This window comes from Methylobacterium sp. AC315, from assembly GCF_979253755.1.
Map to the genome: position 1 here is coordinate 1 of NZ_CEEDEA010000016.1, position 54,955 is coordinate 54,955.

General features: G+C 69.9%; 56 protein-coding genes and 1 pseudogene (1 of these 57 cut by a window edge). 42 read left to right on the top strand and 15 right to left on the bottom strand.

Going from position 1 to position 54,955, the window contains the following annotated elements; translation table 11 throughout:
- Nucleotides 1-567 precede the first annotated feature (567 nt).
- Both AC0IY0_RS21660 and AC0IY0_RS21665 read left to right on the top strand, forming a co-directional pair.
- Nucleotides 568-1,116: a GAF domain-containing protein gene (locus AC0IY0_RS21660; RefSeq protein ID WP_147910868.1), complete on the top strand. Its 549-nt coding sequence runs from the start codon at nt 568-570 to the stop codon at nt 1,114-1,116.
- 108 nt (nt 1,117-1,224) lie between these two features.
- Nucleotides 1,225-1,374 (top strand): hypothetical protein, encoded by a 150-nt coding sequence (locus tag AC0IY0_RS21665; RefSeq protein ID WP_187193506.1) that lies wholly within the window; start codon nt 1,225-1,227, stop codon nt 1,372-1,374.
- A 27-nt stretch (nt 1,375-1,401) separates the two neighbouring features.
- Here AC0IY0_RS21665 and AC0IY0_RS21670 read toward each other — a convergent pair whose 3' ends face one another.
- Nucleotides 1,402-2,310, bottom strand: a complete 909-nt coding sequence (locus AC0IY0_RS21670; RefSeq protein ID WP_419828809.1) for a trypsin-like peptidase domain-containing protein — start codon at nt 2,308-2,310, stop codon at nt 1,402-1,404.
- A 344-nt stretch (nt 2,311-2,654) separates the two neighbouring features.
- Between AC0IY0_RS21670 and AC0IY0_RS21675 the strand changes: the two genes are divergently transcribed.
- The 15 genes from AC0IY0_RS21675 (at nt 2,655) to AC0IY0_RS21745 (ending at nt 16,137) form a co-directional block, all read left to right on the top strand.
- Entirely contained in the window at nt 2,655-4,538 is a 1,884-nt protein-coding gene (locus tag AC0IY0_RS21675) for a methanol/ethanol family PQQ-dependent dehydrogenase (protein ID WP_147910869.1), read from the top strand.
- A gap of 115 nt (nt 4,539-4,653) precedes the next feature.
- Complete coding sequence (moxJ, locus tag AC0IY0_RS21680) at nt 4,654-5,559, top strand: methanol oxidation system protein MoxJ (protein ID WP_471765473.1); 906 nt, start codon at nt 4,654-4,656, stop codon at nt 5,557-5,559.
- A 62-nt stretch (nt 5,560-5,621) separates the two neighbouring features.
- Nucleotides 5,622-6,215, top strand: a complete 594-nt coding sequence (gene moxG / locus AC0IY0_RS21685) for a cytochrome c(L), periplasmic (RefSeq protein ID WP_419828810.1) — start codon at nt 5,622-5,624, stop codon at nt 6,213-6,215.
- Between the two features lie 86 nt (nt 6,216-6,301).
- Nucleotides 6,302-6,598, top strand: coding sequence for a methanol dehydrogenase [cytochrome c] subunit (locus AC0IY0_RS21690; protein WP_187193507.1), 297 nt, complete (start codon nt 6,302-6,304; stop codon nt 6,596-6,598).
- 271 nt (nt 6,599-6,869) lie between these two features.
- Nucleotides 6,870-7,901, top strand: coding sequence for an AAA family ATPase (locus tag AC0IY0_RS21695; RefSeq protein WP_471765476.1), 1,032 nt, complete (start codon nt 6,870-6,872; stop codon nt 7,899-7,901).
- Nucleotides 7,898-8,755 carry a DUF58 domain-containing protein gene (locus tag AC0IY0_RS21700; RefSeq protein WP_147939956.1) on the top strand — a complete coding sequence of 286 codons (858 nt, stop codon included), beginning with the start codon at nt 7,898-7,900 and terminating at the stop codon, nt 8,753-8,755. Before AC0IY0_RS21695 ends, AC0IY0_RS21700 begins: the two co-directional genes overlap by 4 nt.
- Nucleotides 8,756-8,903: 148 nt before the next feature.
- The gene (locus tag AC0IY0_RS21705; RefSeq protein WP_147908591.1) at nt 8,904-9,797 is read left to right on the top strand and encodes a nonribosomal peptide synthetase MxaA; all 894 of its coding nucleotides are present in this window, start codon (nt 8,904-8,906) and stop codon (nt 9,795-9,797) included.
- A 4-nt stretch (nt 9,798-9,801) separates the two neighbouring features.
- The gene (locus tag AC0IY0_RS21710; RefSeq protein WP_471765479.1) at nt 9,802-10,863 is read left to right on the top strand and encodes a vWA domain-containing protein; all 1,062 of its coding nucleotides are present in this window, start codon (nt 9,802-9,804) and stop codon (nt 10,861-10,863) included.
- The gene (locus tag AC0IY0_RS21715; RefSeq protein WP_147939979.1) at nt 10,863-11,447 is read left to right on the top strand and encodes a tetratricopeptide repeat protein; all 585 of its coding nucleotides are present in this window, start codon (nt 10,863-10,865) and stop codon (nt 11,445-11,447) included. Before AC0IY0_RS21710 ends, AC0IY0_RS21715 begins: the two co-directional genes overlap by 1 nt.
- Nucleotides 11,444-12,493: a vWA domain-containing protein gene (locus AC0IY0_RS21720; protein WP_471765480.1), complete on the top strand. Its 1,050-nt coding sequence runs from the start codon at nt 11,444-11,446 to the stop codon at nt 12,491-12,493. Before AC0IY0_RS21715 ends, AC0IY0_RS21720 begins: the two co-directional genes overlap by 4 nt.
- 2 nt (nt 12,494-12,495) lie before the next feature.
- Complete coding sequence (locus tag AC0IY0_RS21725) at nt 12,496-13,029, top strand: SRPBCC family protein (protein ID WP_147939960.1); 534 nt, start codon at nt 12,496-12,498, stop codon at nt 13,027-13,029.
- Nucleotides 13,026-13,991 (top strand): YVTN family beta-propeller repeat protein, encoded by a 966-nt coding sequence (locus tag AC0IY0_RS21730; RefSeq protein WP_471765482.1) that lies wholly within the window; start codon nt 13,026-13,028, stop codon nt 13,989-13,991. The genes AC0IY0_RS21725 and AC0IY0_RS21730 overlap by 4 nt, the downstream gene beginning before the upstream one ends.
- Nucleotides 13,988-14,524 (top strand): MxaH protein, encoded by a 537-nt coding sequence (locus AC0IY0_RS21735; RefSeq protein ID WP_471765484.1) that lies wholly within the window; start codon nt 13,988-13,990, stop codon nt 14,522-14,524. The genes AC0IY0_RS21730 and AC0IY0_RS21735 overlap by 4 nt, the downstream gene beginning before the upstream one ends.
- A complete protein-coding gene (locus AC0IY0_RS21740; RefSeq protein WP_147908585.1) occupies nt 14,521-15,207 on the top strand; it encodes a response regulator transcription factor in 687 nt (228 codons plus the stop codon). The genes AC0IY0_RS21735 and AC0IY0_RS21740 overlap by 4 nt, the downstream gene beginning before the upstream one ends.
- A gap of 417 nt (nt 15,208-15,624) precedes the next feature.
- Nucleotides 15,625-16,137: a DUF1440 domain-containing protein gene (locus AC0IY0_RS21745; protein WP_419828816.1), complete on the top strand. Its 513-nt coding sequence runs from the start codon at nt 15,625-15,627 to the stop codon at nt 16,135-16,137.
- Between the two features lie 60 nt (nt 16,138-16,197).
- On the opposite strand, the gene AC0IY0_RS21750 is transcribed toward AC0IY0_RS21745, so the two are convergent.
- On the bottom strand, nt 16,198-16,464 hold the full coding sequence (locus AC0IY0_RS21750; protein ID WP_147939964.1) for a hypothetical protein: 267 nt from the start codon (nt 16,462-16,464) through the stop codon (nt 16,198-16,200).
- Between the two features lie 177 nt (nt 16,465-16,641).
- Between AC0IY0_RS21750 and AC0IY0_RS21755 the strand changes: the two genes are divergently transcribed.
- The 5 genes from AC0IY0_RS21755 to AC0IY0_RS21775 all read left to right on the top strand — a co-directional run bounded on the left by AC0IY0_RS21755 (nt 16,642) and on the right by AC0IY0_RS21775 (nt 19,871).
- Complete coding sequence (locus AC0IY0_RS21755) at nt 16,642-17,250, top strand: PAS domain-containing protein (RefSeq protein WP_147908583.1); 609 nt, start codon at nt 16,642-16,644, stop codon at nt 17,248-17,250.
- 93 nt (nt 17,251-17,343) lie between these two features.
- Nucleotides 17,344-17,568 carry a hypothetical protein gene (locus AC0IY0_RS21760; RefSeq protein ID WP_147908582.1) on the top strand — a complete coding sequence of 75 codons (225 nt, stop codon included), beginning with the start codon at nt 17,344-17,346 and terminating at the stop codon, nt 17,566-17,568.
- Between the two features lie 213 nt (nt 17,569-17,781).
- A complete protein-coding gene (locus AC0IY0_RS21765) occupies nt 17,782-18,165 on the top strand; it encodes a hypothetical protein (protein ID WP_147908581.1) in 384 nt (127 codons plus the stop codon).
- Between the two features lie 38 nt (nt 18,166-18,203).
- Nucleotides 18,204-18,851, top strand: coding sequence for a hypothetical protein (locus tag AC0IY0_RS21770; RefSeq protein ID WP_147939968.1), 648 nt, complete (start codon nt 18,204-18,206; stop codon nt 18,849-18,851).
- Between the two features lie 561 nt (nt 18,852-19,412).
- The gene (locus AC0IY0_RS21775) at nt 19,413-19,871 is read left to right on the top strand and encodes a Ros/MucR family transcriptional regulator (RefSeq protein WP_147908579.1); all 459 of its coding nucleotides are present in this window, start codon (nt 19,413-19,415) and stop codon (nt 19,869-19,871) included.
- A gap of 38 nt (nt 19,872-19,909) precedes the next feature.
- Here the strand turns inward: AC0IY0_RS21775 and AC0IY0_RS21780 are convergent, their stop codons facing one another.
- A complete protein-coding gene (locus AC0IY0_RS21780; RefSeq protein ID WP_471765485.1) occupies nt 19,910-20,440 on the bottom strand; it encodes a hypothetical protein in 531 nt (176 codons plus the stop codon).
- 197 nt (nt 20,441-20,637) lie between these two features.
- Here AC0IY0_RS21780 and AC0IY0_RS21785 point away from each other — a divergent pair, with 197 nt between their 5' ends.
- Both AC0IY0_RS21785 and AC0IY0_RS21790 read left to right on the top strand, forming a co-directional pair.
- Nucleotides 20,638-20,883, top strand: coding sequence for a DUF6894 family protein (locus tag AC0IY0_RS21785; protein ID WP_147854111.1), 246 nt, complete (start codon nt 20,638-20,640; stop codon nt 20,881-20,883).
- Nucleotides 20,884-21,019: 136 nt separating this feature from the next.
- Nucleotides 21,020-21,298, top strand: coding sequence for an adenylosuccinate synthase (locus AC0IY0_RS21790; RefSeq protein ID WP_147908577.1), 279 nt, complete (start codon nt 21,020-21,022; stop codon nt 21,296-21,298).
- Between the two features lie 17 nt (nt 21,299-21,315).
- Here AC0IY0_RS21790 and AC0IY0_RS21795 read toward each other — a convergent pair whose 3' ends face one another.
- A complete protein-coding gene (locus AC0IY0_RS21795; protein ID WP_281407077.1) occupies nt 21,316-21,444 on the bottom strand; it encodes a hypothetical protein in 129 nt (42 codons plus the stop codon).
- Nucleotides 21,445-21,689: 245 nt separating this feature from the next.
- Between AC0IY0_RS21795 and AC0IY0_RS21800 the strand changes: the two genes are divergently transcribed.
- A complete protein-coding gene (locus AC0IY0_RS21800; protein WP_147939969.1) occupies nt 21,690-22,220 on the top strand; it encodes a DUF3016 domain-containing protein in 531 nt (176 codons plus the stop codon).
- A gap of 43 nt (nt 22,221-22,263) precedes the next feature.
- Here AC0IY0_RS21800 and AC0IY0_RS21805 read toward each other — a convergent pair whose 3' ends face one another.
- Entirely contained in the window at nt 22,264-23,838 is a 1,575-nt protein-coding gene (locus tag AC0IY0_RS21805; RefSeq protein WP_471765487.1) for a PepSY-associated TM helix domain-containing protein, read from the bottom strand.
- A gap of 10 nt (nt 23,839-23,848) precedes the next feature.
- Nucleotides 23,849-26,197, bottom strand: a complete 2,349-nt coding sequence (locus AC0IY0_RS21810) for a TonB-dependent siderophore receptor (protein ID WP_147908574.1) — start codon at nt 26,195-26,197, stop codon at nt 23,849-23,851.
- Between the two features lie 744 nt (nt 26,198-26,941).
- On the opposite strand from AC0IY0_RS21810, the gene AC0IY0_RS21815 reads away from it, so the two are divergent.
- Nucleotides 26,942-27,352: a helix-turn-helix domain-containing protein gene (locus AC0IY0_RS21815; protein WP_471765489.1), complete on the top strand. Its 411-nt coding sequence runs from the start codon at nt 26,942-26,944 to the stop codon at nt 27,350-27,352.
- 43 nt (nt 27,353-27,395) lie between these two features.
- Here AC0IY0_RS21815 and AC0IY0_RS21820 read toward each other — a convergent pair whose 3' ends face one another.
- The 3 genes from AC0IY0_RS21820 to AC0IY0_RS21830 all read right to left on the bottom strand — a co-directional run bounded on the left by AC0IY0_RS21820 (nt 27,396) and on the right by AC0IY0_RS21830 (nt 34,357).
- The gene (locus AC0IY0_RS21820; protein WP_471765492.1) at nt 27,396-28,781 is read right to left on the bottom strand and encodes an FAD/NAD(P)-binding protein; all 1,386 of its coding nucleotides are present in this window, start codon (nt 28,779-28,781) and stop codon (nt 27,396-27,398) included.
- A 287-nt stretch (nt 28,782-29,068) separates the two neighbouring features.
- Nucleotides 29,069-29,419, bottom strand: coding sequence for a hypothetical protein (locus tag AC0IY0_RS21825; RefSeq protein ID WP_419828822.1), 351 nt, complete (start codon nt 29,417-29,419; stop codon nt 29,069-29,071).
- A 390-nt stretch (nt 29,420-29,809) separates the two neighbouring features.
- Nucleotides 29,810-34,357, bottom strand: coding sequence for a S8 family serine peptidase (locus AC0IY0_RS21830; RefSeq protein ID WP_471765494.1), 4,548 nt, complete (start codon nt 34,355-34,357; stop codon nt 29,810-29,812).
- A 468-nt stretch (nt 34,358-34,825) separates the two neighbouring features.
- Here AC0IY0_RS21830 and AC0IY0_RS21835 point away from each other — a divergent pair, with 468 nt between their 5' ends.
- Nucleotides 34,826-35,893: a helix-turn-helix domain-containing protein gene (locus tag AC0IY0_RS21835; protein ID WP_471765496.1), complete on the top strand. Its 1,068-nt coding sequence runs from the start codon at nt 34,826-34,828 to the stop codon at nt 35,891-35,893.
- Nucleotides 35,894-35,938: 45 nt separating this feature from the next.
- Here AC0IY0_RS21835 and AC0IY0_RS21840 read toward each other — a convergent pair whose 3' ends face one another.
- Complete coding sequence (locus tag AC0IY0_RS21840) at nt 35,939-36,397, bottom strand: DUF6691 family protein (RefSeq protein WP_471765498.1); 459 nt, start codon at nt 36,395-36,397, stop codon at nt 35,939-35,941.
- Complete coding sequence (locus AC0IY0_RS21845; RefSeq protein ID WP_147908567.1) at nt 36,394-36,807, bottom strand: YeeE/YedE family protein; 414 nt, start codon at nt 36,805-36,807, stop codon at nt 36,394-36,396. The genes AC0IY0_RS21840 and AC0IY0_RS21845 overlap by 4 nt, the downstream gene beginning before the upstream one ends.
- Nucleotides 36,808-37,127: 320 nt before the next feature.
- Between AC0IY0_RS21845 and AC0IY0_RS21850 the strand changes: the two genes are divergently transcribed.
- The 9 genes from AC0IY0_RS21850 to AC0IY0_RS21890 all read left to right on the top strand — a co-directional run bounded on the left by AC0IY0_RS21850 (nt 37,128) and on the right by AC0IY0_RS21890 (nt 47,584).
- Complete coding sequence (locus AC0IY0_RS21850; RefSeq protein ID WP_147857105.1) at nt 37,128-37,319, top strand: hypothetical protein; 192 nt, start codon at nt 37,128-37,130, stop codon at nt 37,317-37,319.
- A gap of 40 nt (nt 37,320-37,359) precedes the next feature.
- Nucleotides 37,360-38,205, top strand: a complete 846-nt coding sequence (cysE, locus tag AC0IY0_RS21855) for a serine O-acetyltransferase (protein WP_471765499.1) — start codon at nt 37,360-37,362, stop codon at nt 38,203-38,205.
- Between the two features lie 417 nt (nt 38,206-38,622).
- Nucleotides 38,623-40,014: a family 2B encapsulin nanocompartment shell protein gene (locus AC0IY0_RS21860; protein ID WP_147908565.1), complete on the top strand. Its 1,392-nt coding sequence runs from the start codon at nt 38,623-38,625 to the stop codon at nt 40,012-40,014.
- Complete coding sequence (locus AC0IY0_RS21865; protein ID WP_471765501.1) at nt 40,001-42,028, top strand: family 2A encapsulin nanocompartment cargo protein cysteine desulfurase; 2,028 nt, start codon at nt 40,001-40,003, stop codon at nt 42,026-42,028. The genes AC0IY0_RS21860 and AC0IY0_RS21865 overlap by 14 nt, the downstream gene beginning before the upstream one ends.
- Nucleotides 42,029-42,333: 305 nt before the next feature.
- Nucleotides 42,334-43,482, top strand: coding sequence for an acyl-CoA dehydrogenase family protein (locus tag AC0IY0_RS21870; RefSeq protein ID WP_461232420.1), 1,149 nt, complete (start codon nt 42,334-42,336; stop codon nt 43,480-43,482).
- A 19-nt stretch (nt 43,483-43,501) separates the two neighbouring features.
- Nucleotides 43,502-44,599, top strand: a complete 1,098-nt coding sequence (locus AC0IY0_RS21875; protein WP_471765503.1) for an LLM class flavin-dependent oxidoreductase — start codon at nt 43,502-43,504, stop codon at nt 44,597-44,599.
- A complete protein-coding gene (locus AC0IY0_RS21880; protein WP_419828828.1) occupies nt 44,599-45,603 on the top strand; it encodes an ABC transporter substrate-binding protein in 1,005 nt (334 codons plus the stop codon). Before AC0IY0_RS21875 ends, AC0IY0_RS21880 begins: the two co-directional genes overlap by 1 nt.
- Before the next feature lie 34 nt (nt 45,604-45,637).
- Nucleotides 45,638-46,201 carry a cupin domain-containing protein gene (locus tag AC0IY0_RS21885; protein ID WP_419828829.1) on the top strand — a complete coding sequence of 188 codons (564 nt, stop codon included), beginning with the start codon at nt 45,638-45,640 and terminating at the stop codon, nt 46,199-46,201.
- A 36-nt stretch (nt 46,202-46,237) separates the two neighbouring features.
- Entirely contained in the window at nt 46,238-47,584 is a 1,347-nt protein-coding gene (locus tag AC0IY0_RS21890; RefSeq protein WP_471765506.1) for an LLM class flavin-dependent oxidoreductase, read from the top strand.
- Between the two features lie 153 nt (nt 47,585-47,737).
- Here the strand turns inward: AC0IY0_RS21890 and AC0IY0_RS21895 are convergent, their stop codons facing one another.
- Complete coding sequence (locus AC0IY0_RS21895) at nt 47,738-48,100, bottom strand: DUF6481 family protein (RefSeq protein ID WP_187193508.1); 363 nt, start codon at nt 48,098-48,100, stop codon at nt 47,738-47,740.
- A 180-nt stretch (nt 48,101-48,280) separates the two neighbouring features.
- Nucleotides 48,281-48,490, bottom strand: a complete 210-nt coding sequence (locus AC0IY0_RS21900; RefSeq protein WP_147856337.1) for a cold-shock protein — start codon at nt 48,488-48,490, stop codon at nt 48,281-48,283.
- 569 nt (nt 48,491-49,059) lie between these two features.
- On the opposite strand from AC0IY0_RS21900, the gene AC0IY0_RS21905 reads away from it, so the two are divergent.
- The 6 genes and pseudogenes from AC0IY0_RS21905 (at nt 49,060) to AC0IY0_RS21930 (ending at nt 53,451) form a co-directional block, all read left to right on the top strand.
- Entirely contained in the window at nt 49,060-49,347 is a 288-nt protein-coding gene (locus AC0IY0_RS21905; protein WP_471765509.1) for a co-chaperone GroES, read from the top strand.
- Nucleotides 49,348-49,554: 207 nt separating this feature from the next.
- A complete protein-coding gene (gene groL / locus AC0IY0_RS21910) occupies nt 49,555-51,198 on the top strand; it encodes a chaperonin GroEL (protein ID WP_419828831.1) in 1,644 nt (547 codons plus the stop codon).
- Between the two features lie 182 nt (nt 51,199-51,380).
- Entirely contained in the window at nt 51,381-51,746 is a 366-nt protein-coding gene (locus AC0IY0_RS21915; RefSeq protein WP_246692134.1) for a hypothetical protein, read from the top strand.
- 132 nt (nt 51,747-51,878) lie between these two features.
- A pseudogene (locus AC0IY0_RS21920) lies at nt 51,879-52,636 on the top strand (IS5 family transposase).
- An 80-nt stretch (nt 52,637-52,716) separates the two neighbouring features.
- Nucleotides 52,717-52,959: a DUF6522 family protein gene (locus AC0IY0_RS21925; protein WP_147908677.1), complete on the top strand. Its 243-nt coding sequence runs from the start codon at nt 52,717-52,719 to the stop codon at nt 52,957-52,959.
- A 123-nt stretch (nt 52,960-53,082) separates the two neighbouring features.
- Entirely contained in the window at nt 53,083-53,451 is a 369-nt protein-coding gene (locus AC0IY0_RS21930) for a hypothetical protein (RefSeq protein WP_147856340.1), read from the top strand.
- Between the two features lie 119 nt (nt 53,452-53,570).
- On the opposite strand, the gene AC0IY0_RS21935 is transcribed toward AC0IY0_RS21930, so the two are convergent.
- Together AC0IY0_RS21935 and AC0IY0_RS21940 are read right to left on the bottom strand one after the other, a co-directional pair.
- Nucleotides 53,571-54,098, bottom strand: coding sequence for a hypothetical protein (locus AC0IY0_RS21935; protein ID WP_147908676.1), 528 nt, complete (start codon nt 54,096-54,098; stop codon nt 53,571-53,573).
- A gap of 284 nt (nt 54,099-54,382) precedes the next feature.
- A protein-coding gene (locus tag AC0IY0_RS21940) for a TAXI family TRAP transporter solute-binding subunit (protein ID WP_419828832.1) crosses the window boundary here: on the bottom strand, nt 54,383-54,955 show its final stretch. It continues 723 nt past the right edge of the window; 573 of the gene's 1,296 nt are visible here — the last part of the coding sequence; its start codon lies beyond the right edge, outside the window — the gene reads right to left on this strand; its stop codon occupies nt 54,383-54,385.

Genomic DNA, 54,955 nt, shown 5'->3' on the forward strand with positions numbered 1-54,955 from the left:
CCGGCGTTGAAACCCGCGTAGAAGCCGGTCCAGGTGAACACCGGCACCGGGGTGAACACGGGCGGCGGGGCGGCGCGGCGCGGCAGGTCGGCGGCCGAGGCGGCGCCGGTCAGGAGGGCCGTGGCGGCGCTCGCGAGAAGAAGCTTCTTGATCATCTGGTCCTCAATCTCCCGTTGATCGGGATGTGCCGGACGACAGGACGTGAGGACGGCCCGACGCGATAGTGCAGCTTTGCAACAGCGCCCGCCAAGGCTCCGAACCGGCGGTAGAAAACGTGCGCTGGCACACATCAAGGGCAGTCGAAGCCCCAGCATCTCGCATTATTGGGCCAGAGCTGCCGGCCGATAGAACTATTCCTCCACACTACGGAGGGCGGACGGTTGTTAACCTGCGGCAACATTCGCAGGTCGGCGCCCGGGGCCACGTCCGCGGTCGCGTCGCCTGCAGATTGCACCGTGAAGCGGGCGGCGAGCACCCGGCCCCACGGATGGCACCGCGCGGGGCCGGCCGGCGGTGCCCGTCACGCGCGGCGTGGACGATCCGGGTCGCGTCCCGTAGTTTCGAGGCATGTCAGAAGCCCATTTCCCGCCCGATCATGGGCTGGCGCGGGCAACCGACCGCCTGGCGGTTGCCCGTTCCATCGCGGACGTCGTGTCCATCCTGCGCGAGACGGCGCGGGACATCGTCGGCTCCGACGGGATCGCCGTTGTCCTGCGCGAGGGCGAGTTCTGCTTCTACGCCGCAGAGGACGCGATCGAGCCGCTCTGGTGTGGCCGCCGGTTCCCGCTCACCGCCTGCATCTCCGGCTGGGCGATGCTCAACGACCAGACCGCCGTGGTTCCGGATATCGAGGTCGATGCACGATTGCCGGCCGAGGCCTACCGCACCACGTCGATGCGCAGCCTCGTGATGGTGCCGATCGGGTCACCCGAACCGAGCGCCGCGCTGGGTGCCTATTGGTGCGCCTCGGTGATCCCGGACGACGCGACGGTCTGTCGGATCGAGACGCTGGCTCAGCAGGCCGGGGCCGCGCTGGTCCGTCTGCGCGCGCCCTCGAATGCCGGGAGCCCGGTTTCCGCGCCGCCGCTCGCCCGCGAGGCGCGGCAGCCGCAGTGAGCCTCGGCCCGGGACGGGCCGCGCGGCGGCGTCGCAGCGCGGATCGATCGCCGGCCCCGCGCCGTTTTCCGCTGGTCTCAACTCGCCCGGACGTCGCAAGCCAGCCTCATGAAGCGCCTCATTCTCATCGGCATCTTCGTCGCCCTGTTCGCCGGGATCATCGCGATCGCCGGACGCTGGTCGATGGTCACGCCCATCAATCCTGCGGTGGCGCCCGACACCTCCGCGACCCCGAACCCCACCGGGCAGCGCAAATGATGCGGCGCTGACGCCCCGGCGGCGCCCTTACCGGCGCCCGCCCGCCTCCGCGCGGCCGCGGAGGGCGGCCAAAAGGCCGCCTTCGAAGAGCAGGGCGGAGCCGTAGTGGAACTCGATGTCGAACCGGCTGCGGGAATTCATCGCCAGGGATGCGCTTTGAAGCGCGATGAGGCGGCCAGCCTCGTCGAACAGGCCTGAGCCCGATCCGCCGTAGCCGTCGTTGCAATCATGGCGCGCGCGCCGGATCGCATCTTCGCTCGGCTGGTCGATCCGGCGGATCGCGCAGCGCTCCAGGCTGTTCGGGCCCCGATAATTGCCGTGGCCGGCCGGGGACACCATGGTCACCGGCAGGGCGATGTCCCCGATCGGCAGATCCGGCGGATCGGGCAGCGGCTGCGGGACGGCCTCGGCCGGCCGGGTCAGGCGCAGGATCGCCCAATCGTCGGTGATGTGCAGGCCGTCCGCCCCGGGGGCGGTTCCCAGCACCAGGCTGTCGGGCTCGAAATCGTAATTGCGGCCGCCGATCTGGAAGTAGCAATCCGCCACCGAGCGCGTGACCGCCAGGCGGCGGTCGCGGAAATTGTGGGCGTTCAGCACCACGGTCGACGGATCTCCAATCAGCCAGGCCGCCGCGGCCTTTTGCGGCACCCCGTCGCGGCTGCGGCACCACAGGATGCCGGCCCCCCTGAAGCGGTCGAAGTCGCCCCCGGTGAGGTCGCGGCGTCCGTCCTGCGGGTAGAGGGCGGCCAGCCGCCGAGACGGACCTGCCCGGTCCTGCGACCGGGTCGCCTGCGGCTGTTCGGCCCGGGCCACACCGGCAAGCGCCAGTCCTGCCACGAGCAGCCCGATTCCGCACCGGCCCGGAGCCCGGCGGGCGGCCTTTCGGGCGACCGGCCTTTTGGCGGCAGACAGCGCTCTGGACCGTATCGAGCCCATCCGTCGGCCCCGAAAACTGGAGGCCGAGGGCAGGCCCGGCCGGGAACACTGTTGTGGGCAGGCACCGGGGCGCGGTCAAGCGGGCCGAACGTATTACGACCCTGCCCGACGGCATTGCCAAATTATCCCGACAACAAATGTCAGCTTGCCTGAAGACATCATCGGGCATTGGCGCATAAAACTGAAAGGTGACAAGATCTTAATAAGCAGATCATAAAGGTCGAATGTCTCTAAGTCGCAAATAAAGCTGACTATCGATGCGACCGACCGCGATCGATCTTGCACTGCAACAATCAATAGCCGCGCAGCCCAACGGCGAGGCGGCCTGGCGAGGAGATGCATCCATGAGAAGGCTAGCGAGTTCCGTCTCGGCCCTGGCGATCCTGGCACTGGCGCCGGTCGGCCTTACGAGCGCGGCTTTCGCCAACGACAAGCTCATCGAGCAGTCGAAAAGCGGCGACAACTGGGTGATGCCCGGTAAGAACTACGACTCCGACAATTACAGCGACCTGACGCAGATCAACAAGACGAACGTCAAGCAGCTGAAGCCGGCCTGGACCTTCTCGACCGGCCTGCTCAACGGCCACGAGGGCGCGCCCCTGGTCGTCGACGGGAAGATGTACGTCCACACCTCGTTCCCCAACAACACCTTCGCGCTCGATCTCGACGATCCGGGCAAGATCCTGTGGCAGGACAAGCCGAAGCAGAACCCGGCCGCCCGGTCGGTCGCCTGCTGCGACCTCGTCAACCGCGGGCTGGCCTACTGGCCGGGCGACGGCAAGACGCCGGCGCTGATCCTGAAGACCCTGCTCGACGGCAACGTCATGGCGCTGAACGCGCAGACCGGCGAGACCGTCTGGAAGGTCGAGAACTCCGACATCAAGGTCGGCTCGACGCTGACGATCGCCCCCTACGTGGTGAAGGACAAGGTGATCATCGGCTCCTCGGGCGCCGAGCTCGGCGTGCGCGGCTACCTCACGGCCTACGACGTGAAGACAGGCGCCCAGGTCTGGCGGGCCTACGCGACCGGCCCGGACGAGGACCTGCTGCTCGCCAAGGACTTCAACATCAAGAACGCCCATTACGGCCAGAAGGGCCTGGGCACCTCCACCTGGGAGGGCGACGCCTGGAAGATCGGCGGCGGCACCAACTGGGGCTGGTACGCCTACGATCCGGGCACCAACATGATCTACTTCGGCACCGGCAACCCGGCGCCCTGGAACGAGACCATGCGTCCGGGCGACAACAAGTGGACGATGACGATCTTCGGCCGGGACGTGGACACCGGCGAGGCACATTTCGGCTACCAGAAGACGCCCCACGACGAGTGGGACTATGCCGGCGTCAACGTGATGATGCTGTCCGAGCAGAAGGACAAGGACGGGAAGATGAGGAAGCTCCTCACCCACCCGGACCGCAACGGCATCGTCTACACCCTCGACCGCACGGACGGCTCGCTGGTCACGGCCAACAAGATCGACGACACCGTCAACGTGTTCAAGTCGGTGGACCTGAAGTCCGGCACGCCGGTGCGCGACCCGGAATACGGCACCCGGATGGATCACCTCGCCAAGGACATCTGTCCTTCGGCGATGGGCTACCACAACCAGGGGCACGATTCCTACGACCCGAAGCGCCAAGCCTTCTACATGGGCATCAATCACATCTGCATGGATTGGGAGCCCTTCATGCTGCCCTACCGGGCCGGCCAGTTCTTCGTCGGCGCGACGCTGAACATGTATCCGGGTCCGAAGGGTGACCGGCAGAACTACGAAGGTCTTGGCCAGATCAAGAGCTACAACGCGATCACGGGCAAGTTCAACTGGGAGAAGATGGAGCGCTTCGCGGTCTGGGGCGGCACCACCGCCACCGCCGGGAGCCTCGTCCTGTACGGGACGCTCGATGGCTTCATCAAGGCCCGCGACTCCGACAACGGCGACCTGCTCTGGAAGTTCAAGCTGCCGTCCGGGGCGATCGGCTACCCGATCACCTACACCCACAAGGGCACCCAGTACGTCGCCATCTACTACGGCGTCGGCGGCTGGCCGGGCGTGGGCCTGGTGTTCGACCTGCAGGATCCGACCGCCGGCCTCGGCGCGGTCGGCGCCTTCAAGAAACTCGCCAACTACACCCAGATGGGCGGCGGCGTGGTGGTGTTCTCGCTGGACGGCAAGGGCCCCTACGACGACCCGAACGTCGGCGAGTACGCGCAGCACGCCGCAAAGTGAGCAGCGCCCCGTAGCGCGACCGCTCCGCCGCCCGCTCGGGGCGGCGGAGCCCCCCGCCCGCCCAAGAGCGGCGGAGCCCCCGGCCCGCCCAAGACATGCATTGAGGGATCGAAACATGCCGCTCCTCGGCGGACTCCTTCGCGCGGCGACCTGCGCCGCGGCTCTGCTCGCCCTGGCGATCCCGGCCCAGAACGCCCGGGCTCAGGAATCCGAGGCCCAGGCCATCCAGTCCGCGCCCGGCAAGGCTCCGGTCGCGCCCAAGGCCGACCCGTCCATCCTGCGGATCTGCGCCTCCGAGAAGCAGCCGCCGCTGTCCCTGCGGGACGGCTCCGGGCTCGAGAACCGCGTCGCGGCCGCGGTGGCGGGGGCGATGGGGCGCAAGCCGGTGTTCGTCTGGCTCGACAAGCCGGCGATCTACCTGGTGCGCGACGGGCTGGAGAAGCGGACCTGCGACGTGGTGGTCGGGCTCGACAGCGACGACCCGCGGGTGCTGACCACCAAGCCCTATTACCGCAGCGGCTACGTCTTCATCACCCGCGCCGACAAGGACCTCGACGTGAAGTCATGGTCGGACCCGCGCCTCAAGACGGTCGACCACATGGTCGTCCCGCTGGGCTCGCCGGGCGAGGCGATGCTGAAGGATATCGGCCGCTACGAGGAGGACATGGCCTACCTCTACTCGCTGGTCGGCTTCCGGGCGCCGCGCAACCAGTACACGCAGATCGATCCGGCCCGCATCGTCAGCGAGGTCGCCAACGACAAGGCGGATGTGGGCGTCGCCTTCGCCCCCGACGTGGCCCGCTACGTCAAGGACTCGACCGTGCCCCTGCGCATGACGCTCGTGCCCAACGACACGGTGAGCAGCGACGGCCGCAAGATGCCGCAGAGCTTCGACCAGTCCATGGGCGTGCGCCGGGACGACACGGCCCTGCGCGACGCCCTCGACGCCGCCATCGTCAACGCCAAGCCCCGGATCGACGCGATCCTGAAGCAGGACGGCGTGCCGGTGGCCACCAACTGACCCTCGCCGCGCGGCCGGCGAGCGAGCGCCGCGCGACCCAGTCCCCGTGAAGCGAATGTGAGATGACGAAGACTCCACGTATCCGGTTGATGATCCTGGCCGGCGCCGCCTCGGCGCTCTGCGCGGCCGCCGTGATGGCCCAGCCGCAATCGGGGCCGCAATCCGGCCTGATCTTCCGCAATACCATCACCGGGGAGCCGCTCGACCTCGCCGAGGGCAAGCCGGGCGGGCGCGATACCAAGGCGGTCCAGACCTTCTTCCAGAATGGGAAGAACCTGTACATCGACGACAAGGCGTGCCTGCGCAACGGCGAGAGCCTGTACCTGACCTCCTGCTCCGGCTGCCATGGCCATCTCGCCGAGGGCAAGGTCGGGCCCGGCCTCAACGACAATTACTGGACCTATCCCGCCAACACCGAAGATACCGGTCTGTTCGCGACGATCTGGGGCGGCGCCAACGGCATGATGGGCCCGCACAACGAGGACCTGAACCCCGACGAGGCGCTGCAGGTCATCGCGTGGATCCGGCATCTCTATACCGGCCCGGTCCAGGATGCCGCCTGGCTGACCGACGAGCAGAAGAAACACTACACGCCTTTCAAGGAAGGCGAGACTTTCGCCAAGGACGCCCCCGGCCAGTGCAAGCCGCTGGAGTGAGCGTCCGCGCGGAGCAGCGCCCGGCCGAGCCGGCGCCAAAGAACGGCCCATCGGGCCGCCCTGGGAGCGAACGCAAGGAGTCGACGATGCGCAACAGAATCATGATCACCGCCGCGATGGTGGCCGCGGGGGCGTTCAGTGCCCTGCCGGCGCTGGCCTATGACGGGCAGACCTGCAAGGCGCCGGGCAATTGCTGGGAGCCGAAGCCCGGCTTCCCCGAGAAAGTCGCGGGATCGAAGTACGACCCGAAGCACGACCCCAAGGAAATCGGCAAGCAGGCGGAATCCATCAAGCAGATGGATGAGCGCAACCGCAAGCGCATCGAGAACGCCAAGAAGACCGGCAAGTTCGAGTACGACGTCAGCAAGATCTCTGCGAACTGAGCCGCGACGATCCAAATCTATCCCTCATCCTGAGATGCCCGGCGATCGAAGATCGCCGGGTCACGAAGGAGGGCTCCGGAGATCGCAGCGGTTTCCGGAGGGCTCCCTCGTGGCCTTCGCTTCGGGAACGCATCCCAGGATGAGGTCGAGGGTGAAAAGCCGGAGGCCGACAGGCGTCCGGTCCTCGATCTCGCCGCGCGTGGCCGAGCCGGTTGCGCGCCTCACGCCGGTCTCTCCCTGAGGCCCACCACCCTGTCCCGGAACCAGCGCGATGAACACGCTCCATCCCGGCGACGCGACGCTGACCGACTGGCGGGCTTCGGCCGCCCGCTTCGAGGCGGAGGTCGCCAAGGCGGTGGTCGGCCAGGCGCGGGTCATCCGCCTCGTCACCACGGCGATCTTCGCCCGCGGCCACGTCATGCTGGAGGGCGATGTCGGCGTCGGCAAGACCACCCTGCTGCGGGCGGTGGCCCGGGCCCTCGGCGGCGCCTACGAGCGCGTCGAGGGCACGGTCGACATGATGCCGACCGACCTGATCTACCACACCTACCTTGCCGAAGACGGCCGTCCGCGGGTCGAGCCGGGGCCGGTCCTGCGGCAGGCCGAAGACCTGGCGGTGTTCTTCTTCAACGAGATCAACCGGGCGCGCCCGCAGGTCCATGCGCTGCTCCTGCGCATCATGGCGGAGCGCAGCGTCTCGGCCTTCGCCCGGGAGTACCGGTTCCCCAATCTCCAGGTCTTCGCCGACCGCAACCGGGTCGAGCGCGAGGAGACCTTCGAGCTGCCCGCCGCCGCCCGCGACCGCTTCCTGATGGAGATCGGGATGGACGCGCCCCGTGGCGCTGAGGCAAGGCGCGCGCTGGTGTTCGATCCGCGCTTCCACGACACCGACCGGCTGATCGGCACGGTGGCCGAGGGCGTGCTCGACCAGGCCCGCCTCGGCGCCATCGCCAGCGCGATCCAGGTGGCGATCCAGGCATCCCCGGAGATCGAGACCTACGTGGTCGGGCTCTGGGACGCGCTCGTGCGCCCGGCAGAGGCCGGGATCCGGCTGTCCGGGATCGACATGACGCGCCTGGTCCAGGGTGGCGCCTCGCCGCGCGGCCTCGCCTTCCTGGTCCGGGCGGCCCGGGTGCGCGCTTGGCTGGAAGGGCGGGACTGGCTGGTGCCGGAGGATGTCCGGGCGGTCTTCCCCGAGGTGATGGCGCACCGCATCTTCCTGGAGCCGGTCCACGAGATGCGCCGTGCCGAGATCGTCCCGGAGCTGTGCCGGGCGGTGTTCGAGACGGTGCCGGCACCATGACCGGGGCGCCCTCGGCCGACATCGTCTACCTGCCGCGCTGGCGCCCGAGGGGGCGTCGCTTCGGGGCGCATCGCGGCCAGGAGGCCGGCGGGCTGGGCACCTTCCGGGACCAGGTTCCGTTCCTCACCCTGCCGGATGCCCGCCGGATCGACCTGCGGGCGAGCCTGCGCGACCCGTTCGAGGGCGTGCATGTCCGGCGCTTCGAGATGCGCAACGCCGTCGAGGTCTGGGCACTGGTGGACCTTTCGGCCTCGATGCGCTTCTGCGGCGCCGGCGACCGCCTCCGTCTCGCGGGGGACCTCTGCGCCGGGCTCGCCGCCTCGACAACCCGGATCGGCGACGGGTTCGGGGTGATCGGGTGCGACCGCGCAATCCGGGCGGACCTCTACCTGCCGGCGACCCGTCGGCGCGGACCGGCCCTCGACATGGCCGGCCGGATCGCCGCGGCACGCTGCGACGCGGCCGGCGCGGAGGGCCTGCTGGAGGCCGCCCGCCTTCTGTTCGGCCGGCCGCGGCTGGTCTTCCTCGTCTCCGATTTCCGCTGGCCGCAGGCCCTGATCGAGCGGGTCTTCGCGTCGCTCGCCCTCCACGACACGGTCCCGGTCCTGCTCGCCGACAGCGCCGAGGATGCGGGCCTGCCGGATTGGGGGCTCGCCGAACTCGACGACCTCGAAGGCGCCGGCCGCCGCCTCGTGTTCCTGCGCCCGGCCCTGAAGCGACGCTGGATCGCCCGTGAGCAGGCCCGGCGCGAGGCGCTGCGCAGAACCGCCGCGGCGTCCTCGGCGCGGGTGCCGTTCCACCTGGTCGACCGCTTCGACGCCCAAGCGCTGACCCGCCACCTGCTGGCGACCTGAGATGGCTGGCTTTCACGTCGGACGTCCCGGTTTCAAAAGGTCCGAGACCGTTTGCGGGTGCGGGGCAGAGCCCTGCGATCGGGCGAGACCCAAGGCATCAGGGCTCCGCCCCGATACCCCGCCGAAGGGCTTCTCCCTTCGGAAACCCGTGATCTTGGCCTGCTGCGCACTGCTCCTCCTGCTTCGGGCCGGCGCCGCTGGGGCGCAGGTGCGCTCCGTCGAGGTGCGGGTGCCCCGCGCCTTCGGGTATTTCCTGGGCGACCTCGTCCGGGCTCAGGCCGACATCGCGGTCGATCCCGGCTTCACGCTGCAGCGCGCCTCCCTGCCGGCGCCGGGAGCCCTGACCTATTGGCTGGACCTGCGCGACATCACTGTCGAGGAGAGCCCCGGCCGGGTCCGGCTGCATCTCACCTACCAGAATTTCTATGCGGCGCTGGATGCCCGCCAGATCGCGATCCCGGGTTTTTCCGTCTCCCTGGAGAGCGCGGCCGCGGGCGGTACGACCTCCGCCAAGGCCGAGATCCCCGCCTGGTCGCTCGGGGTCTCGCCCCTGCGGGAGGTCCAGCCGGAGAAGCACGACGACCCGGCCGAGTATCTGCGGCCGGACGGGCGCGTCCCCCGGCTGGATCCGCTTCCGGACCTGTGGGCCGCCCTCGCGGCCCTCGGGGCAGCCGTGCTGGCGCTCGCCGCGCTCGGGTACGATCGGGGCTGGTTCGCCCGGCCCGGACGTCCCTTCGCAAAGGCCGCCCGCGGGTTGCGCCGGTTGGGCCGCGAGGGCGCGGACGGTTATCGCGAGGCCCTGCGCCTGGTCCATCGCGGCCTCGACGAGACCGACGGACGCCGGGTCCTGGCCGACGATCTCCCGGCCTTCCTCGACCGGCATCCGGCCTTCCGCCGGGAGGAGCCCGCGCTGGCCCGGTTCTTCGACGCCTCCCGCCGGGCCTTCTTCGGCCGCGAACTCGAGGCGGCCCGGGCGCGCCTGCCCTGGGCCGAGGTCGAGGCCGGCTTGCGCCGGCTGGCCGCCGCCGAGCGGGAGGCCTGACGCGATGCCGTTCGGATCGCTTCCGCTCGGGGCCGTGTCGCCCGCCTGGCTGTGGCTGCTGCCGCTCGCGCTCGTGCCGCTCCTCGCCTCGGGGCGGCGGCGGGTTCCGGTTCCCGCGCTCGCGGCGGCGCCCGCCGATGCGCCGTCCCGCTGGATCGCCCGGCTGCTGCGGGGCGCCGGCATGCTCGCCATCGCGAGCCTGGTCGTGGCGCTCGCCGGTCCCTACGGCGCCGGCGCGCCGGTGACCCGCATCGGCATCGGCGCCCAGATCTCGATGCTGATCGACCGCTCCGGCAGCATGAACGAGACCTTCGCGGGGCGGCAGCCCTCGGGCGCGGAGGAATCGAAGGCCGCCGCGTCCCGGCGCCTGCTGGCGGATTTCGTCGGCGCCCGGGCGCACGACCTGTTCGCCGTCACGGCCTTCTCGACCGCGCCGATGCTGGTGATGCCGATGACCGACCGGCACGCCGCCGTCCGTGCCGCCATCGCGGCGATCGACCGGCCCGGCCTCGACTACACCAACGTAGCCCGCGGCCTCGCCATGGCGCTGTCGCAATTCGCTCCGGACAGCAGCGGCTCCCGCGTCCTGCTGTTCATCTCCGACGGCGCCGCGGTGATCGATCCGCGGGTGCAGGACGCCCTGCGGGCCGCCTTCACCAAGCTGCACCCGAACCTGTACTGGCTGTTCCTGCGCACCAAGGGATCTCCGTCGATCAACGACCGCCCCGCCGGGGAGGATACCCCCCAGGCCGCCCCGGAGCGCCATCTCGACCTGTTCTTCAGGAGCCTCGGCGTGCCCTACCGTGCCTTCGAGGCCGAGGGCGCCCCGACTGTCGCCGCCGCCATCGCGCAGATCGCCGCCCTGGAACGGAACCCGATCCCCTACATCGAGCCCCGGCCCCGCCGCGACCTGACCGGGATCGCCTACGCGCTCGCGGGGCTCGGGCTCCTCGTGCTGGTTCTGGCGGCCCTCGCCGAGGCAGACCTCCTCGCCGCACGCTCCCAGGCCCAAACCCGTGCCTCGCCGGAGCAGCGGGCGGATCTGGATCTGAGGAGGGCGGGGTGATGCGCCCGACCGGGACGGCGCAGCGGCTCTGGGGCCGGATCCGGCCGCGGCTCCTCGTGAGCCTGCCGGTGCTGCTCGGCCTCGCGGCGCTGGGCTTCGGCGGGTCCGCCTGGCGGGCGGATGCCGCCAACCGGAGCATCGCCGCCCTCGATGCCGGCAGGGATCTCGACCCCGGGACCGGGGCGCCGGCGCCGGTCCTGGTGGCGCGGATCGGCTACCTCGCGGGGCACGGGCGCCTGGCGGAAACCGAGCCGCTGGTCGCAGCGCTCGACCGGATGGGCGCGTCCGACGCGGCGTCCCGCGCGCGATACCGGGTCGCCAACGCCCGGATGCGGGAGGCTTTCACGCTCCTGACCCGCGGCGCCATCGACAAGGCCGGCCCGCAGGTGACCCTGGCCCGCCAGGATTACCGGCGGGCGCTGCGCGACCGGCCGGACTTCTGGGACGCGAAGTTCAACCTCGACGTCGCCTCCCGGCTGATCCGCGACTTCCCGGAATTCGACCGTGCCAGCGGCGACGAGCTGCGCGCCGAGCCGAAACAGATCTGGACCGACATCCCGGGGCAGCCGAGGGGCGGGCCATGAGCCGGGAGATAGAAAGCCGGCGAACCATCCTGGAAAACCTGCCGCTCGCCCGCAATCTGCGTGGGCGCCGCTTCCAGGCGCTGGCCCTCGCGCTCGCGCTGGTGATCGCCGCCCTGGTGGTGCCGGCGCTCCCGGTGACCCGCGCGGGCGTCGCGGTCCTGGCCGTGATGGACATCACCGGCTCGATGAACGTGCGCGACTACACGCGCGACGGCCGCCCGGAGAGCCGTCTGGAGACCGCCAAGGCGGCCCTGCGCCGGATGGTGGCGGACCTGCCCTGCGGCTCGCGGGTGGCGCTGGCGCTGTTCACCGAGCGGCGGCCGTTCCTGCTGTTCACCCCCGTGGAGGTCTGCGCCGACTTCGCGCCGCTGGACGGCGCGCTGGCGGCCATCGACTGGCGGATGGCCTGGGAGGGGGACAGCCGCGTCGCGGCCGGCCTGTACCGGGCGGTCGAGATGGCCGCCGGCCTCGGCACGGATCTACTGTTCGTCACCGACGGCCAGGAGACGCCGCCGCTCCCCGGCGGCCGCATCCCGCCCTTCGAGGGCAAGCCCGGTTTGGTGCGGGGCCTGATCGTCGGCGCGGGTGCCTACGGCCTGTCGCCGATCCCACGCTTCGACGAGCGCGGCCGCGAGCGCGGCTTCTACGCCGAGACCGACGTGCAGCAGGAGAACCGGTTCGGTCCCCCGCCGGCCGATGCCGAGTCTCGCGCCGGCTACAATCCGCGCAACGCCCCGTTCGGGGCCGCCGCCGCCGTGGGCAGCGAGCACCTGTCCTCCGTGCGCGAGGACCACCTGAAGCAACTCGCCGCGAGCACGGGCCTGGCCTACGCGCATCTCGACGCGGCGGGCGGGCTCGACCGCCCCCTGATCGCCGCCGGGACGCCGCGCCCGCTACCGGGCCGCATCGATCCGCGCCCCGTCCTGGGCGGCCTCGCGCTCGCCCTCGTGCTCGGCACCCTGCTCGCGGCGCCGCTGCGCAGCCTCCTGCGCCGCGCCGCCGCGTCCCTCTCCACCACCAACCTCATGCGTTTCCGGAAAGCCTGACCATGCGTCGCGTCCTCGCCACCCTCGCCATCCTGTTCGCCGCCGGCACGGCCTCGGCCCACGGCCCAACCCCCCAAAAGGTCGATCAGACCATCACGATCCGGGCGACGCCGGACGCGGTCTGGAAGGTGGTCGGGCCGTTCGGCGGCATCGGCGCCTGGCATCCGGACGTGGCCAAGGTCGAGGCCACCGGGGGCGACGGTTCGGGCGGCATCCGCACGGTCACGCTGAAGCGCGGCGGCACCCTGGTCGAGGGCCTCGACGAGTGGAAGGGGGCCGAGCGCACCTATTCCTACCGCATGTCCGACCCCGATCTCGACGCGCTGCCGGTCTCGTCCTACTCGGCGACCGTGACGGTGACGCCGGAAGGCGATGGCGCCAAGGTCGAGTGGATGGGCCGGTTCTACCGGGGCGATACCGGCAACGAGCCGCCCGAGAATTTGAGCGATGCCGCCGGCAGGGAGGCGATGAACCGCTACTTCGCCGAGGGGCTCAAGGGCCTGAAGGCGAAGCTGGAGAGCGGGCCGCAGCGATGAGGCCGGTGCGGCGGCTGATCCTGCTCGCGGGCCTATCGCTCGCGGCCGGGCCGGTGGCGGCGGCAGGCTCGGTCTGGGTCGCGAGCCAGCAGGGCGCCCGCGTCACCCGGGTCGCCGGTCCGGACGGTGCGCGGGTCGCCCCGGTGGCATCCGCGGTGGCGCCGTCGCCCGCCGTGGTCGCGGTTGGCCCCGGAGGGCTGCTCTATCTCAGCCATCCTGATGGCAAGGCTGTCACGGTGATCGCTCCGGATGGGGCGATGCGGCAATGGCCGGTCTCCGGCCAGGCCTTCGGACTCGCGGCGGACCCGGACGGGCGCAGCCTCTATGTCGGCGACTGGTCCGGCAACCGGGTGCTGCGCCTCTCGGCGCAGACCGGCGCGGTCGAGGCAGAGGTGGCGGTCGGGCACGATCCGGCCGGGCTCACCGTCGGTGCCGCAGGCCGGCTCTACGTGGCCGAGCGCGAGAGCCGGAGCGTGGGCGTGGTCGAGACCGCCGGGATGACCCGGATCGCCGGCATCCCGGTCGGCGACGGGCCCTTCGCCCTGGCCTACGACCCGGTCCGCGACCGGCTCTACGTCGCCAACGTGCGCAGCAACGACCTCAGCGTCATCGACGCCGCAACGCTCAAGCCCGTCGCCACGATACCGGTCGGGGCGAGCCCTTACGGCGTCGCCGTCAGCCCGGACGGGCGCCGGGTGGTCGTCACCAACCAGCATGCCGGCACCGTCTCGATCGTCGATGCCGACGTGCTGGCGGCGGTCGCCACGATTCCGGTGGGCCGCTATCCCGAAGGTGTGGCGATCCTCGGTCGACGCGCCTACGTGGCGAACTGGTTCTCCGACGACGTCTCCGTGGTGGACCTCGCGGCGCTGAAGGAGACCGACCGGATCCCGGTGGCCGAGGGGCCGCGCACCGTGGTGGCGCAGCGTCAGGGGCCTGTCGCCGCAGAGGCCGGCCGGTGAGGCGGGGGCTCGCCAGCCTGGTGGCCGCAAGCCTGGTGGTCGCCGGCCTCGTGCTCGCCGCCTGCGACCGGGCCCAGGAATCGGGATCGGAGGAGGGGCAGGCCGTGGTGGCACGGACCGCGGAGAGCGAGTTGCCGCCCTGGCTGTCCCCCACGGATGGGACGGACCCGGCGCGCTGGCTCGCCGGCCGGGAGGCCGGGCACCCGATGCCGGCCGGGTCGGAGCCCGTCCGGGTGCTTCAGGATGCGCTGGCGGAAGCCCGGACCGCCTTCATCGAGGATCCGCGCATGATCGCCAACCGCACGGCCCAGCTTGGGCAGATGCTGGCCGAAATCGGCAAGACCGAGCGATACGCTCTGCTGCTGACCGGCTTCAGCGCAGTCGCGGCCCGGCGCGGCCGCCACAAGAGTCTCTACGGAGAGATGTGCCAGCACTACTTCAACACCCGGGCCCGGGGCGTCGACCACGCCGCCGCCCTGGCGCTGCTCGCCGACCGGTTCGCGCCGGGCCTCAATTCCGGGGCGGCGCCATGAGCGCCGCGCCGGGATTCGCTCAGCACGCGGCGCGGCCCACCGCCCGGCCGCGCGATCTCCTGATCGTCGACGATCACCCGATCGTCCTCCAGGGCTTCCGGCTCCTGGCCGAGGAAGCCGGGATCGCGCGCGTTCACGAGGCCCGGGACATCGTGGCCGCCTACCGCACGTTCCACCGCCACCGGCCGGCCGTGGTGGTGACCGACCTGAGCTTTCGGGACGACGGGCTGTCCGGCCTGTCGCTGATCCGCCGGATCCGCGCGCTGGAGCCGGGTGCGCGCATCCTCGCGCTCAGCATGCACCGGGACCCGGTCATCGTGGCGCGGGTCCTGGAATGTGGGGCGCTGGGATTCGTCCTGAAGGATACGCCGGCCGCCTCCTTCCTCGATGCGCTGGAGGCGGTCGCCAACGGCCGCTCCTACCTGCCCCACGACATCGCCATCGAGATCGCGATGCTGAATGCCGGTGCGCGCGAGCTGCCGCTGGCGAACCTGACCAGCCGGGAGATGCAGATCCTGGTGCTGATCGGGAAGGGCAAGTCGTACGACGAGATCGCCGAGATCCTGACGCTCAACTACCGCAGCGTCGTGAACGCGACCGCGGCGCTGCGATGCAAGCTCGGCGTCGGCAGCATGGCCGAGCTCATGCGGATCGCCGCGTCGCAGGCTCGGACCCTGCCCTGAGGGCACCGGGCCGCGGCGCGCGCCCTTCGCTTCGCAGCATCGTTTCCCCGAAAGCCGGCGGCTGCCTCACCGGGTTCATTCTCCAGAGGTCGCGGCGTGCGCGGGATCGTGGCTGAAGTCCTGCCTGCTCGCGATATCCTACGTTGTTGATTGCGAGGCGCAGATACTTATCAAGGCGATCCGACGGATGTTCGGGAATGGGTTGGGATTGTTCTGCGATCAAAAGGATAAAAACGCGAACGATCGACCGGGTTCGTGGTGATGCCAGACATCTTACTCTTGTTGGCAGGGCCCACGGGCCGTGAATCATCTCAGGTCGGGCGCGGACTTGCGGACCGCGGCCTGAGTTGTTCCAGCCGGCCCGTTCGATGACGCACGGACAATATGACATCCAAAACCAGTGAGGTGAGATCTGTCATGCGCGTCAACGCGACGGTTGTTCCGAAGCATGCGTTCAGGACGGCGCTGGCCGCCGGGTTCGTGGGCGGAAACCTGTCGAGCTTCGTCAAATGGGGCTCGGAGATCCTGTTCCCGCCCCGAGAGGCCGGCCGTATCGCGCCGCCCTTCGCCATCCTCAAATGGCTCGGCCTCGGCGTCGAGGACATGACCTACACATTCACCGGGCACGTCATCAATTACGGCGTCGCGCTGATGCACCAGGGGTTCTCGATCGTCTTCGGCCTGTTCTACTGCCTCGCCGCCGTCAGCTGTCCGCTCGTGACCCTGGGGCAGGGCCTGGCCTTCGGCGCGATCGTCACCCTCCTGTTTCACGGCATCCTGTTGCCGCTGGGTGGGTGGGGGCCGCCGCTGTGGCAGATCTCCGGCCATGAGGCGTTCTCCGAGGTATTCGGCCACCTGCTCTGGGCTTGGACGATCGAGATCGTCCGGCGCGACAGGATGGGTTCGCGCCCCCGTGCCGCCCGGTCCTGATCCGGACGGGTCGCACAGCGCGAGCGGGGCGCGCCGGCGGATCGTCGCCGACGGCGCGCATCACGGGGAGGCGGGGTCCAGCATCACCCGCAGGCGGGCGACGAAGTAGCGGCGCGCCTCGGGGCTCGCCCGCAACAGGTAGCATCGGACGAGATCCAGGAGGGCTGCGGCGGCCGGATCTTCGTGCGCCCCCGGCGTCCCGGCGTCCGGCGCCGATGCGAAGAAGCTGGAGACCGGCACGCCCAGCACCCGCGCGATCTCGCCGAGGGAGCTTCCGTGCGGTTCGATGCGGTTCGGCGTACCGGACGGCTTGGAATCGTCACACATGAACGGTCCGGCCCGGTTCGGGCTCTGTCGAGCGAATGGAGCAATGGCTCCAGCTGTTCAACCAGCCTGCGACGCAAATGCATCCCGAGCCGATCATGAAATTTTCGACAGGTTCTCGGATGAAATGGTAATATCCCGCACCAGATTCTCCGGGTGCGGCGAAGCGGGATCAAGACGATGGGACAGCGTTCGAAGACGCCGGTCAACGCGATCGACGGCTTCAGTGAACCGCTCGACCGCCTCCGCGCCGCCCTCGAGGCGTCGTGCGTGGTTGGTGTCTGGGACTGGGACATCGTCCGCAGCACGGTGGTGTATGATGCCGGCGCCGCGCGGTTGCTGGCCGGCGATCCCGCCTTGGCGGATAAGGACCTCGACGGCTTCACCAGCATGGCCGCCGTGCATCCCGCCGATCACGCCTGGCTGCTCGATCACGTCCAGCAGGCGTCGAGGACCGGCGGCCTTGTGGTCGCCGAGTACCGGGTCGTCGCGCAGGACGGCACGGTGCGCTGGCTGCTCAGCCGGGGCCGCACGTTCAAGGACCCGAACGGGCGGGCGGTCCGCTCCCGGGGCATCATCATCGACATCACCGAGATGCATCAGGGCAGCGAGCGCTACGTCTTCAGCAACCTGTCGGCCCCGGTCGATTCGCTGGAGCGGGCGGCCGACCTGGCCATCGAGCTCAAGCGCACCCTCGAATCCGAGACCCCGCCCGAGATCAGGGCCGCCGCGGACGTGCTGCTGATGAGCCTCGGCCGCGCGATCGCGCGAAGCAGCGGGAACCGCTGAGCTGCGCCCATCCCGCCTGCCGCGCACGCGCGCTCGCGGGAACATGCGCCGGCCCTTCCGTCTTGGCCCTCCAGACCCACCTGGGAGGACCGCATGGGACAGGATGTCGAGGCCGCGCGCGAAGCGCTCGGAACGGTACCGCCGGCACGGAAGGCGGACACGGGCAAGGCACCCGACACGGCCGCCGGCGGAAACGGCCCGCACGCGCCGGGGCATCCCGAAGCCCCTGAAGGGGTGGCGCCGGAGAGCGGCGGCTACGACACGCGGCCGCCCGTGCCCCAGCCGGACAACCGCAAGGGCGGCTACGGCACCGGTTGACCGGCACCCCACCCGGTGGCGGCCCCGCTGGTCGCCGCCGGGCCGATGTTCCCTAAGCTGTGCCTTTGTTGAATGGATATTAAGCGACGATTTTTGGGAACAAAACGTGCTGAAGGTTTAAAAAGTAAAGCTTGGTCGGTAGATCCTCGAATAATGGAACGCATCACCTGCCGGGGGGATTGAAGGGGTCCGGAATGATCGACGGAGCCTATCATGCGTACCCCCCTCGCCGCCCTTCTCGTCGCCACGTTGTTCGGATCGAGCGCCCTCGCGCAGACCACCGTGACCGGCACCCCGGCCGCCCCTGACGCGAAGAGCAGCCAGCAATCCGGCGGCCAGGAGAGCGTCACCCGGCCGAACACCGACAAGATGACCCCCAATGGCGGGACTGCCGCCGCCCATGGCGCCGTCCAGCTCGAGAAGGGCGCCAACAGCTTCACCGAGGGTGAGGCTCGCTCACGGCTCGAGAAGTCCGGCTTCAAGGACGCCAAGAACCTCATGAAGGACGGTGACGGCATCTGGCGCGGCACCGCCATGCATGACGGCAAGCAGGTCAACGTGGGCCTCGATTTCAAGGGCAACGTGTCGGCGCAGTGACGTCCTGACCCTCGCGACCCTCACGAAGGAGATTTTCCATGGCTCAGCAAACCATTACGGCCCTCTACGATCGCTACGAGGATGCCACCGCGGCTGTCGGCAAGCTTGAGGCGGGCGGTATCCCGCACAGCGACATCAGCATCGTCAGCAACAACGAAGGGGATCGCCACGCCGGCCGTACCGCGACCGACGGGACCCACGTCAGCGACGACACCAAGGAGAAGGCCAAGGACGGAACGGGAACCGGGGCGACGCTCGGGACCGTGGTCGGCGGCGCAGCCGGCCTCCTGGCCGGTCTTGGGCTGATCGCGATCCCGGGTGTCGGTCCGGTCGTGGCCGCGGGTTGGCTCGTCGCCACCCTGACGGGGGCGGGCGTCGGTGCCGCCGCGGGCGGTCTGGCCGGCGGCCTGACCGGTGCGGGCGTCAGCGAGGCGGATGCCCATGCTTACGGCGAGGGTGTGCGCCGGGGCGGGACGCTCGTTACCGTCCGGGTCGATGAGGCGCGCTCCACCTCGGTGCCGATGGTCATGGATGTCCTGGAGCAGCACGGCTCGGTCGATCTCGACCAGAAGGCCAGCGCTTGGCGTGCCGAGGGCTGGGAGGCTCCGGCCGCCGGCTCGGCGGCAACCGGCGCGACCGACGGTCGGAACCGGGTCCGGTCCTACCCGGGCACGACGAGCCTCTGAGGGGTCCGCAAGCCCGACCCTTTGATCGATGACAGATTCTGGCGGCCGGGACGCATGTCCCGGCCGCTTTGCGTTCGGACCCAGGCCACCGGGCGGTGTCGCCGACAGGGCTGTTTGCCGGGGAGGCTTTCCCCGTCTCCCGCGGATGGACCGATGCTGGAACGCGCCGTTTTTCTCGCAGCGCATGCCCCCGCAAACCGGCGCCCCCGCGAGCGCCAGGGCTGGACACCGGTCGCCGCACGGATTGGCGCGCATCCGGGAACGTCGGGATGGGACCATGACAGGTCCGTGCGACATTGGAGCCCTCGCAGGACGGGGGAGGGCACGCCATGTCTGGAGGGGACATCCGGGTCCGCCGACGCCGAATCCAAGCCCGTTCGGGGCTTCGGCCGGCTGGCCTGAGGGCCGCCACAGCGCCTGTCATTGCCTAAATGTCCCGTGCCGGGGTGGCCAAAAAGCGGGCTGTGCCAGCAGAATAGCGTTGAAAGCCCGATTTCTTGTGTTGAATCCCAAGACCGCCCGAAACAACAAGATGGTGACGCAGGTTCAGAGGGGCTGAATATGAACGAGACATCCTATGGGAAATCGTCCAACTTCACCGAGTTGGCCGTTGATCTTGTCGCGGCCTATGTCGCGAACAACCCCGTCCCGACCAGCGAACTGCCGGCCTTGATCGCCCGGGTGTATGGGGCGATCGCCGCCCTGGCATCCGGCACCGTGCCGACCGAGGGCAGCACCGCTGCGCCGGCTGCCGTCGACAGGCCGAGCGCGGCCCAGATCCGCAAGTCGGTCCAGCATGACGGGATCGTCAGCTTCATCGACGGCAAGACCTACAAGACGCTCAAGCGGCACCTGTCGGCTAACGGTCTCAGCCCGCAGAGCTACCGCGAGCGCTACGGCCTCCCCACCGACTACCCGATGGTCGCCCCGAGCTACGCCGAGCAGCGCTCCGCCCTCGCCAAGGCGATCGGTCTGGGCCAGCCCGGCTCGATGGCCAAGCGCAACGGCAAGGCCGCCTGATCGCGACCGGGCGTGCGTCGGACCGCGCGTCCCGGCGGTCAGGACGTCCGTTTGCGCGTGAAGACAAGGACGTTCAGGCATTCCGGCGGGTCTGCGGCGATGCCGAAGGTCAGTTCCCCGCCCCCGGACTCGATCGACACAGAGGTTCGCTCGCCGTACGAGCCGCGCGGCATGGCCGTGATCCGGGTGTCCGGGAAGGCTGTCCGGATCGCGTCGATGGTGAGGCAGGCGGCGGGTTCGAGGTCGAGAACCTGGAGCGGTCCGGCCGCCGGGTCCGCCTCGGCCGTCGGCTCCCGGTAATCGACGTCGCGAACCGGGATCCCAGCGAGCCGGAAGCCCGGTCCCGACCAGAACCTGAAGGGGCCCTCGCTCTCGAGCTTGAGCGTGATGCCGAGCGCGGCCTCGACGGCCGCGCGATGACGGATGGCGTGCACGGTCAGGCGCGCCGCGACCGTGCGGAGCGCCGTCAGGTCTCCCGTCTCGCCCCGCATGGGCGCGCCCCCGGCCACCAGGAGGGCCGCCGGCGCCCCCACGAGACAGCGCCACCGCCGAGATCCGATGGCTTGCATCCGCTCGCCCATCCTGGTCCGCCATCATCCGGTTGAGACGAATTCACACAGGGAATTCGCACGGCCACGGGTGCATCACGACCCCGACGCAACTAGAACATATCATGAACTTCAGGCGATCGCGGGGGCGTCCGGCTGCGCCGGCGCCGCGGCTTCGAACTCTTCAGGAGGGCTGTCGATTGATCGAGGACAGGCCGATGCCGACGCGGCTGTATCGCTTCCATTGCACGGACGGGCATGAGCTGGTGATCGACCTGAAGGGCCGGCGCCTGCCGACGGCGGCTCAGATGCGCGTCCATGCCGAGCGGGTCGCGCTCGGGCTGATGGAGCGGATCGAGCGGTTCGACTGGTCGGCCTGGCAGGTCGAGGTCTACGACGCCAAAGGGCGGCGCGTCTGGATCCGGGCGTTCGTGGACGTGAACGTGGATGTCCAGGCCGCGTGAGGCGCGGGTGCCCAGTGCATCAGGCCGGATACCGGAACCACCACGACGCGCTAGCTTTTTGATCCGCATCGTCTTTTCCCGACAGCCGGCGGCTGCTTCTCGGGACGATGCGCTAGGAATACAGGGAGACGGTCATATGGCGTTCAAGCCGAAATCTGCCGCGGAGACCAAGGCGAAGGATCTGGCCCTCGCGCTCGCACGGATTGCCGAGGGCGATGGCACGCCCGCGCATATCGGAGTCGACCAGTTGCGGCGGGCGAGCCCTCGCCTGACCCCGCTGGCGATCGGCCAGATGGTCCGCAAGGAACGCGCGATCGTCGAGGAGACGCTCGCCGAGCGCGGCCTGGCCCTGGTCGACTATGCCGATCAGGGGCCGGGTCGCGGGATGGAATTCGTCATCGACGCGGCGGGATGATCCGGTCGGGCCGCCGATCAGGCGACCGCCGGACGACCCCGCAGCAGACGACCGGCCAGGCGGAACGGCAGGAGCGGCAGCTTGAACAGCGCCGTGACTGCCAGGACCGCGACAACGGTGAGGATCGCCAGGATAGAATTGAGCAAGCGGTGCGCGCTCCCATGAAGGGCTGCCCTCGCGGGCTGATGACGACAGCTGGCGCCCGGAACGCGGCAAGACTATGGACGCCCCGTCACCCGATGGCTGAATACATATCCGGCTCATCATCGCCCGGAACGCGGAAACAGGAGCCCGCGCAGGCGGTTTCCCCTCGGTCGGACACAGTGTGCCCGGTCCCGGCGACACACGGCCGCAACCGCGGATCACGACACAGCGAGACGGTGAGCGCGCGATGAGCAAGCACGGTACAGGCAAGGTCGGCCTCGTCCTTGCCGGGATGCTCTCGACGGCCGGGTCGGCCCTGCTGGCGGCCGGACCGGCCGCCGCCGAGGTGCAGGTCCGCTACGCTGCGCCTGAACGCTTCACCGACGCCGAGAACCGTTTCGCCTCCGGCCAGCCGCTCCGGGTAACCCTGGCGGAGTTGACCCGGATCCTGGTGGATCTCGGCAACACGCGGCTCCGGCCGGACGAACGCCTCGACATCACCGTCCTCGACGTCGATCTGGCCGGGTTCGACCGGTCCGGCTTCGCCTCGCCGAGCGGCGTTCGCGTCGTCACCGACGCCACGCCGCCGCGCATCCGCCTCGCCTACGTGCTGCGCCGCGGCGGTCGCATCATCGCGCAGGGGGAGGATACGGTCACGGACATCAACTTCCTGCTGACCTCCAATCCGCGCTTCTCCACCGGCGGGCTGTATTATGAGCGCCAGCTCCTGCGGAACTGGTTCGCGCGCCGCTTCCCCACGGGGCCCGAGCGCGGTTGACGGGCGGGCCCGAGCGGTCGCCGAACCCATCCATCCCGGCCCTCTATTCGGCGGCGGTCCCGCTGAAGGCCTGCCGGTTCGCGCCGCGCGCGCGCGACGACCGGGGGCCGTCGTAGCGGGCAGCCTTGCTGGCTGCGAACAACAGGAGGGCTGCGAGACCGAGCAGGACGAGATCGACCCCGACGAACAGCGGATCGACCGGATCGCCCGCGCCGTAGGCCCGCTGCATCCGCCAGCCATCGGCCACGGCGGCCGCCGCGTACAGGGCGGCGGCCGCACTCAGCACCGCGGGCCAGGCCAGACGCTGCGGCCGCAGCATTCCGACCAGCCCGATCAGCACCCAGACGCCGAAGAACCCGCGGATCTCCCAGAGCGCCCGGTCCGGCAGATCCACCGGCAGGATCCGGTTGGCGAGGAAATAGGCCGCGATCGCGGCCGGCAGCCCGGCGATCGTCGCGATGTTCAGACCCTGGACCAAGCGTAGGCCCGGATGCAGGGCGGTCCCGGCCATCTTGGGCAGGCGTGCCACCGACCACAGCATCAGCCCCGTGGCCACCATGGCGCTGCCGGCGAGCCCGCACAGGAAGAACAGGACGCGGAGGCCCGGGCCGGCGAAATGCGCCTCGTGCAGGCCGACCATGGTGGTGAAGGTCTTGGCCGCCGGCTTCAACCCGCCCGCCCGGACCTCCAGGACGGCGCCGGTGGTGCCGTCGAAGGCGACCTGCGGATGCTCGTGCGAGAGGCCGTGCGGCTCCTCGAACACGACCACCACGGTGGCGTTCGCGTCCTTCGGGTTGACGACCGAAATCCGCTCCAGGGGCTCGTGGACCGTCTCCAGCGCGCGCGCCACCATCGGCCCGACGGGCGCGAGGGTACCGGGCCGGCCCGCGGCCGGGCGCGGCGCGGTGATCTGGCCGGCTTCGGCGAAGAAGCGCTGCGTGTCGCCGTGATAGACCGCGTTCATGCCCCACGGCATGTACATGAACGACAGGGTGACGAGCCCCGTATAGGTGATCATCAGGTGGAACGGCAGGGCGAGCACGCCCGTGACGTTGTGGGCGTCGAGCCAGCCGCGCTGGGCGGACTTGTCCCGCCGGAAGGTGAAGAAGTCGGCGAAGATCCGCCGATGGGTGACGATGCCCGAGATCAGCGCCATCAGCATGATCATCGCGCAGATGCCGACGACCCAGCGGCCCCAGAGGGGCGCCATGTTCAGCTCGAAGTGGAACCGGTAGAGGAAATCCCCGCCGCGGGTGTCGCGCAGGGCGGCCGGCGTCCCGGTCTCCGGATCGAGGAACACCCGCTTCGGCGGCTGCCCCGGCCCGGTGCGCCAGAGCACTTCGAGCAGGGGCAGGTCCGGGCGCGGTGGCGTGATGAACCACGCCCGCGCGCCGCCCGCCTCAGCCTGCAGGTAGGCGACGCCGCGCTGCACCGCTGCGGCCGTCGCGTCCGGGCCGATCACGGCATCGGCGCGGAGCTCGGGCCGCATCCAGCGCGAGATCTCGGGCCGGTAATAGCTCGCGGTTCCGGTGACGAAGACCGCGAACAGCACCCAGCCGACGATCAGGCCGGACCAGGCGTGCAGCCACGCCATCGACTGCCGGAAGCTGTTGCGCATCGGTCGGCCCTCACCAGCGGTAGCGCAGGGTTCCATAGACCGTGCGCGGCAGACCGTAGAAGCAGGCCGAGTAGGACAGACAACTCGAGACGAAGCGCTCGTCCAGCAGGTTGTTGACGTTCAGCTCCGCCGTGAGGCCCGCCAGGCTCGGAGCGATGTGCCCCATATCGTAGGACGCGAGGGCATCGACGACCACGCTCTCCGGCACCTGGAAGGTGTTGGCCGGATCGCCCCAGGACGGGCCGAGGTAGCGCACGCCGCCGCCGATCGCGAGGCCCAGCAGGGGGCCGTCGGTAAAACGGTAATTCGCCAGCAGCGAGACCGTCGTGTCCGGCACCTGGACCGGGCGCCGCCCCTGGAGCGGCACCGACAGCCGCGTGAGGTCGTTCGCCGTGCTGCCGGCATCCCGCACGTTGCGGATGTCGAGGAGCGAGACGCCGCCGATCAGCGTCAGGCCTTCGGTCAGGTTGGCCCGCGCCTCGAACTCGAAACCCTGGGCGCCGACTTCCCCGGTCTGGACCACGAAGCCCTGGCGCAGGGGATCCGCGGAGGTCCGGTTCGACTGGCGGATGTCGAAGAATGCGGCGGTGAGCAGGATGTCGGTGCCCAGCGGCTGGTACTTGATGCCGGCCTCGTACTGGTCGCTGCGGATCGGGTCGGGCACGCGGCCCACCGACCCGAAGGCGCTGTCGAACACGCGCCCGCTCACGATCGGCTCGAAGGCCTGGCTGTAGGACACGTACGGCGCCACGCCGCTGTCGAAGTGGTACAGCAGGCTCGCACGATAGGTCAGGGCGTCGGACGGTGCGTCCTGGAGCGTCAGGGTGCTGGTGTTTCCGGAGAAGCTGCGGGTCGGGCCGGTCTGGCGGGCGACGTCGTAGCGGCCGCCGAGGGTCAGCACGAGGCGATCGAACTTCGCCTGGTCCTGGAAGTAAACGCCGGTCTGCTGCGCATCGACCCGCGAGGTGGTGTTGAAGGCCGGGAAGGCGATGTTCATGGCATAGTTCGGCGCCAGGATGTTGAGGTCCGGGGCGCTCGGGAACGGGGTGCCGCTGGTGCGGGTGCTGAAGGTCCGGTGATCGACGCCCAGCAGGGCCGTGTGTGCGATGAACCCGGTATCGAACTCGGCGATGAAGTTGTTGTCCATCGTGTAGGCTTCGGCGGCCACGTTGGTGCCGATGATCGACCGCGCCAGGAGCGGCCCCGTCGCGGTCGGCCCGTTCCGGTCGTTGAAGGCACCGTAGACGCTGCGGTAATCGCCCTGGGTGCGCAGGTAGCGCCCGGCCGAGTGGAACCGCAGGTTCTCGCCGATACGCTGGTCGAACAGGTACTCGATCGAGGCCTGGGTCCGGTCGGAGCGCTCGATGTTGCGATCGCCGTCGTAGAAATTCACCGGTAGCCGGCCGAACAGGCCGCTGCCGAAATTGCGTGCGAACACGGTGCCCACCGCCGGGAAGCCGCCGTAGAACCCCGAGAACGGATCGCGCTGGTAATTGCCGATCAGGGTGAGCGACGTGTCGGTGGACGGGCGCCAGGTGATGCTCGGCGTGATGAAGGCCCGCTCGACCTTGGTGGTCACGGCCGGCCCGTCGCCGTTCCAGCCGAGCCCGACCACCCGGTAGGCGAACTGGTCGGCCAGGCCCGGGATGTCGGACGCGATCGGGCCGCCGACGTCGAAGCCGCTCCGGACCTCGTTGAACCCGCCGCCCTGGATGAAGACCTCGCCGTGGCGGACGAACTGCGGCACCTTCGAGACCAGGTTGACGATGCCGCCCGGGCCGGACTGCCCGTACAGCACCGAGGCCGGCCCCTTGATGATGTCGATCCGCTCCAGACGGTAGACGTCGATCGACGTGTTGGCGTCGCGTCCGCCGATGATCGCCATCTGATCGAGGAAGACCGGGGCGGCGAAGCCACGGATGTTGAACAGCTCCAGGCGGGTCGAGCCGGCACCCCCACGCGATTCGGCGAAGACCCCCGGGGTGTAGCGCAGCGCCTGGGTGACGGTCAGCGCGTTCTGGTCCTGGATCTGCTGTCGGCCGACGACCGAGACCGATTGCGCCGTCTCCAGGATCGGCGTGTCGGTCTTCGTGCCGACCGTGCTCCGGCTGGCGACGTAGCCTGGAACCGGGCCGGTCGCGCCGCCGGCACCGTACAGGTCACCGTTGAGGGTCCGGCTGGGGGCCACGCCGGTCACGCTCAGTTCGGATAGCTCGATGTCGGTGGTCGGCGCGGTCTGCGCCCCGGCGGCACCCGGCGCGACCACGGCGCAAGTCGTTGAGAGCAACGCGAGATACAGGGATCCGGCCACGGACCGTTCAATCACGTTCCAGGTCGATGCAGCCCGGGACCGGTTCATCTTGATGCCTCTAATACAAGCACGGATCCGACCGTACTCTCTCAAAAACCGCGACTTCACGCCGCCGTGATCGTGTTGGCATCTCCTTATTGGTCAAAGCAACCGGAATATTATGGAAGGATTCTAAGATAACCTGGATTCATTCCAAGTTGAGCGGCTTACGGGAGGCCTCTCCCTTGGGTAATGATGATGTCGAGGCCGGCAATGCGCCTCCCGCTGAGCTGTGGGTATTCAGGTGCATCGAGACGCGCTGGCCGCGTGGCATCGGGCGCAGTGCCGACGCCGATGCCTCGATCGTGTCGTCACAAAGCGGCGCGCGGCGTATGCGAACGGGTGGCAGCAATCTGGAAACGTAATCCGGCTAAGAGCCTGTCCGCAGAGGTTTCTGTTCCGGATGGCAGGGTCGCCGCAGTCCCAGCCACCCTGGGGATCTCCGGTGGCAACCCGTGACGGGGCCGCGGAACGACGGGCCGGAGGGAGGAGCGTGGGAGTTCCGCTGAATACGCCTCACGCGTGTTCGATCGGATGCCGGCGTGGCAAAGTACGCATCGGATCGTGGGTGTGGCCCATCGCAGCCCGACGACCCGATGACACGGTGACACAGGGCATCGGATACAGCCAAGATATGCATCTCGCACAAGCGAGGGTTGCATGGTAGTGCGAAACTCAATCGTGCGCTATTCAGTTAGGCAGCCTGTGGAACGTGGCCGACCTCGGCTGCACGCCTTGAGAGACCGTGAGACCATGATGAGCGTCGTGACCAAGCCGAAGCTGGCGACCGAAGCCGACCGCGCGATCGGTAGCCGCATCGCGGCGCTCCGAGCCGCTCAAGGCCTCAGCCAGACGACTCTCGGTCATGCCATCGGGGTCAGCTTCCAGCAGGTCCAGAAATACGAGAAGGGCCGCAATCGCGTGGGTGCGAGCCGCCTGCAGATGATTGCCGACCTGCTCAAGGTCCCGGTGGAGACCTTCTTCGCCGACAAGGTGCCCGCTGAGGCTGGCACCGAATCCATCCAGGCTCTGTTCGACGACCCCGAAATCATGGATCTCGTGGCAGCATTCCGTTCGATCCCGGATCAGACCACGCGCAGCGGCGTCCTGTCGATCGTGAAAGCCGCCGCCGCCCTGCGGCAGGCCGGCGGCACCGGGAACTGATCCCACAACCACCCTGGCCCTCGATGCCGCGCCGTCACGCTCCTCACCCGAGCAGGCCGGCCACCTCGCGCTCGATGTGCTGGGCAATGTCGGGTGCGCCGGTCATCTCACCGAAGCTGCCGCGGGTCATCGGTCCGAACGCGTAAAGGCCCGGCTGCGGGCGGCCCGCCGGCCCGAGTACGCGGCTTCGGCGGTCGACGGCCAAGCCGAGACCGACCGTATCGAGGCAGGCCGTCCCATCGACCAGCAACGCGGCGATCAGCGGATTGCGCGCGACCTCACGTTCCGGGCCGGTGCACAGCACCACCGCGTCGAACCGCCGTCGCGTGATCGGGCCGTGTCGCGGGCGCAGCGTGGCTTCCAGACGCCCGTCCGCGTCACGATCGAGTCCGGCGAGGGCGGCTTGCTCCACGACGAGGCGCCCCTCGGCCCGCGCCCGTTCCAACGTCACTGCGATCTGTGGGGCGATGCGGAACCGGTGGACCTCCCAGAACGGCAGCAGGCGGCGGACGACGCGCCGCTTCTCGGCGGCCGGCAGCCCGCCCCAGAGATCGGGCAGCGCGGTGCGCAGGGAATCGACCACCGGGTGCCAGCCCAAGGCCGGATCGGCTTCCGCAATCTGCCGGCGGACCAGCTGCAGGAGGCCTAACGCGGTGGTTGGCGGCGAGGCGCCGACTACGTCGAGATCCATCCGGAACAACCCGTGGGCCTTCGGCAGGAGGCCCCGTCGCGACACCGCGGTGATCGGCCCGCGATGACCCGCAGCGCCGAGGCTCGTCACCACGTCGGCCATGGTCAGCCCCGTGCCGACAACCAGTACGGAGGCGTCCGCGCCGATCCCCGCGAGCGCGTCGGCCCTCCAGGGATCGGCCACGAAGCCCGCGGATTCCGCGACACCCGGCCCAAGTCGGCAGGGCAGGGCGGGTACCGCGTGGCCGAAGCACAGCGCGACGCGGTCGGCCATGATCGTCTCGCCGGATTCGGTGACGACGCGCCAAGCGTCCTCCGCCGCCGCCACCGAGTCGGCCTTGGTGCGCAGGTGGCGCAGGTGGACGCGCTCGGCGGCCGCCGCCAGCGTCTCGGCCAGGACATCCGCGATGTAGGCACCGTACGCGGCGCGCGGCACGTAGGCGCCGCCGGCCTCATCCTGACTTGCGGCGTCGGGCAGGAAGCCGTTGGCGTGCAGCCACGCGGTGACGGCACCAGGCGTTTCGGCTGCGATGTCGAGGCGGTCGCTCGGCACGTTGATGCGGTGGCTACGGTCGCGGGTGCTGTAGGCGACCCCGCGCCCGAGCTCGGCCCGGGGCTCCAGAATGACGAGGTCGAGCTGGACCGATGAGGCTCGCACGGCATGGATGGCGAGCACCGCGCCGGTGAAACCGCCGCCGACGATCGCGATGCGGAGCGGGCTTGATGTCGGTCGCGTCATCACGGCATGTCCCGGCGAAGTTCCGGGCACCTTCGATCAGGCGGGCGCCGTGTGTGCAACCCCGGCTTGATCGCTTACGAGTCCGGCCCGAACCGATAACGGTCGCGGCGACGTGGTCCGATATCGCCGGGATATGCCCTGCTGTTGCGCTGGGCGAACCTGCCGCCCTGTTCGCCAGGCCGGGGCTTCTTTTTCATCGGTTCGCCGCGCTCAGTTCGATGTTTCCCGTGAAACATCGGCAAGCCCTCCCTCGTCACCGATCCGGTATGCGGATCGGCTCCGGTCGCTCATGCGACCCCGGGTGCGAACTGGACGAAAGCCCCCGCGAAGGCCGCAACGCCTGATAACGCTCCGGCTGCCTGGTAGGCGAGTGCAGGTAATCGACGCTGCGTCAGGACCGTGCCCAGGACGGGAAGCGCGATCAGGTTCATCGCAACACCGGCCAGAACTGCCGCGGCCATGGCCCCGAGTGGAAGGTAGAGTATGGCCGTCAGCAGGGTCTGCACGGTGCCGAGGTCAGCGATCACCCGGATTCCGCCGCCAGCCAGGAAGCCGATGGCCGCAGCCGCGGTGATCGCCTCCCTGAGCCGCTCAGTGCCCTGGTGTGCCGGGCTCTCGTTGGCGGTCGTCTCCATCACGGTTCTCTCCCGAGCGTTCGACACCGAGCGTCGCCGATGGGAGTCTCATTTACAATCAGGAGTTGTACTTACAACCGAAGCACACGTGGCAGATGGAAAGGCGGTTAACCCCAGCAACGGCCCGACGCTCATCGTCGGAAGCGAAGCGGCCGTCCGCAGTGCCTGACACCGGCCTCGGACGGCTGGCCCGTCCCATCCGCAAACCCGCACGCCTGTACCAGCGAGCCGGCGGATCAGCGCATGATCCCTTCAATGGACCGAACCCAACTCCCCTCCGCGCGCGAGCGCCGAGGGGTCCCGTGTGGCTTTCCGCTGTGCGTGCCGACCCAATAGATCAGGCGACAGATCGTGACCGCGGCTACCGGGCAGGGGCAGCGGTCAACGTTTGCACTACCAGGCCGCCTGCAACCCTGCGGAGAAGACCTGGGCGGTGGCGTTGGGGCGGACCTCGCCGGTGTAGCTCACCGACAAAGACATGCCCTGCGCAACCGGGCCGGACAGGCTCACGCCGAGCACCGCCCCGTCCCGGGACAGCGCAGAGGTTCGGGTCGAGAACGGCACCCCGAACAGGCTCGAGCGCACCATCGCCGCGGTGTCGGCCAGCTCGTGCGCCCAGTACGCCCGGGCATCGAGGCGCAGCCCCGCGCCTGCATCCACCGCCACGCTGGCGATCCGGCCGCCCGCCAGGATCCGAGCACCGTCCAGCGTCGCCGTGGTGAAGGCCTGCTCGGCCAGACCGCCGTGCTCGGCGACCCGGCCGCGGCTCAGCCGGTCGTAGCTGAAGCCCAACTCGGGCACGACCTCGACCGGCAACCCGGTGCCGATCGCGTAGCCGGCGAACCCGGACAGGCTCAGGTCGCCGCCCGCGGGGGCGCCGCGCGCCCGGGTCAGGTTCGAGCCCAGCGTCACCGTCCGGTCGACCCGGCCGTCGGCATAGGCGCCCCCGGCCGTGCCGCGCAGGACGACGGAACCGAGCCGGGTGGTGCCGTACACCGTGCCGCCGTAGCTGTCGGCGCTGAACGAGCCGGGCGCGAAGCCGGCCCCGCCGCTCCGGGACGCCCCGGTCTCGCGCAGGTAGCTGAACGCGCCGCCCACCAGTGTGTCGCGCCCGACCTGGCGATCGACGCCCAGCAGCAGGCCGCCGGCATCGACGTTGGCCCCGCCGGCGGCGCGGTCGCCGCCGCGGCCGCCGAAGCCGTAGAGCGCGTCCGCCCAGATCCGGCCCTCGCCGGAGGCCAACGGCTGGTCGGAGGCGCCCGCCCCACCGCGCAGGTCGATCGCGGTGCGGTTGGGCCCGAGCCCGGCACCGCCGGCGCTGAAGCTGGCGCCCCCGCCACCGCCGAGGCTCATGTGCCGGTCGATCGTGGCGGTGATCAGCCGGCGCGCCGTGAGGTCGGCCATCACGGCGTCGCCGTAGCTCTGGCCCGACAGGCTGGCGAGCCCGCCCGCCAGGGAGCCCGGCGCCGTCGCGTAGAGCGGATCGAAGAACCGCGCGCGCGCCGCGTCGGGCCGGGTGCCGGCGTCCGGCCGGGCCAGGTCGAGGGCCGCACCGACCGCCCGGGCATTGCCGGTCTGGGCCAGGCCCAGGGGCGCGAGGTTGCCGTAGGCGGTGGGCGTGACCACCAGGTCGAGGCCGGTTGCGCCATAGAGCGCATCGAAGCGCGTGGCCGCGGCCAAGCCGGCCGCCGGCTGGGCGAGCCCGCTGAACGACCCGCCGAGGCCCGCCTGCGCCACCAGCACCGAGAAGCGCTGGCCCAGCGCCGGCGTGAAGGCGTTGCCGGCATTGCCGGTGATCCCGCGCAAGCTCGGCACGAGGGTTCCGTTGGCCGCGACCGCCCCGCTCGGGCCGACCGCCAGCAGGCGGGAATAGTTGCCTGTGCCGGCGCCGGTGCCGAGGCCGTCGATGTCGATCCCGAACACGCTGCCGGGGGCGAAGCTCACCGGGCCGGCCACCGTCAGGGTGCCGGGCGAGTTGCCCGGCCGCAATGCGCCGGCCACCGCCACCGGGGCGGCGACCGTGCCGGTGCCGCGCAGGGTCCCGGCCGCCGCCACCGTGATCGGCGAGGTCCAAAAGCCGTTGAGCGACAGCGTGCCCGCCTGCACCGTGGTCGGTCCGGAGAAGCGACCTGTGCCGCTGAGGTTGAGCGTGCCGGTGCCGACCTTGGTCAGGCTGGTCGGGCTGGTGCCATCCAGGATGGTACCGGCATACGTGGACGAGGCGGGGCCGCCGACCGTGAGCCGGCCGTTGCCCAGGACGGCCGTGGCCGATCCGGACAGGGCGGCCACGGTGTAGGCGCCGCCACCGAGGTCGAGCGGGCCGGTGGTGGCGAGCGCGGTGATCCCGGTGATCGGGCCGGTGAAGACCAAGCTGCCGGTGTTGGTCAGGGCGCCGTTGATCTGTCCGGACAGGCGGGCGGTGCCGGTGTTCGACACGGGGCCGCTGAGGGCGCCGTCGCTGACGAGCAGGCCGTCATTGCCGATCTGGGCGGCCGAGAGGCTCGCCCCGGAGGCGACCGCGACCGTGCCGGCATTGCCAAGCGCACCGGCCAGCCCGTAGGCGCCGCCACCCGCCACCGACAGGGTGGCGCCCGCGGCGTTGGTGAAGGTGCCGTCGCTGGCGACCGTACCGGTGACCGCGAAGGTGCCGGCGGCGTTCCGGATCGCGCCGTCGACCCGCCCGGCGCTGGCGACCAGCGTGCCGGTGTTGGTCACGCCGCCTGAGACGGTGCCGCTGGTCGTGAGAATCCCGGCATTGGCGACGCCGCCGCCGATCGTGCCGGTGTTGGCCGTGTATCCGGCATTCGCCAGACCGCCCGAGAGACTGCCGCTGGTGATGAGGGTTCCGGCGTTGCTCACGCCGCCCGCGATGGTACCGGTGTTGGCGGTGTAGCCGGTATTGGACAGTCCGCCGGAGAGGCTGCCGCTGGAGGCCAGCGTCCCGGCGTTGCTCACGCCGCCGGCGATGGTGCCGCTGTTGAGGGCGTACCCGGCATTGGCCAGGCCGCCGGAGATCGCTCCGCTGCTGGCGAGGAGGCCGGTATTGATCACGCCGCCCGAGATGGTGCCGCTGTTTGACGTGTATCCGGCATTGGCGAGGCCACCCGAGAGCGTGCCGCTGGTGGCCAGGATACCCGCATTGATCACGCCGCCCGCGAGGGTGCCGGTGTTGGCGGTGTAGCCGGCGTTGGCCAGGCCGCCCGAGGCGGTGCCGGCGTTCAGGAAGCTGCCGGCCGTGCCGACGGTGATCGGCGCGACGAGGCTGCCGGTCGCCGTCAGCGCCAGGGTGCCCGCAGCCACGAAGGTGCTGCCGGTATAGGTGTTGGCCGCCGACAGGCTGGCCGTGCCGGGGCCGGTCTTGACCAGGGAGCCTGGCCCCGTTCCGTCGGTCATCACCCCCGCAAAGCTCGAGGTCCCGGTATCGATCTGCAGCGTGCCGGTGCTGTTGAGCGTCACCGGCCGGGCGGTGGCGAAGCCGTCGGCCAGGACTTCGAGCGTGCCGCCGCCGAACGCGAGCCCGCCAGTCGCCGCACCGAGGTTGCGGTCGGCCAGGACGCCGAGCACACCGCCGTTGATCGCAGTGCCGCCGGCGTAGCTGTTGGTGCCGGTGAGATCGAGGATGCCGGCCCCTGTCTTGATCAGGCCGCCGACGCCGGAAATGTCGTTGGCGAAGCGGCCGTAATAGCCCTGGGTGTCCACCGTCCAGGTCGCGGTGAACTGGCCCGGCCCATCGATCGCCTTGCCGAGATTAAGCAGGCCCCAGCCGAACACGGCGTTCGGTACGTCGGCGGGACCGTTGCCGAGATGGGTGGCGGTGGTGAACATCGTCTTGGCGATCTGCGGCGCCGTCAGGAACGGAAAGGCCTGGCGCAGCACCGCGGCCGCCCCGGCGACGTGCGGGGTTGCCATCGAGGTGCCGCTGATCGTGTTGTAGCTTTTGTCCAGATTCTCGGGCCAGGTCGAGTAGATGCCGACCCCCGGCGCCGCGATGCACCAGGAGGCGGTGACGCCGCACCAGTTGCTGAACGAAGCGATCTTGTTGTTGCGGTCGGTGGCCACGACGGACACGATCGATCCGGCGACCCCAGAGAAGTCGATCCGGCTCTGGTCCATCGGGCGACCCGCATCGTCGTAGAACTGGTAGATCTCGCTGTCGGCGTTGCCGGGCCGGATATACGGGTAGAGCGCCGCCCCGCTCGGGTTCACGGAGATGACGGGCTGACTGATGCGGTCGTTGCCGGCCGCGAAGACGAGCAGCATGCCGCTGTCGGCCGCCCGCTTGATCGCGTCGTATTCTCGTTTCGTCTGACTGAATATATACTGCTGGAATTCCAGCTCGACATAGTCCGGATTGGGAATCACGTTCCCCTGGTTGTCCTTGATGTAGAGTTGCGGCAGCGCCGGCCCATAGCTGCCGTTCAAGACCCGCGCGCCCTGCTGGGTCGCATGGTCCATGGCCGCGGGACCATCGACCCGGAGATCCGGTATGGTCTTCCAGGCGCTGGCCGGCGGCAGAGTGTAGAGGGTCAGGATCGTGCTGTCGTAGGCGACGCCCATGGACCCGACGCCGTCTCGGGCCGCCCCGATCGTGCCGGACACATGCGTGCCGTGGCCCTGCACATCCTGGACGAAGGTCGGGTCGAACACTACGCCGGGCGCCGAGAAGACGTTTTCCGAGGCCGAGGAGATGCGGCCCGTAAATTCCGGATGGGTCCGGTCGATGCCGGTGTCGTAGACCGCCACCAGCACGCCGAGGCCGGTGAAGCCACGGGCGTAAGCGGTTGCGGCGTTGATCTGGGCGAGGCCCCAATCGGCCCGGTACTCGGGCGTGTCAAAATCCGAAGCCGTCAGGCCCAGGTCCGAGGGCGGGCGTCGCGCGAGGTTCTGGGCCGTCGCCGGCCCCAGGGCCGCCATCAGCGCGACGAGGGAGCAGCCCAGCATCAGGCCGCGCCTCGCCGGGCCGCGCCGACGGCCGGCCCGGTACGATCCCGGGGCAGGGGCGCTACGTTCGCCCACAGGCCCTATCGGGCCATGCTGGTCTGAGATGAAAAGCATCTGGTCCGTCTCGGAAGAGTCTAGCCATCGCCCTTAAGCGGATGCCTATTTCACAGGCTATGACATCTCGGCCACAGAATGCTGCGCAGGAGCGATTTGGCACTTCCTTCACCCTTTTTGAGATATGTTGCATCCAACGGGACCATGTGATGCGCGAACGCGATCGGGATCGACCGGCGCGAGAGCCTGCTGGAATGGTCCCGGCGAGAAATTATGGCGATAATCGACAATCAGCAGTGATTTAATCCATCTTTTATCAGATACGGCGTCGGAATATTGACGTAAATGCGAGAAAATAGGAAACATCGCGGTTCTGATATTATAAAACATCGGGCCGTTGCGACGATCGGAGACGTGACCAGCCGACGGCAGGGCTCGGCCATCCCCGCGGAATCCGATGGCGGCGAACGGACATCCCGCGCAAGCGAATCGCCCGCAGCTCCGGCCCTCCGCTTCGCCCCGCCCGAGGATCCGGTCGCGCTGGGCCGGGCCTGGCAGGCGCATCTGGCGCCGGTCTTCGCGGTCAGCTTCGGACCCGAGACCGACCTCACCGTCCCGATCGCGATGCGCAGCTATCACCTCGGCGAGCTGCTGGTCGGCGACGTGATCGCGCCCGCGCACATCCTCGAACGGTCGCCGGAGATGATCCGCCAGCAGGGGCTCGACCACATCCTGCTGCAGTTCTACCGGCGTGGCCAAAGCCTCGTCGAGACGGACCACGACGCTGAGCCGGTCGGCGAGGTCCAGTGCATCGTGTTCGATCTGGCCCAGCCCGTGCGCATCGTCGCGGGCGCCGTCGACGCCACGAACGTCGTGATCCCGCGCGTCTTGCTCGAGAAGCAGGGCTGCCACCCCGACGCCCTGCACGGCCGGCCCCTGGACCACGACGGTGACCCGTTCGGGCGCCTGGTCCACAGCTTCGTCGCCAACGTCGTGGCCTGCGGCGACCGTCTGGACCAGCGCGAGGCCCTGGCGGCGGCCGCGGCGATCACCCAGCTCTGCGCGACCTGGCTGCGCGGCCGGGACGCGGGGAACCCTGTCCCGCACCAGGACGTGCGGATCCGGGTCCGCCGGTTCATCGAGGCCGAGCTCGGCAACCCGAAGCTCTCGCCGGCGCTGATCGCCGCGCGGCTCGGCCTGTCGCGCTCGACCCTGTACCGCGTGTTCGCGCCGAACGGCATCGTCAGCTACATCCGCGACCGTCGCCTGATGCACGCGATGCGGATGCTGGTCCGGGACGAGGCGCAGCCGGCGCGCGTCTCGCGGGTCGCCTTCGCGGTCGGCTTCTCGGACGAGCGCACCTTCCGGCGCGCCTTCAAGCGCCGGTTCGGCTTCATCCCGAGCGACGCCGCGCAGCGCCCGGGCCCCGGCCGGGGACCCGAACCCCTGTCGGTCCTGCAGAGCTGGATCGAGAGCCTCTGAAGGGGCCGGCCCGCGCGCGGAACGCCCGGTCCGATCATCGGCCGGTCAGGCCGAGGGTCTCACAGAGGGCGCGTTTCTGGCAGGTGCGGTCGGCAGCAGGCCGTGGAGCGCCATGCCGATAAGCATCGCGGCGACGAACACCAGGACCGGCACCGCTCCCGTGGACAGGGCCGCCACCGCCGGGCCGGGACAGAAGCCCGAGAGCCCCCAGCCGATCCCGAACAGGGCGGCGCCGAGGAGCAGGGGCGCATCGATCCTGCGCCGGCCCGGCAGGTCGAAACGGGCATCCAGCACCGGGCCAGGAAGGCGCCGGCTCACGCCATAGCCGAGCCCCGACACCGTGACGGCACCCCCGAGTACGAAGACAAGGCTGGGATCCCATTCGCCCGCGACGTCGAGGAAGCCGCGCACGCGGGCCGGATCGAGCATGCCGGAGAGCGCCAGGCCGAGCCCGAAGGTGAGGCCGGCGGCCAGGGCCGCGAGGCTGCGCAGGGCCGCGCTCACGCCAGCACCCGGGTTGCGGCCACCGTCAGCATGCCGGTTGCGAGGAAGACCAGCACCGCCGCGAGCGAGCGCGGCGACAGACGGGCGAGGCCGCACACCCCGTGCCCGGATGTGCAACCGGAACCGAGCCGGGTCCCGAAGCCGACCAGCAGGCCGGCCAGGGCCAGGACCGGCAGGTTTGCTGCGATCCGCATCTCGGGCCAGCGCCCGGCCAGCAACGCGAAGGCCGGCGGCCCGAGGACCAGCCCGAGCAGGAAGGCGGCGTCGGCGAGCCAGCGCGCGCGCCCGGGCCGGCCGAGGCCTGCGACCAGGCCGCTGATCCCGGCGATCCGGCCGTTCAGCAGCAGGAGCATCGCGGCGGAGAGGCCGATCAGCAGGCCGCCCGCGAGCGGCGGGAGATAGGTGCTCATGCAGGTCTCGCTTCGGGGTCTCGTGTCGCGACTCGAAGGCCGCCCCGGCAGCCCCCGACCATCGGGGTAGCGCCCGGGACGGCGCGGAACAAGCCTTGCCAAACGCCCTTGAACCGGCAATTATCGATTACTTTCAGGCACTTAATGAAGATCGTGCTCTTTCACGAGCAATCCGCGAACGAAACCTTCTCCTCAACGGCCGGGCAGGCGGAAGAGCTTTCCTGGAACGAGCCGGGACCTCGCCGGACCTGCTTCGGACTTCGAATCGGGCCGGCACGATCGGCTCCCGCAGCGACGACAGCGCGAAAGGTTCAGCGACGATGGCGCACGGTGATCAAGTGGTTTTCCAACGGCTCGACCTCGCGGAGATCCTGGGGATCTGGCGCCATGCGCGGGGGCGGATCGTCGGCATCCACCGGCAGCACGGCCATTCGGCCACGGTCGACGTGAAGTTCGAAGGGCACGAGACGCTGGAGCACTACCTCGCCGACCTGTTCCAGCTGGTGCATTGATGGCGCCCGTCATCCAGAACCCCTGCAGGATCCGCCGGACGTGACGGCCTCGGCCGCGATCCCGCCGCTGCGTGCCACCAGCCGCAGCAGCCTCGAGGGCGAGCTATGGGCGGAACTGCGCACCGAGGCGGAGGCGGTGCTCGTTGAGGAACCGCTCTATGCCGGGATCGTCCAGGCGACGATCCTGGATCAGCGCAGCCTCGCCCAGGCCTTGGCCTACCGGCTCGCCCACCGCCTGGGCGACGGCGACCTCGCGCGCCTGTCGATGCGCGACCTCTGCCTGTCCGCCTTCGAGGCCGACCCCCATGCCGGGGCCAACGCCGCGCGCGACCTGATCGCCATCCGCGAGCGCGATCCGACCTGCCGGCGCTACCTCGACCCGTTCCTGTTCTACAAGGGCCTGGCGGCGCTCGAAGCCTACCGGGTCGCCCACTGGCTCTGGCACCAGGGCCGCGCGACGCTCGGCCTGCATGTCCAGAGCCGCATCTCGGAGGTGTTCGGCTGCGATATCCACCCGGCCGCCCGGATCGGCTCGGGCGTATTCATCGACCACGCCACCGGGGTCGTGATCGGCGAGACCGCGGTGGTGGCCGACGACGTATCGATCCTCCAGTCGGTCACGCTGGGCGGCAACGGCAAGGAGAGCGGCGACCGGCACCCGAAGGTCGAGCGCGGGGTGCTGCTGAGCGTCGGGGCCAAGGTGCTCGGCAACATCCGCATCGGCGAGGGAGCCAAGGTCGCGGCCGCCGCGGTGGTGCTGCACGACGTGCCGCCACACACCACCGTGGCGGGCGTCCCGGCCCGGGTGGTGTCACGCCTTGCCGCGGGCGCCGAACAGCCGGCGCTGAGCATGGATCAGTCCTTCGGCTTCGGGGACGGGATCTGATCCCGGCCAGAAAAATTTTTCTCTCAGATGAGGATCGCCAATCCTGAAAGATTGGCGTTGCGATGAGAATATAATTCCATAATCTTGCGAATTTGCGCGCCCGTCATTCTACAATCGTAGCGCTACCGGGCGATTCATTCCACGAAGCGTCGGTAAATAAGAAAAATCGTTTCGTTGACCGCGTGTGGAATCAAAGCTTACCTTGGCTTTGCTGGCTCACTGAAGCAACGGGCAAGTGTCGCGCAGGACGCTGACTGTGCGGATGCGCTAAAATGAGATCTTCTCAAAGGCGACACGGTCATCCGATCTTGTCGGAATCAACAAAACATTGTGCCCGACCTGCACGTCCTGCGCGGTAGCTCGCCAAGCCGTGGGTCGATGCGGCGCGCCTGCAATCGAGACGAAAGAGGACGAACGATGAGTGGACCGGGTCTGAGCGTGAGCGCCACGGCGGCACGCAATCTTGCGACAGCCACCGTCACGTCGGTCCAGAACGCGGCCAACACGCCGCGCTGGCTCCTCCGGCTCCTGCCCTTCGTGGATGTCGCGGGCGGCGTCTACCGCGTCAACCGGCGCGCCGTCGTGCTGGCCCAGCCCGGCCGCGTCGACCTCGTCACCGAGAACAAGGACCGGACGATCCGCTCCGCCTCGCTGCGGGCGGTGCCGCTGTTCAGCCGCCTGGGTGATGCCGAGCTGGCGAAAATCGCCGAGCGCTTCACCGAGAGCAAGCACAAGGCCGGCAAGATCATCCACGAGGAGGGCGCCGGCACCCGCACCCTGACCGTGGTGGCGGACGGCACGGTCGAGCTGACCTTCTCGGGCCCCTACAAGGGCCGCCTGCGCCAGGGTCTGGCGACCCGGGGCGATTATTTCGGTGACGGCGACCTCCTCGGCGCCGGCGCGCCCGCACCGGCCGTCAAGGCGCTCTCGGCGGTCACCCTGCTGACCCTGGATCCGGACGCCCTCGAGAGCGACGAGATCCGCGCCAAGATCGCGCAATACCGGGAGGAGCAGGAGCGGCTGAAGGGCCATACCAGCTCGCACGGCGAGCAGGGCATCGAGCTGCTGGCGGTCCAGACCGGCGAGCCGCGGCTGCCGACCACCTTCGTCGACTATGAATCGCATCCGCGCGAGTATCACCTGTCGACGATCCAGACGATCCTCAACACCCATACCCGCGTCACCGACCTCTACTCGAACGAGATCGATCAACTCCGCGAGCAGATCCGCCTCACCGTCGACGCGGTGAAGGAGCGCGAGGAGTGGGAGTTGCTCAACAACTCGCAGTTCGGCCTCCTGAACGAGGTCGGCCCGCGTCAGCGCATCCCCACCCGCGGCGGCCCGCCCACCCCGGACGATCTCGACGAGCTCCTGACCCTGGTCTGGAAGAAGCCGGCCTTCTTCGTCGCGCATCCGCGCGCCATCGCGGCCTTCGGCCGGGAGGCCACCCGCCGCGGCGTGCCGCCGGTCGTCGTCCACCTGTTCGGCGCCCCGTTCATCACCTGGCGCGGCGTCCCGCTGGTGCCGAGCGACAAGCTGCCGATCGACATCGATCCGGTCACCGGCGCCGAGACCACATCGATCCTGCTGCTGCGCGTCGGCGAGGGCGAGCAGGGCGTGGTCGGCCTGCAGAAGTCGGGCGTGACCGGCGAGATCGAGCCCGGCCTGTCGGTGCGCTACATGGGCACCAACGATCACTCGATCGCCTCGCACCTGGTGACCCGCTACTTCTCGGCCGCCGTGCTGGTCGAGGACTCGATCGCCCGCCTCGATAACGTCCTCCTCGGCAACTACCATGACTATGCCTGAGGGACTGGCCTTCGGCCGACCGGAGGCGAGCCCGGCCGAGCTCGCCCACAGCGATCTGATCGGGCGCCTCGCCCGTGAGATCTACCAGCAGGGGCAGGCCGCGAGCCGGCCCCTCGCCCCGACGCTGCCCGCGGGACCGCAGGTCCCGCAGGCCCTCGAAGGCCTGCCTCAGGGACCGGGCGCCGCCCCGGTGCCGAGCGCGGCCACGGGAATCCCCTCGGCTCCGGCCGGGGGGCAACCCTCCGGCCTGCAGCCGGATGCTTCCGCCCTCGGGGCCCGGTCGTTCGGCGGTCCCGCGCTCGGCGTGCCCGGTCTCACCGGCCCGATCGTGCCGAACCTGGCGCCGGCGAGCCCGGCCTTCTTCGACGTCGCCGCGATCCCGCCGGTCCATCCGGCGAGCCCGCGTCCGGTCCTGCCGGATTTCGGGGGCCCGAGCGCGCCGGCGTCCTTCCCAACCGCGCCGGCGGCCTTTCCAAGCGCGCCGGCGGCCTTCCCGGGCGGTCCCGACCTGTACCGGCAGGTCGCCGGGGATCATCCCCGGGCCAAGGCCTTCGCGCACGCGATCGCGCCGCAACTCGTGCCGGCCGACCCGGCGCGGCCGGGCGGCGACGTCGCCCAGGAGAGCTTCGCGCGAACCGGGCACCTGTCCCGGGCGCCCGAGGCGCCGCTGTCCGACTACTACTTCCTGAACGCCGGCCCGGGGCCAGCCCGCAAGGCGCCGGCGAGCCCGCGGGTGGAGCCCGCCCGCTATCCGGGGCCCGCCCCGCGGCTCACCGTAAAGGGGGCGAGCCCCGTGGCGGCACCGTTCGACGTGGAGCATGTCCGGCGGGACTTCCCGGCCCTGCACCAGAGCGTCAACGGCCACCCGCTGGTCTGGCTCGACAACGCCGCCACCACGCACAAGCCGCAGGCCGTGATCGACGCGACCTCGGAGTTCTACGGGCGGCACAACTCGAACATCCACCGGGCCGCCCACACCCTGGCGGCGCGCTCCACGGACCTGTTCGAGGGTGGCCGCGAGGCGGTGCGCCGCTTCCTCAACGCCCCCTCGAAGGACGACATCGTCTTCCTGCGCGGCACCACGGAGGCGATCAACCTCGTCGCCAACTCCTTCGGGCGGGCCAATATCGGCCCGGGCGACGAGATCATCGTCTCGACGATCGAGCACCACGCCAACATCGTGCCGTGGCAGCTCCTGTCCCAGGCGACCGGTGCGACGCTGCGGGTGATCCCGGTCAACGATCGGGGCGAAATCATCTTCGAGCAATACGCGGCCCTGCTCTCGGGCCGGACGAAGATCGTCTCGGTGACCCATGTCGCCAATGCGCTCGGTACCGTGAACCCGGTGCGGGAGATCATCGCGCTGGCCCACGCCTACGGGGTGCCGGTGCTGGTCGATGCGGCGCAATCCTCGCCGCACATGCCGCTCGACGTGCAGGCCCTCGACGCCGACTTCCTGGTCTTCTCCGGCCACAAGGTGTTCGGGCCGACGGGGGTGGGCGCGCTCTACGGCAAGACGCAGCTGCTCGCCGCGATGCCGCCCTGGCAGGGTGGCGGCCACATGATCGAGGACGTCACCTTCACCCGGACCATCTACAAGGGCGCCCCGGAGAAGTTCGAGGCGGGCACGCCGGACATCGCGGGCGCGGTCGGCCTGGGGGCGGCGCTCGATTATCTGGAGCGGATCGGACTGCCGGCGATCGCCGCCTACGAGCACGACCTTCTGGACTACGCACAGGGCGGTCTCGCCGAAGTGAAGGGCCTGCGCCTGATCGGCACGGCCCGCGAGAAGGCGAGCGTGATGTCCTTCGTGATCGAGGGGCAGGAGAACGAGGCGGTGGCCCACCATCTCGACGCGCACGGCATCGCGGTGCGCTCGGGCCATCACTGCGCCCTCCCGGCCCTGCGACGGTTCGGGGTCGACCAGTCGGTGCGGGCCTCCCTGGCCTTCTACAACACCAAGTCGGACGTCGACGTGTTCCTGAAGGCGCTGCACAGCCTGCCGCGGCACTGAGTGTTGTCCCGGACCGAAGGCCGGCCGGACCCCGAGCGGTCCGGCCGGCCTTTTTGGGGGGGCGGCGCGTGGGGTCGGATCCAGCACGGCCTGCCACCGGCATGAGCCGACGTGGGATGCGGCTGCGCGGCTTTAACCAGGAAACGCCTTCGATCCACGCGTCGGCGGTAAGCTCTTTCTCGATATCGGCCGGTCGAGGCGAAGACCTGTCCTGCCGCCGCGCAATATTCGAAAAACCCTTTCGTTGACCCGTCGCGGTGCCGGGCGGACGATGGCGGCCCGCTTCGCAGCCCCCCCTCGCCTGCATGACCCTCGCCGTCCCGCTTCCCGACATCGTCCGTAGCCTGGCCGAGACCTTCGCGGACCGTGCGGCCGGGCATGACCGCGCCGGCACGTTCCCGCATGACAACATCGCGGCGCTGCGCGCGGCCGGGCTGCTGGCGCTCACCGTGCCGCGGCGGCTGGGCGGCGGCGGCGCCGGACTGGAGCGGGCCGCCGCATCGGTCCGCACCATCGCGGCCGGCGATCCGGCGACCGCCCTGGTGCTGGCGATGCACTGTCTGCAGCACGGGATCATCCATCGGGCGGATTCGGCTTGGCCACGCGCCGTCGCCGAGGCGGTCGGCAGGGCCGCCGTCGAGACCGGGGCGCTGATCAACGCCCTGCGGGTCGAGCCGGAACTGGGCACGCCGGCCCGGGGCGGGGTGCCCGAGACGATCGCCCGGCGCGATGGCAAGGTTTGGCGGATCACCGGGCGGAAGATCTACGCCACCGGCGCGCCGGGGCTCGCCTACGGGGTCGTCTTCGTCCGAACCGACGAAGACGTTCCGCGGATCGGCAACGTGCTGGTGCCGTTCGCAGCGAAGGGCCTTCGCGTCGCGGAGACCTGGGACCATCTCGGCCTGCGGTCTTCGGCGAGCCACGACGTGTTCTTCGAAGATGTGCCGGTCCCGGACGATCACGCGGTCGACCTGCGGCCGCCGGAGGGCTGGCAGCGGCCGGACCCGGCCCAGCAGGCCTGGAGCTGCGGCCTCCTGGCGGCGCTCTACGACGGGGTAGCCGGGGCCGCACAGAATTGGTTCGTCGGCTACCTGCTTGCGCGCAAGCCCGGCAGTCTCAGGGCGCCGCTGGCCAGCGTGCCGCGCGTCCAGGAGGCGGTCGGCGAGAACGCACAGTTGCTTGCCATCAATGCCCGCCTCGTCGCCGGGCTGGCGGCCGAGGTCGATGCCGGCCGGCCGCCGCCGCCGCACGAGGCCGGCTTCGTGAAGCTCACCGTCACCGAGAACGCGATCGCCGTGGTCCAGCGCGCCGTCGAGTTCTGCGGCAACGCCGCCCTGGCGCGGGCGAACCCGCTGGAGCGGCACCTGCGCGACGTCCTGTGCGCGCGCATCCACTGGCCCCAGGCCGACGCGGTACGGGTCGCCGCCGGCAAGGCCGCCCTCGACGTCCGATAACCCGACACGGAGATCTTCCATGAGTCTGCTGCCCCCGGAGGCCGTCGAGTTCATCGGCTTCGTCGCCCCCCGCCACACCTCCGAGATCCACCCGGCCCAAGGTCCGGCGATCGACCGGGACTACCTGAAGCTGCTGGCCCAGGCGCATGAATGGGGCGGGTTCGACCGGGTGCTGATGGCGTTCCATGCGACGGCGCCGGACGCCCTGCTGCTCGCCGGACACGTCGCCGCCGTGACGGAGCGCCTGGGATTGATGATCGCCCACCGGACCGGCTTCACGGCGCCGACCGTGGCGGCCCGGCAATTCGCGACCCTCGACCAGCTCACCGGCGGCCGGGTCGCGATCCACGTGATCAGCGGCGGCGACGACCGGGAGCTGGCCCAGGACGGCGACCACCTCACCAAGGACGAGCGCTACGCCCGCACGGCCGAGTTCCTGGACATCGCCCGACAGAGCTGGACCGCCACCGCGCCGTTCGACTACGCGGGTACGTTCTACCGGGTGGAGCGGGGCTTCTCCGAGGTGAAGCCGGTCGACGCCATTCCGGTCTATTTCGGCGGCGCCTCGCCGGCGGCCTTGGCGGTGGCCGGCCGGCACGCCGACACCTACGCCCTGTGGGGCGAGACCCAGGCCCAGGTCCGGGACCTGATCGGGCGCGTCCGGGAGGCCGCCGCGCCGCACGGGCGCCAGCCGCGCTTCAGCCTGTCGGTCCGGCCGATCCTGGCCGAGACCGAGGCGCGCGCCTGGGCCCGGGCGGAGGACATCCTGGCCCGGACCCGCGCTGCCCGGGCGGCCAGGGGAGTCGGCCCCGCCGCCGCGCCGCAGAACGAGGGCTCGCGCCGGCTGCTCGCGGCGGCGGCCGCTGGTGCGCGCCTCGACACGCGGCTGTTCACCGCCATCGCGGCCGAGACCGGGGCGGCGGGCAATTCCACCGCCCTGGTCGGCACGCCCGAGCAGGTCGCCGAGGCGCTGCTCGCTTATCACGACCTCGGAATCCGCACCTTCCTGATCCGCGGCTTCGATCCCCTGGAGGACGCGATCCAGTACGGCCGGGACCTGCTGCCGGCGTTCAAGGCGGCGCTGGCAGCCCGCGGCAGCGCCGCCGAGGCCGCCTGATGCGCGCCGCGTTGTCTTCGGGGCTCGCCCTCCTGCTTCTGGCCCTCCTGCTTCTGGCCCACTTGGTCGTTACGCCGGCCCGGGCGGAGGACGTGCTGCGGGTGGGCGACCAGCGCGGCAACGCCCGCGCCCTGATGGAGGCGGCCGGCGTGCTCGACGGCCTGCCCTACCGGCTGGAATGGAGCGAGTTCCCGGCCGCCGCGCCCCTGCTGGAGGCGCTCAACGCCGGGGCGATCGATGCCGGCGGGGTCGGCGACGCGCCCTTCACCTTCGCGGCCGCCGCCGGGGCGCCCGTGAAGGCGTTCATGGCGTTCCGCAACCGGCAGGACGGGCTGGCGATCCTGGTGGCGCGGGATTCGCCGATCCGCACCGTGGCGGATCTCAAGGGCAAGCGCATCGCCACCAACCGCGGCTCGATCGGCCACCAGGTCGTCCTGGCGGCCCTGGAGGAGGCGGGGCTGCCGTTCGACGGCGTCGTGTTCAGCTTCCTGCCACCGGCCGACGCCAAGATCGCCCTCGCGTCCGGGTCCGTGGATGCCTGGGCGACCTGGGAGCCCTACACCTCGGCGGCCGAACTCGCCGGCCTGGCCCGGGTGGTCCGGGACGGCAACGGCATCACCCCGGGCCTGACCTTCACGGTGGCGCGCGACAGCGCCCTGGCGGCCAAGCGGCCGCTGCTCGCCGACTTCGCCGCGCGCCTCGCGAAGGCCCGGGCCTGGGCGCTCGAGGACCCGGCGCCCTACGCGGCGGTGTGGTCGAAGCTGATCGGCCTGCCGGAGGCGGTGCCTTTGCGCTGGTTCAGCCGGGCCGGCTACCGGACCGTGCCGATCGATGCCGACGTGATCGCCGACGAGCAGCGCACCATCGAGCTCTACGTCCGCGCCGGCCTGATCCCGAAGGCCCGCGCGCCACGGGCGGCGGCGATCTTCGACACGGGGTTTTCCCAAGCCCCATCCCAGGGTCTCACCCCAGGCCTGTCGAAAGTCCCGGTCGCGGTGCAATGATGAGGGGCGGTTCCCCGGATCAGAGGTCCTGACGATGCATGACACCGGCGACGACCACACCCACAGCCATGCCCACGAGGACGGCCAAAATCACGGCCAAAATCACAACCATGATCACGATCATCCCGCAGGGGAGGGGGCGGCGCGCTGGAAGCATGACGGCGTGCGCGTGATCCCGGGCGACCAGCTCGACAGCAACACGGCGCAGACCCCCGGCATGTTCCGGCAGGCGGCGGTCAACGCCGCCCGGGTCGGCGCCCAGAAGATCTGGGCCGGCACGGTGGCGATCCAGCCCGACGCCAAGACCGGCGTGCACCATCACGGCGCCCTGGAAAGCGTGATCTACGTGGTCTCCGGCCGCGCCCGGATGCGCTGGGGCGAGCGGCTCGAATACGTGGCCGAGGCCGGGCCGGGGGACTTCATCTTCGTGCCGCCTTTCGTGCCGCACCAGGAGATCAACGCCTCCACGGACGAGCCCCTGCACTGCGTGCTGGTGCGCTCGGACAACGAGGCCGTGGTGGTCAACATCCCGGATGTCGAGCCGGTGGAGCGGCCCGAATCCGTCCACTGGGTCGATCCGATCCACAAGCACCCGTGAGCCGCCGCGGAGCGCAGCCGTGAGTGGAGCGCAGACATGAGTCGAGGCCGCCAGCTGCATCTCGGCGCGTTCATGCGCCCGGTGGGGATCCACACGGCGTGGTGGCGCTATCCGGGCGGCTACCCGGACGCGAACTTCAACTTCGAGCATCTGGCGCACTTCGCCCGGCGGCTGGAGGCGGCGAAGTTCGACGCCTTCTTCATGGCCGACCACCTGGCGGTGATGAACATGCCGATGGCGGCCCTGCGCCGCTCGGCCACCGTGACCTCGTTCGATCCGCTGACGCTGCTGCCGGCCTTGGCCGTCCTCACGTCGCGGATCGGCCTGATCGCCACGGCCTCGACCACCTACAACGAGCCCTATCATGTGGCCCGGAAGTTCGCCTCGCTCGACCACATCTCCAAGGGCCGCGCGGGCTGGAACCTCGTCACCTCGGGCAACCCGGACGAGGCCCTGAATTTCGGCCGCGACGCGCATCTCGACCATGCCGTGCGCTACGCCCGGGCGCGCGAGTTCTACGACGTGGTCACCGGCCTGTGGGATTCCTGGGCCGACGACGCCTTCCGGATGGATCCGGAGAGCGGCCTGTTCTTCGATGCCGACAAGCTGCACGTCCTCGACCACCGGGGCGCGTTCCTGACGGTGAAGGGCCCGCTCAACGTCGCCCGGCCGGTCCAGGGCTGGCCGGTGATCGTTCAGGCCGGCGCCTCGGAGGCGGGACGGCAGATCGCGGCCGAGACCGCCGAGATGGTGTTCGGCGCGAGCCCGACCCTGGAGGCCGCGCAGGCCTACTACGCCGACGTGAAGGGCCGGATGCCGGCGCTCGGGCGCGATCCCGACCACCTGAAGATCCTGCCCGGCGCCCTGGTGGTCCTGGGCGAGACCGAGGCCGAGGCGCAGGCCAAGCGGGCGCGCCTCGACGACCTCGTCCATCCCGACAGCGGGCTCGCCAACCTGTCGGTGCGGCTCGGGGTCGACGCCTCCGGGTTCTATCTCGACGCGCCCCTGCCCGAAATCCCCGCGACCAACGCCAGCAAGACCAGCCAGGCCCAGATTCTCGATGAGGCCCGCCGGACCGGCGCCACCGTGCGCGACCTCGCCCGCAAGGTCGGCGCCTATGCCGGGCTTCAGTTCGTCGGGACGCCCGCGCAGGTCGCGGACCGTATGGAGGAATGGCTGGAGAGCCGCGGGTGCGACGGCTTCAACGTCATGTTCCCGTTCGTGCCCGAGGGGCTCGACGACGTGGTCGACCGGCTCGTGCCGGAACTGCAACGGCGCGGCCTGTTCCGGCGCGACTACGCCGGCACGACCCTGCGCGACCATCTCGGCCTGCCGCGCCCGCCGAACCGGTTCTTCGCGTCGGACGAGACGAGGCGCGCGTGACTGAGAAGGGTGGGCCGGTTTGCGAACGGTTCGAGATCTGCGCGCCTACCCAAGGCGCCACTCCGTCATTCCGGGCTCCGCGTCGCGGCCCCGGAATGACACGGTGATTCCGGGGGAAAGCCTGGACAGACGGCTTTCGCAGGAAGCGATGCGTTACCGCTTCACCTTGGCCTTGCGGGCGGCGAAGCGGGCATCGCGGGTCGCCTTCTGCTCGGCGGCGAGGGCGGCCTGGCGCTCGACCTTCTCGGCGGCCTGACGGACGATCTCGGCCGCTGCGCGCTCCTGTTCGGCAAGGGCTTCGGCGGCGCGGACCGCCTCGGCGGCGGCGCGGGCGGCCTCCCGCTCGCTCACCCGCACTTCGCGGGCCTCGACGACGGCCTGGCGTTCAGCCTGCCGGGCGAGGACGGCCGGATCGTCCGCCGCGGGCCGTGCACGGAACTGGGCCAGCCGCTCTTCCTTGGCTTTCGCGCCGGCCTCGAGACGATCGGACAGCTGCGTTTCTTTGAATTGACCCACGGATACTCCTCGCGCGCTTCGCAGCGCCGGTGGCGAGAGCATCATCCCGAAAGCGTATCGGAGACCGATGATGCCCGATCAAGAGCCCGAAACGGCATCACTGATGCCGGTCCAGAAACAGAAGAAGCCGCTCCACACAGGGAACGGCTTCGAAACGCGTCCTCTGGTGAGGCGCTCGGTTCAGGCGGCCTGGAGGCTGCCGGCGGACTGCTTGCCGCTGCGACGGTCGGTTTCCAGCTCGAAGGAGAGCTTCTGGCCCTCGATCAGGTTGCGCATGCCGGCGCGCTCGACAGCCGAGATGTGCACGAACACGTCCTTGCCGCCGTCGTCAGGCTGGATGAAGCCGAAGCCCTTGGTCTCGTTGAACCACTTAACGGTGCCGATGGTCATAAATATTCCAACTGCTTTAGAGCATGATGCGATCGACCAGCATTCCGGCCGACCAAAATCATCATACGGTAACAAAGATCCAGTGTTTGCTGCTGATGCGCTGCACGGGCAGCGAACGCTGGACGATCGAATGGGTCGAGCGCACGCCGTGCATGCGCTCATCCGCGAGTCGTCGAAAATGGGAGAGATGCAGAGCGCTCGCCCTGTTGTGGCGAGACGGCCGAATATCTGGCCTCAAATCGATCCGTGATCTCTAGCGCATCGCCGGGATAATCACAATCCCGAAATAGGCCGCGGAGAAAAACCGTCTGGCGTGCCGGCGAAATCGCGGGTTCTTGCGATGTTGTTTTGGTGTGCGACTTTCAATATTCCAGGCCGCCCGTGCAGGCTCAGCCGCTTCGGAGGGCCGCGATCGAGCCCGGCGGCTTCGAAGCGCGTTAGCACTCTCGCCGATTGAGTGCTAAGAGATCCACACCCGGCGCGGATGATTCGGTCCGCCGCCGCCTTTCCCGTCCGGGCTCCGTCATGCCGACGCGAGACCCGCAGGCGGGACGACCAGGATGCCACACATGAAGTTTCGCCCGCTGCACGACCGCGTGGTGCTACGCCGCATCGAGGGCGAGGAGAAGACCAAGGGCGGGATCATCATCCCCGACACCGTCAAGGAGAAGCCCCAGGAGGGCGAGGTCGTCGCCGTCGGACCCGGTGCCCGGGACGAGGCCGGCAAGATCAATCCCCTGGAAGTGAAGCCCGGTGATCGCGTGCTGTTCGGCAAGTGGTCCGGCACCGAGGTCAAGATCGACGACCAGGACCTTCTGATCATGAAGGAATCCGACATCATGGGCGTCGTCGCCTAGAGTCGTACCGGATCGCGCCGTCCCTGATCGCACTGCAATCGGGTACGGCACTCAGTCCTAGATTCGACGCGCCCGCGAACGCCGAACCGGTACCCGTTTCAGCAGCCGGCGCTCTGAGGGCGTCCGCTCCCGCAGATGCTGCCCAAGCCCTTCGAGGCGCCCGCTCCGGCGCGCCTCGGGGCCGAACGACAACAGAAGAGATTGTCCATGTCAGCCAAAGACGTCCGTTTTTCCGTCGACGCCCGCGAGAAGATGCTGCGCGGCGTCGAGCTGCTCGCCAGCGCGGTGAAGGTGACGCTCGGCCCGAAGGGCCGGAACGTCGTGATCGAGAAGAGCTTCGGCGCCCCGCGCATCACCAAGGACGGCGTCACCGTCGCCAAGGAGATCGAACTCGCCGACAAGTTCGAGAACATGGGCGCCCAGATGGTGCGCGAAGTGGCCTCGAAGTCGAGCGACATCGCGGGTGACGGCACCACCACCGCCACCGTGCTGGCCGCCTCCATCGTCCGCGAGGGCGTGAAGTACGTCGCCGCCGGCATGAACCCGATGGACCTGAAGCGCGGCATCGACCTCGCGGTCGCCGCGGTCGTGAAGGACATCAGCGAGCGCTCCCGCAAGGTCGCCTCCTCGGAGGAGATCGCCCAGGTCGGCACGATCTCCGCCAACGGCGACAAGGAGATCGGCGAGATGATCGCCCACGCCATGCAGAAGGTGGGCAACGAGGGCGTGATCACGGTCGAGGAGGCCAAGACGGCCGAGACCGAGCTCGACGTCGTCGAGGGCATGCAGTTCGACCGCGGCTACCTGTCCCCGTACTTCATCACGAACGCGGAGAAGATGGTCGCCGAGCTCGAGGATCCCTACATCCTGATCCACGAGAAGAAGCTGTCGTCGCTGCAGGCGATGCTGCCGGTGCTCGAGGCCGTGGTGCAGACCGGCAAGCCGCTGCTGATCATCGCCGAGGACATCGAGGGCGAGGCGCTGGCCACCCTCGTGGTGAACAAGCTGCGCGGCGGCCTGAAGGTCGCAGCCGTGAAGGCGCCGGGCTTCGGTGACCGCCGCAAGGCGATGCTCGAGGACATCGCGATCCTGACCAAGGGCCAGATGATCGCCGAGGACCTCGGCATCAAGCTCGAGAACGTGACGCTCGACATGCTCGGCCGCGCCAAGCGGGTGCGCATCGAGAAGGAGACCACCACGATCATCGACGGGTCCGGCGAGAAGACCGACATCGAAGGCCGGATCTCGCAGATCAAGGCGCAGATCGAGGAGACCACCTCGGACTACGATCGCGAGAAGCTGCAGGAGCGCCTGGCCAAGCTCGCGGGCGGCGTCGCGGTGATCCGCGTCGGCGGTTCGACCGAGGTCGAGGTCAAGGAGAAGAAGGACCGCGTCGACGACGCCCTCCACGCCACCCGCGCGGCTGTCGAGGAAGGCATCGTCCCGGGCGGCGGCACCGCGCTGCTGCGCGCCAAGAAGGCCGCCCAGGGCCTCACCAGCGACAACCCCGACGTCCAGGCCGGCATCAAGATCGTGCTGAAGGCGCTCGAGGCCCCGATCCGTCAGATCGCCTCGAACTCGGGCGTCGAAGGCTCGATCGTGGTGGGCAAGATCCTGGCCAACGCCTCGGAGACCTACGGCTTCAACGCCCAGACCGAGGAGTATGTCGACATGCTCCAGGCCGGCATCGTCGATCCGTCCAAGGTCGTCCGGGCGGCGCTCCAGGGTGCGGCTTCCGTGGCCGGCCTGCTGGTCACCACCGAGGCGATGATCTCCGAGCTGCCGCGCAAGGAAGCCCCGGCCATGCCGGGCGGCGGCGGTATGGGCGGCATGGGCGGCATGGACTTCTAAGCCGGTTCCAGACCTCGACACGACGACCCGGCGCGGGCGCCTTTCACGGCCGCGCCGGGTCGTCATCTGTAAGCCGGCCCGGATCATCGATCCGGGCCGGCGCCGTCCGCAACGGCGACTCCGTCCACACCGCACCAAGCGGGCCGATGCGGGTTGTCCCTGGTGCCGGTCGGGAGATTTCGATGCGCGTGCAGACCCTTCGGGACGGGATCGTCCTGGCCCTCCGCCCGCCGCTCGCCCCCTGCGTCGTCGTCCTGGCGCTGGTGACGACTGTCCTCCTGGCGGCGCCCGCCCCGGCCCGGGCCTGGGGCGTTCCCGGTTGCAGCAACCTTCCCGAATACAATCGCGCGCTCGGCGCTCTCCAGGGCATGACCAGCGCCTGCGACATGAGCGTCGCGCGTGCGCGCGAAGTCATCGCGGAGCATGACGGCGTCCCGGTGGTCGTGCCGCAGGCAGCGCCGCCGCCCCGGGTCCAGGTCCGGCGCCACCCGGCCCGGCCCCATCACAGGATACCGCGCAAGCGCCGCAATACGGCCCGCGCCTCCTGAGCCGCACCGTCGTCGTCCCGAAAACCCGGCGCCCCCTTCGGGATGATGCTCCGGCTGCGCTAGGTCGTGAACCCATAACGGGTGGCACGGTTTGGTCGGGGCGTCGTTGGTTCTCCGAATGGAGGACCGAGGATGGCGCGGTTTGACCTGACGGATGCAGAGTGGGCGGTGATCGAGCCGGTTCTGCCGACGGACGTACGCGGCAAGGATCGGGTGGACGACCGACGGGTGCTGAACGGGATCTTCTGGCGGCTGCGCACGGGTGCGCCGTGGGCCGACATCCCGGCGCGTTACGGGCCCTACACGACCTGCGGCAACCGCTTCCGGCGCTGGCGCAAGCGCGGCATCTGGGACCGACTTCTGGCTGCAGTGTCGAAGGCTTACGAGGGCGATCTGCAGATGATCGACGCCACCAGCGTGCGGGTGCACCAGCATGCAGCCTGCGCCAAAAAAAAGACGGCGGATCCGGTGGCATGGGTCGCTCACGGGGCGGCCTGACCAGCAAGATCCACGCGCTGGTGGATGCCGAGGGCCCTCCCGTGGCGCTGAAGATCACGCCCGGTCAGGCGCATGACGGGCGCTCGGCGACCGACATGCTGGGCGGGCTGGGTGAAGGCCAGGTCCTGCTGGGTGACCGGGCCTACGACAGCGATGCGCTGCGAGCCCGGATGTCCGAGCAGGGTGCTTGGGCGAACGTGAAGCCGATGCCCAACCGCAAGCAGGTCTTGGCCTTCAGCCCGTTCCTGTACAAGTACCGCAACCTGGTCGAACGCTTCTTCAGCAAGATCAAGCACTTCCGCGCCGTCGCCACCCGCTACGACAAGGATCCCGACAACTTTCTTGCCAGCGTCAAACTCGCCGCCATCCGGGTCTGGCTGCGAACTTTATGAGTCCGCGACCTAAAGTCCGACGGCGGCGTCGTTGGCAGCCGGCTCTGTCCCGCTTTCCGTGGGGATGAAGGATACGCTCCGTGCGGCTCGATCTCGGTCACAAAGGCGATTGGATCGTCGATCCCCGCGAACTCGCGTCGCGTCTGGGCGTCACCATGGCCGTGCTCAAGCAGCAGGAACGCCTCGGCCAGGTCGAGGCCCGCATCAAGCCCGGTTCGGGCGCGGAGGCGGATCAGACCCGCGTGACGGTTCGCCTGCTCGACAAGGGCTGGCGGGGCATCTTCGATGGGAGCGGGGCGCTCATCGCCGAGGAGCGATGGTGACGGGCCGCCCGGAGCGGTTCGTGGCCGGGCAAAAGGTCATCGCGGCCAAGAAAGCCGCGGCGCCGGGACAATGCGTGGTACAGACCTGAAGAGATTCCGCCGCTGCTCTCGCCGAGGACCGACATGAACGCCTTCAGATGGCTTATGGCCAAGGTTATCGGCTTCCTGTTCTCGCAGACGATCGACCACAAGAACCGCAAAGCTGCTGCCGACAAGGAGGGCGGGACCTACGATGCGGCCCCGGCTTATCAGTCATCCGGGTTCGAAAGTGATTATCATGCAGCGACCAACCTGCTGAAACAGCGGATGGACAAGAACTTTCCCGATAATTTTCACGCCCGGCTGGGGTCGCAGGCCAACAGCATGTACGATTACGGCGAGGACCGTGCGGAGGCCGTCGACACGGCCTCGACCGCGATCGCGATGGCGCTTCGGAACGGTGCGACCGTCAGCCAGGCTGCGGAGGCCGGCGCAGCCAGCGTCGGCATCTGAGGACGTCCGGACGGCTGCGCGCCGCCCGATACCGTCTGCAAGAGGGTCGTAACCGGGGGAGAGACGCCGCGGGGCTTTCGGGGCTCCGCGGCGTTACCGCGGGGCGGCCCCGGATCCCATCACCAGAGATTGCGCGGCAACCGTCGCTTCCAGCGCTCGCCGGCCTTGAGGGTGTCGCCCTGCCGGGAAAGCCGGATCGGGCGCGTCGGCATCGCGGCCGGCTGGCTCACGACAGCGACCGGCGGCGGGGCGAGAACAGGGCGCGCCACCGCGACGACCGGCGTCTGCGCCCGCTTGGACGGCACCTTCGAAGCCGGCTTCGAAACGGCCTTGGCACGGCGCACCCGTGGCAGGCGCTCGACCGATGGGGCTTCGTCCGCCGCGTCGGCCTCGGGCTCGCTCGCCGTCGCGAACATCGGCACGAGGCTCGGCAGCACCCGGCGGGCCGGGGTCTCGGCCGGCACCGGCTCGACAGGAACGGCGGGCGCGAATGCGGCCTCGGCCGGCTTGTCGGCGGTGTCCGGCGGAATGTCCCACCACTGGTCGGGATTGTCGCGGTGCCGCGTCGTCGTATCGACCAGCGCGACGCGGGAGGTGCGGGTATGCTTGACTTCGACCGTGAACGGCCGCGCGCTCCGGCGCTTCATGTGTGCGGAATTCCTGAGACTAACGTGCCCGGCGGCGCAAAATGTGCCGGCAACGTTCAAGCATCATACGGGACTGAACCGCGCGTTGTCGAGCGCGGAGATCAACAATCCTGTTCGTGCAGCATAGGCTTTTGGGATGACCTCAAGTGCCGCGGCTCCATAGCACAGTCGAAGTACTGCCTTCTGCGCTTCACGGTTGTGGCGGCGGTGCCGATCTGGGCCGATCGGGTTCGCGCGTCGCCAACCCGGGACCGGCGGCCGAGCCGGCGTCGAAACCGGGCCGTTCAAGGCTGGGGCGTCTCTCGCGCCGCGCGCCTGCGCCTCTGGACGGCCTCGCGGACATGCGTGACCAGCAGGGCGACGAGGCGCATCTCGACGCTCTCCGTCCGCCCGTGCGCCTCCGACCGGATCGCCTCGGCGGCGAGCGCGTCGGCCTCCCGCTCCAGCCGTTCGAGTTCGGCGGGCTCGGCGCCCGACACGGACAGCCAGATCTCCAGGAGGCGCATGACCCGGGTCGGCGGCCGCCGCGGCCGGAAGCGGCGATACAGGCCGATGCCCGCCGCGCTCAGCGAGGCCGCCGCGCTGATCATCAGCCCGAGCCAGTAGGCCCCGTTCTGGGCCTGATCCGCCAGGCTCGGCTGGTTTCCGGTCAGGTAGGAAGCGGCACCCGGATGGATGGGGAGCGCCTGGACCTTGTCGTCGGTGTCGGGCGCCTCGATGCCGGCCAGGTCGTCGTCGAGCGCCACGAGCCGCGGCTTGCCGGTCAGGACCTCGCGGGTGATCTCGCCGGCGAGCCAGTCGGGCATCGCGCCCCTGGCGACGAGCCGGTGGCTGACCGACAGGGTGGTGATGTCGTC

Coding starts and splice junctions, on each gene's coding strand:
- AC0IY0_RS21660 (WP_147910868.1), top strand. CDS start 568: ATGTCAGAAGCCCATTTCCCGCCCGATCATGGGCTGGCGCGGGCAACC.
- AC0IY0_RS21665 (WP_187193506.1), top strand. CDS start 1,225: ATGAAGCGCCTCATTCTCATCGGCATCTTCGTCGCCCTGTTCGCCGGG.
- AC0IY0_RS21670 (WP_419828809.1), bottom strand. CDS start 2,310: ATGGGCTCGATACGGTCCAGAGCGCTGTCTGCCGCCAAAAGGCCGGTC.
- AC0IY0_RS21675 (WP_147910869.1), top strand. CDS start 2,655: ATGAGAAGGCTAGCGAGTTCCGTCTCGGCCCTGGCGATCCTGGCACTG.
- moxJ (WP_471765473.1), top strand. CDS start 4,654: ATGCCGCTCCTCGGCGGACTCCTTCGCGCGGCGACCTGCGCCGCGGCT.
- moxG (WP_419828810.1), top strand. CDS start 5,622: ATGACGAAGACTCCACGTATCCGGTTGATGATCCTGGCCGGCGCCGCC.
- AC0IY0_RS21690 (WP_187193507.1), top strand. CDS start 6,302: ATGCGCAACAGAATCATGATCACCGCCGCGATGGTGGCCGCGGGGGCG.
- AC0IY0_RS21695 (WP_471765476.1), top strand. CDS start 6,870: ATGAACACGCTCCATCCCGGCGACGCGACGCTGACCGACTGGCGGGCT.
- AC0IY0_RS21700 (WP_147939956.1), top strand. CDS start 7,898: ATGACCGGGGCGCCCTCGGCCGACATCGTCTACCTGCCGCGCTGGCGC.
- AC0IY0_RS21710 (WP_471765479.1), top strand. CDS start 9,802: ATGCCGTTCGGATCGCTTCCGCTCGGGGCCGTGTCGCCCGCCTGGCTG.
- AC0IY0_RS21715 (WP_147939979.1), top strand. CDS start 10,863: ATGCGCCCGACCGGGACGGCGCAGCGGCTCTGGGGCCGGATCCGGCCG.
- AC0IY0_RS21720 (WP_471765480.1), top strand. CDS start 11,444: ATGAGCCGGGAGATAGAAAGCCGGCGAACCATCCTGGAAAACCTGCCG.
- AC0IY0_RS21725 (WP_147939960.1), top strand. CDS start 12,496: ATGCGTCGCGTCCTCGCCACCCTCGCCATCCTGTTCGCCGCCGGCACG.
- AC0IY0_RS21730 (WP_471765482.1), top strand. CDS start 13,026: ATGAGGCCGGTGCGGCGGCTGATCCTGCTCGCGGGCCTATCGCTCGCG.
- AC0IY0_RS21740 (WP_147908585.1), top strand. CDS start 14,521: ATGAGCGCCGCGCCGGGATTCGCTCAGCACGCGGCGCGGCCCACCGCC.
- AC0IY0_RS21745 (WP_419828816.1), top strand. CDS start 15,625: ATGCGCGTCAACGCGACGGTTGTTCCGAAGCATGCGTTCAGGACGGCG.
- AC0IY0_RS21750 (WP_147939964.1), bottom strand. CDS start 16,464: ATGTGTGACGATTCCAAGCCGTCCGGTACGCCGAACCGCATCGAACCG.
- AC0IY0_RS21755 (WP_147908583.1), top strand. CDS start 16,642: ATGGGACAGCGTTCGAAGACGCCGGTCAACGCGATCGACGGCTTCAGT.
- AC0IY0_RS21760 (WP_147908582.1), top strand. CDS start 17,344: ATGGGACAGGATGTCGAGGCCGCGCGCGAAGCGCTCGGAACGGTACCG.
- AC0IY0_RS21765 (WP_147908581.1), top strand. CDS start 17,782: ATGCGTACCCCCCTCGCCGCCCTTCTCGTCGCCACGTTGTTCGGATCG.
- AC0IY0_RS21770 (WP_147939968.1), top strand. CDS start 18,204: ATGGCTCAGCAAACCATTACGGCCCTCTACGATCGCTACGAGGATGCC.
- AC0IY0_RS21775 (WP_147908579.1), top strand. CDS start 19,413: ATGAACGAGACATCCTATGGGAAATCGTCCAACTTCACCGAGTTGGCC.
- AC0IY0_RS21780 (WP_471765485.1), bottom strand. CDS start 20,440: ATGCAAGCCATCGGATCTCGGCGGTGGCGCTGTCTCGTGGGGGCGCCG.
- AC0IY0_RS21785 (WP_147854111.1), top strand. CDS start 20,638: ATGCCGACGCGGCTGTATCGCTTCCATTGCACGGACGGGCATGAGCTG.
- AC0IY0_RS21790 (WP_147908577.1), top strand. CDS start 21,020: ATGGCGTTCAAGCCGAAATCTGCCGCGGAGACCAAGGCGAAGGATCTG.
- AC0IY0_RS21800 (WP_147939969.1), top strand. CDS start 21,690: ATGAGCAAGCACGGTACAGGCAAGGTCGGCCTCGTCCTTGCCGGGATG.
- AC0IY0_RS21805 (WP_471765487.1), bottom strand. CDS start 23,838: ATGCGCAACAGCTTCCGGCAGTCGATGGCGTGGCTGCACGCCTGGTCC.
- AC0IY0_RS21810 (WP_147908574.1), bottom strand. CDS start 26,197: ATGAACCGGTCCCGGGCTGCATCGACCTGGAACGTGATTGAACGGTCC.
- AC0IY0_RS21815 (WP_471765489.1), top strand. CDS start 26,942: ATGATGAGCGTCGTGACCAAGCCGAAGCTGGCGACCGAAGCCGACCGC.
- AC0IY0_RS21820 (WP_471765492.1), bottom strand. CDS start 28,781: ATGACGCGACCGACATCAAGCCCGCTCCGCATCGCGATCGTCGGCGGC.
- AC0IY0_RS21830 (WP_471765494.1), bottom strand. CDS start 34,357: ATGCTGGGCTGCTCCCTCGTCGCGCTGATGGCGGCCCTGGGGCCGGCG.
- AC0IY0_RS21845 (WP_147908567.1), bottom strand. CDS start 36,807: ATGAGCACCTATCTCCCGCCGCTCGCGGGCGGCCTGCTGATCGGCCTC.
- AC0IY0_RS21850 (WP_147857105.1), top strand. CDS start 37,128: ATGGCGCACGGTGATCAAGTGGTTTTCCAACGGCTCGACCTCGCGGAG.
- AC0IY0_RS21860 (WP_147908565.1), top strand. CDS start 38,623: ATGAGTGGACCGGGTCTGAGCGTGAGCGCCACGGCGGCACGCAATCTT.
- AC0IY0_RS21865 (WP_471765501.1), top strand. CDS start 40,001: ATGACTATGCCTGAGGGACTGGCCTTCGGCCGACCGGAGGCGAGCCCG.
- AC0IY0_RS21870 (WP_461232420.1), top strand. CDS start 42,334: ATGACCCTCGCCGTCCCGCTTCCCGACATCGTCCGTAGCCTGGCCGAG.
- AC0IY0_RS21875 (WP_471765503.1), top strand. CDS start 43,502: ATGAGTCTGCTGCCCCCGGAGGCCGTCGAGTTCATCGGCTTCGTCGCC.
- AC0IY0_RS21880 (WP_419828828.1), top strand. CDS start 44,599: ATGCGCGCCGCGTTGTCTTCGGGGCTCGCCCTCCTGCTTCTGGCCCTC.
- AC0IY0_RS21885 (WP_419828829.1), top strand. CDS start 45,638: ATGCATGACACCGGCGACGACCACACCCACAGCCATGCCCACGAGGAC.
- AC0IY0_RS21890 (WP_471765506.1), top strand. CDS start 46,238: ATGAGTCGAGGCCGCCAGCTGCATCTCGGCGCGTTCATGCGCCCGGTG.
- AC0IY0_RS21900 (WP_147856337.1), bottom strand. CDS start 48,490: ATGACCATCGGCACCGTTAAGTGGTTCAACGAGACCAAGGGCTTCGGC.
- AC0IY0_RS21905 (WP_471765509.1), top strand. CDS start 49,060: ATGAAGTTTCGCCCGCTGCACGACCGCGTGGTGCTACGCCGCATCGAG.
- groL (WP_419828831.1), top strand. CDS start 49,555: ATGTCAGCCAAAGACGTCCGTTTTTCCGTCGACGCCCGCGAGAAGATG.
- AC0IY0_RS21915 (WP_246692134.1), top strand. CDS start 51,381: ATGCGCGTGCAGACCCTTCGGGACGGGATCGTCCTGGCCCTCCGCCCG.
- AC0IY0_RS21930 (WP_147856340.1), top strand. CDS start 53,083: ATGAACGCCTTCAGATGGCTTATGGCCAAGGTTATCGGCTTCCTGTTC.
- AC0IY0_RS21935 (WP_147908676.1), bottom strand. CDS start 54,098: ATGAAGCGCCGGAGCGCGCGGCCGTTCACGGTCGAAGTCAAGCATACC.